Here is a 57,671-nt window from a genome sequence, read left to right on the forward strand (position 1 = left end):
GTGATCGGTGATGACCCCAGTTTCTACTATCTCGACTCGGCCGACCCCACCACCGCTACCAACGCCAGCGGAATCCGCGGTGGCGACTGGGGACTGGTCAGCTACCTCGGCCGCCTGAACTACACCTACGATAGCCGCTACCTCCTCACGGTGTCCGGCCGGGTGGACGGATCGAGCCGCTTCGGGCAAAACTACCAGTACGGCTTTTTCCCCTCCGTCGGCCTCGGCTGGAACGTCAACCGCGAAGCCTTCTGGAACGACGGCGGACCCATCAGCCGCCTGAAGCTCCGGGCCAGTTGGGGGCAGACCGGTAACGACCGCATCGGTGACTACCGCTACGTTCCCCGGGTAGCCAGCGCGCTCGGCGCGGTGTTCGGTAACGAACCCGTACTGCTGCCCGGCGCTACCCTGACCAGCCTCGCTAACCCCGATCTGCGTTGGGAGGAAACTACCCAGACCGACGTCGGAGTGGAACTCGGCCTGTTCAACAACCAGTTTCTCTTCGAGGCCGATTTCTACCGCAAACTGACGAGCGATATCCTGTTCGAGGCGCCCATCCCCGATTACATCGGCGCTAATCCTGCCGTGCGCAACGTAGCCGAAGTGCTGAACCGCGGCGTCGACCTGAGTGCCAGCTGGCGCGCCGGTAACGATGCGTTCCGCTATAATCTCGGCGCCATCGCCAGCTTCGTGCACAACGAGGTGATCAGCCTCGACGGAGACACCGAAAACTTCTTCGGTGGTGCACTAGGGGTAGGCGGCCAACTCGGTACGAACTCCCGGGTAGGTTCCGCAGCCGGCTCTTTCTACGGCTACGAGGCCATCGGCGTGTTCCAGAACGAGGAGCAGCTGGGTCAATTCGCGCAGCTTGGTAACCAGGGCGTCGGCGACATCATCTTCCGCGACGTTAATGACGACGGCGTGATCGACGCCGCCGGCGACCGGGTCGTACTCGGTTCGGCCATCCCGGACATGATCCTCGGCATCAACGGCTCCTTCGCCTATTCCGGACTGGAGCTGAGCTTCGACATCACCGGCCAGTTCGGCAGCGAGGTCATCAACGCCAAGCAGATGGCCCGCTTCGGTGCCTATAACTACGAGGATCGCTGGCTCGACCGCTTCACCGGCGAGGGGACCAGCAACACGATCCCGCAGGCGACCATTGGCGGACAAAACTTCGAGCGCTTATCCTCGCTTTACGTAGAGGATGGCTCGTACATCCGCCTGCGGAACGTGACGCTCGGTTACCGCTTCGCTTCCGACCTAACCGACCGCCTCCGGATGCAATCGCTGCGGGTATACGTCAACGGTACCAACCTGGTCACCAGCCAGGAGTACAGCGGCTACAACCCCGAGATCTACAACGACAACGTTTTCGACAACGGCATCGACGGCGGCACCATTTACCCGATCGCCCGCACCATCACGGCCGGTATCGACATCACCTTTTAAGCACCCTAATCATGCACAACATGAAATCGCTATATCAAATTCTCGGGCTGGTCGTCGTACTGGGCGCCACGGCCTGTACCGACGTACTCGACCGCACCCCCCAGGGCGAATACACCCTGGAAAACTTCTTCCAGAGTGAGGAACAGGCCGTGCAGTCCGTCAACGCCGTCTACAATCAGTTGCGGCAGTGGGAAACCCACGTATTCAGCTTCATCGGCATGACCGACATCGTCAGCGACGACTCCGACAAGGGCAGTACCACCTCCGATGGTTTCTTCCTCCAGGAGGTCGACCAGTTCACCCACACGCCGAGTAACGTGGCCCCGGCCGCGGTGTGGTCCGGCTACTACACCGGCATTTTCCGGGCCAACCTCGCCATCACGCGCATTCCGGACGTACCGGAAATGGACGAGGGGCTAAGGCAGCGCCTCATCGCGGAAGCCTCCTTCCTGCGGGCCTATTACTACTTCAACCTGGTACGCTGGTTCGGAGGGGTCCCCCTGATCCTGCAGCCCTTCCCGGATGACTTCGAAATCCCCCGTACCCCGGTGGATGAGGTGTACGCCCGGATCGAGGCCGATCTCACCTTCGCCATGGACAACCTGCCGGCGAGCTACAGTGGCACGGACATCGGCCGCGTAACCAGCGGGGCCGCCACGGGTCTGCTGGCGAAGGTAGCGCTGACCCGGATGGACTACGACCAGGCCGCCAATCTGGCCCTGGAAGTGATCAACGGCGGTGAATACGCGTTGCTTCCCAACTATTCCAACATTTTCACCCTCGACGGGGAAAACAGCCGTGAAAGCCTTTTTGAAGTCCAAGCCGCGGCCTTCGAAATCGGTGGCGGCGGAAGCCAGTACAACGAGGTGCAGGGCGTACGCGGGGTGCCCAACCTGGGCTGGGGCTTCAACCGTCCCAGCGACGACCTCATTGCCGAATTCGAGCGCGGTGATCCCCGCCGGGAGGCGACCATCCTCTACGTAGGGGAAATCCTTCCCGACGGTTCCGGTATCGTCGAGGGTGACGAAAACATCGACGGCGAACGCTTCAATCAAAAAGCGTTCGTCGCCGAGCACCCCGGCGGCAACGGCAACGGACCCGGAAATATCCGCATCCTGCGCTACGCCGACGTGCTGCTCATCGCCGCCGAGGCGCTCAACGAGCTTGGCCGGCAGGAGGAAGCCCGGATGTACCTCAACATGGTACGGGAACGCGCCCGGGGTGGCGCCAATGTCCTGCCCGACGTGACCACCACCGACCAGGGCGAATTGCGCGAAGCCATCTGGCACGAGCGCCGCGTGGAGCTGGCCCTGGAGCAGCACCGCTGGTTCGACCTGGTGCGCACCAACCGTTCCTTCGAGGTGATGAACCCCCTGCGGCCCAACTTCACCGCCAATAAGAACGAGCTCTTCCCCATTCCCCAGGTCGAGATCGACCTCAGCGAGGGCGTCCTGGAGCAGAACCCCGGTTACAATTAAAATCGGCGTAAACCTGGAAAAGGAGCGGGAGCGACGGTTTAAGGACCGCGCTCCCGTTTTTTATTCACCCGGAACCGCTTACCTTGCTCCCATGCAACGTCGATCCACAACCCCCTTTCTGCTGGCCCTCTGTGCCTGCCTGCTTCCTGCCCTGCTGTCCGCCCAGCAGTTCCGCGCGCTACTCGTTACCGAGACCGCCGGTTGGCACCACGGGTCCATCACTTCCGGTATCCCCGCCCTGGAAAAGTTGGCCGAACGCCACCAGTTCGCGATCGATCGCCAGCAACATGCGCTGCCCATCTCGGACGCCTCCCTGGAGAAATACGACGTCATCATCATGCTGAATACCACCGGCGACCTTTTCAACGACGAGGAGCAGGCTGCGTTCGAGCGGTTCATTCAGTCGGGCAAGGGATGGGTTGGTATTCATTCCGCCTCCGATACCGAGTATGACTGGGCCTGGTACACCCAGCTGGTGGGGCACATGTTCAACGTGCATCCCCACAACCAGACCGCCATGCTGCAAGTGCGTGACGGTAATTTCCCGGGCCTCGAGCGCTGGCCGGAGCGGATGCTCTGGACGGACGAATGGTACGATTTCCAGGACGCCACCGTCGACGACCTGAATTACATCCTGACCGTCGACGAGACTACCTACGACGCTACCGCCGACTGGGGAGCCAAGAAAACGGACGGCATGGGCGAACTGCACCCCATCGCCTGGTACCACGACTTCGACGGCGGACGTGCCTTCTACACGGCCCTCGGCCACATCGACCAAACCTTCGAGGACGCCTTCTTCCTCGAGCACCTCTACGGCGGCATCTACTGGGCGGCAACGGGCAAGGGCCTGCCAACCAAGAAGTAGGATTTTGACGGCGAGCGGCGCGCGGGAAACGGGCTAACCCCAAAGCCGGTACGCCTGAATGCCGGCGAGCAGCACGAACAGGGAACCCACCAGCAGGTGAAAATGGTGGGTAATGTAGTGGGCGTGGCGGTCGATCCAGATCGCACCGAACGCATACCCACTTAGAATAACCATGCTGCCCGCCCCCGTGCCGACTACGAACAGCACCTTCGCCATCACTGCGGTAGATAAGGCGTCGTCGGACATCAGCCAGCTACCAATAGCGAAGTAGTAGGGAATGGCGATGAAATTCAGTAAGGCTACGCTGACACCGGAAGAAAAGGGGTTTTCCACCTTATGTTCCGCCCGTTGCTCCTCCACGCTTTTATCGGACCGGCTTTCGCGGTACCACTTGAAGAAGAAAAACATCGCCAGGAAAACGAGTACCGGAACGGCCCACCAGCTGAGCAGCTCCACGATGTCGGGATTTTGCCGGAGGTAGTTGGCCCCCACGATTGCGATACCGGCCTGCACGGTCATGATCACACTGATGCCCGCGGCGTAGCGGACCGCCGCCCACTTGTCCGCGTCCAGGCTACAGTTCACTACCGACATATTCAGCATACCCGGCAGGAGAACTGCACCCAGCGATGCAGCCAGGCCGAGCAAAAAGGCAATCGGGTAGTCCAAGGAAGCGGTTTTAGACAGAAATTAAAGGTGCCCCCTGATAACTACGCCGATTCCGACTATGTTGGATTACCGGCCCTGGCGGTCGAGTTGATCCACGATTGGTCCGATGGCCGCCTCCCAGATATCGTAACCGGCGGCGTTCATATGCAGGTTATCGCCTACGAAGATGTCCTTGCGTACGGTGCCGTCGGGCAGCAGCGCCGGAGTCCATACGTCGACGAAGTAGGTGTGATCTTTCGATTCGGCAAACGACGCCAAACGGTCGTTGGCGGCTTCGTAGGCTTCCTTCAGATCCCAGCGGGCCACGCTCGGCTTGGGGGAGATGAAGACGACGGGCACCTCCCCGCCCAGGTTTTTGGCGATCATCTTCCGTAGCTTCCTGGCGGCCTGGAGTACGTTCTTGGGCGAGCTGCCGGCGGCGATGTCGTTATCCCCCTCGTACACGAACACGGCCTTGGGCTGGTAGGGGTAGATAACGCGGTCGGCGTAATGGAGGAGGTCGTTGAAGTTGGAGCCCCCGAACCCGCGGTTAAGTACCCGGTGGCCTTCCAGGTCTTCGGCGAGCGTTTTCCACATTACTACCGAGGAACTGCCTACGAAGAGGATAACCCCCGGAGCTACGGGATCTTCCGCGTCGGCGGCTTCGAAATTTTCGATGGCTTCTTCGAAACGGGTGGGATCGGGAAGCTCCTGGGCGGTTAGGCCCGCGGTCAGTAGGCAAAGGAAAAGTATCGAGCGGATCATGCGCCTAAATTACTACGAACCGGGTTAGCGGGTGCTTGGCAAGACAGTGTTTTGGATTCCGTGCGGTTCCTGCGCTCCGGCGCCAAAATAGCGTGCCGCTCAGGGCGCGGGCAGGATGACGTAGGAGGTGTAGTCCGGCGCGTCTTTGCGCAGGGTAGCCAACGGGCCTGCCGCGGGTACGGGAAGCCCGCCGATTTGGCGTTTCGCCCGATGGCTGCGGAAATTGTCGCCGGTTTCCACCGCGTCCGCCCGCCCGGGCACCGGAGCCAGCCGGGCGTGTCCGGTCGGCCGATCCTCGATGACCAGGACTTCGCCCGACGCGAGGTTGCCCGCGAAGAATTGGCGGAAAACCGGTTCCCGGTGGCGATCGGAACTCCGGTGCTGCTGCCACAACTCCGGATCCCGCGCGACCGCGAAGCCTGCCGGACGATCTTCCGCTTGTAGGGGGCGGAGGCGAACTAAATCGTCTTGCAAAATCGCCGGGATAGGAAGCATGGGAACGAGCGCGCCGGCCAAAAACGCAGCTAAAAACGGCAAGCGCGCACCGAAAGGATCGGTGCGCGCTTGCCGGTAGCGGAGAAGTCGGGGAGTTGGATTATTCGTTTTCCAACGCCATCACCCGTACTTCCAGCGCCGCGTTCTGCTCGGCCAGGGTTTCGAGGGCCGTTTGCATGTCGGCGGCCTTGGTGGTTTGCTCGTCGATCAGGTTTTGGAAGTCCATCGCCTGCTGGGTCAGCGTTTGGATGGTAGCCTCCAACATATCGGCCCGTTCGATCTGGTCGTTGATGATGCTTTCGTAAGTGGCGGCCGTTTCCGTCAGTCCCTTGACGAGGGCCATCTGCTCTTCCATCAGGGTGATGTAGGGACGTATGAAGCCTTCCACGTCGAACTCGCCACCGTCCTGGCTCATTTTGAGGATGCCGTTTTCAAAGGTGAACTGCTGCAGCTCGTTCGTGGGGTCGCCGTCGCCGTCCGTACCACCGCTGCCGGAGGGAAGGGTGATGCTGCCACCGCCGTTGGTCAGAACGATCTTGTTGCCGTCGAGGTAAATCTCCTGAAGTTCGTTGGTGGGGTCGGTATCGGGGTCTTCCTCGCCGGGGATGTACACGGTGTTTCCGCCCTCGATACTGAGCTGCCGATTCATAGGGTCGAAGCTGAGCTCCTGGTTGTCGGTATTTTCTACGGAGCCGCTGCTGGGCAGGGTAACGGAGCCGCCGCCGTTGGTCAGTTCGAGTTTGTTGCCATTGATTTTCAGTACCTGAATTTCGTTGGTCGGATCCGGGTCGGCGTCGCTGCCACCGGTGGGGAGCACGATCGTACTGCCGCCGGTGATACTGAGTTTGTTGGTGGCGATGTCGAAACTGATATCCTGCAATTCGTTCGTCGGGTCGGCGTCGGCGTCTTCCCCGGCGGGGATGTAAATGGTGTTGCCCCCGTCGATCGAGAGCTCGCGGCTCAGGGCGTCAAAGCTAAGCTCCTGGTTGTCGGTATTGGATACGGAACCTTCGCTGCTGGGCAGGGTGACGGAGCCGCCGCCGTTGGAAAGTTCGAGTTTATTCCCGCTTAAACGCAATACTTGAATTTCGTTTTCCGAGTCGCCGTCGCCGTCGGTACCTACGGGGATGTTCACTTCGTTGCCTTCGCTGATGGAGAGGTTACGCGTCACGGGGTCGAAGGAAAGGGTCTGATCGTCGGTATCTACGCCACCGGGAAGTTCGACGCTGCCGCCGTCGCCGCTCAGGATCAGGGTCGTTCCCTCGATGCGGATTTTTTGCAATTCGTTGCTGGGGTCGGCATCGTCGTCCTTACCCGCCGGGATGTAAACGGTGTTGCCCCCGGCGATGCTGAGTTCGCGGCTTACGGCGTCGAAGTCGAGTTCCTGGTTGTCCGTGTTGACCACGGAGCCCTCTCCGCTGGGCAGGGTAACCGTTCCGCCGCCGTGGGAAAGTTCGAGTTTGTTGCCGGTCAGCTTGATTTGCTGGATTTCGTTTTCCGAGTCGCCGTCGCCGTCGCTGCCGACCGGAATGAAGACGTTGTTTCCTTCACTGATGGACAGCGCCCGGGTGGCGGGGTCGAACGTCAGTTGCTGCACCACGCCGCTGCCGTTAGCCTGTGGCAGTTCGACGCTGCCGCCGTTGCCGCTCAGGCTAAGGGTATTGCCGGAGAGGCTGATTTGCTGGGGCGCTTCGGAAGGTAGGGTAACGGTCGAGCCGCCGGTGATGGTAAGCTCGCGGCCGGTGAGGCTGATATCCTGGAGTTCGTTGGTTGGATCGGCGTCGGCATCTTCGCCGCCCGTGGTCGATAGCAGGGGTTGCAGATCTACCGTGTTGCCGTTGGAGATTTCCAGCGTGGTTCCGGAAAGGCTTAGGGTCTGTTCGTCGGTTCCGGTTTTGAGCACTACGGAATTTCCGTCCGTCAGCGTGAGCGTATTCGTCACCGGGTCGTAGATCAGTGCCTGTAGTTCGTCGGTCGGATCCTCGGTGGTGCCTACGCCGTCACCCTGGTCCTGCCCGCCGTTGCCGGCCGTGTTGGCATACAGAGCATAGGGTACCGAAAGCAGTTGAGTGGCCCCCATGTTTACGTAGTTGCTGCCGCCGTTCGGATCGAGGTCGATCTTGAGGTAGTAGCTGGCCGATTCCCAGTCTACGCCCGCGAAGGAGCCGCTGACGGTTTCGCCGGTTCCGACCGCGAGGTCGAATACGCCATGATTGCTGGTGCGTACCTCGTGCCGCTCGCTGTAATCGGCGGGGCCGGAGTCGCTGCCCCGGAGCAGGCTGACCCGTACGGCAATGGTTTGATCGGAGAGAATATTATCGCTGGTGCCGCGGGCCACGGCCTGGAAGTTGAATCCTAAAGGTGCCTGAGCCGCTACACCGAGTGACACGCCGAGTAAAAGCAGGAGCGTGAGGCACGCCCGCGCCGGGCTGTTGAATGAGTACATAACAGTTATTTAGGTAGAGGTGGGGATTATGGGACGGGCGTCGCTACTGACGCACTACCCGAAGACTGCGCAGGGGGCGGCCCGCACGACTGATGGTTAATAAGTAGGTGCCGGAGGGATATTCCCGTAGGGAGAGGTGAGCGGTCAGTGGCGTGAGCGCCACGTCCAGTACGCGACGGCCCAGGATGTTGGTGATGGTTACCCGATCCCCCGTGTCCCAGGCGCCGGTCAACGTAAGTTCGCCGGGGGTGGGGTTGGGATATACGGAAAGCGCCAGGTCGATGTCGGGTACCGACCAGGAGGAGGTACTGATCACTTCGGCCTTGGCCCGGTGAAAGCCACGGGCCAGGGAGAGGGTATTGTCCGTTCGTTCGACGGCCACTTCGCCCACGGTGAACTGTAAGCTACCGACCCGACCGGTTAGTAGGGTGCCGGCATTACCGATCACGCTCCGCTCGATGGACTGGGCGGGCAATTGCAGGGCGATAAGGCAGCAGCATAAAAATGTAAAAAGGCGCATAGGCGGTGGGGTTAAAGGGGTTAGCGAATCAGCGTGATGACCCCGCTGATCTGTTCGGTCCGGCCCTGTTTCAGGTGTAGCGTAGCCACGTAGATGTAGGTGCCGGTATCGACCTTCTTACCGAAACTGGTACCGTCCCAGCTGAGCTGCTCGTCGTAGTAGGGCAGCTTGCCTTCCCGGAGCATGTGCAGTTGGCCCCAGCGGTCGTATACCCGCAGGTTCTCAACGGATTCCACCCGCTTGCCGGCCACGAGCTGCCACACGTCGTTCTTGCCGTCGCCATTCGGACTGAAGGCCGAAGGGGCATACGATCGCTCGGTTTCGAATACGATCACTTTGAAGCTTTCCCGCACCGTACATCCCTCGGGGGAGGTGGCCTCCATTTCGTATTCCTCCGTGAAGGGCGGGTCGAGATATACCTTCGGACAGCTAGTGCACCCCAGGCCGGCCGCCTCGGAAAAGTAAAGGCTGTCGTAGGCGAAATTCGGGTTCAGCGGCAGCAGTACGCTATCGCCCCGTTCTAGCTGGGCCGTCCGCTTGCCGGGCTCGAGGAGGTGCAGGGCTTCGGCATCCTCGATGGTCGTGCTCGCGGTGGCCACGCAGCCGTTGACGTTTTCCACGTAGACGTCGTACTCTCCCGCGGTGAGGGCGTCGAAAAGGCCGTCTTGCTGCAGACTGTCCGTTCCGGAGATGCCGTACCGCAGCGGGCCGTCACCGGAAGCGATGACCCCGATGCTGCCCGTAGCCGTACCGTGGCATACGGTGGCGGCGGGATCGACGGTCACGATATCGACTTCGGTGAGGATGACGTCGTGCGAGAGGGTTTTGCTACAACCCTGGAAGTTGGTGACCGTAACCTCGTAGGTGCCGGCCTTGCTTACGGAGATCCCCGCGGCATCGCTTCCGTCCGACCAGGCATAAGCCGCCATGGATTGGTTGACGGTCAGGTCGACCGACCCGCCCCGACAGAGGTAGTCGTCACCGGCAATGGCTAGGTCGTCTCCGGTGAAGGCTACGTTGATCTCAAAGTTCAGGATGCTATCGCAGCCGTTGGCCGTTTGGTACCGCTCGGTGAGCAGGGTGTCCCGGGTGAACGTCGCGCCGCGAAATGGCTCGCCGGGGCATAGATCTACGAAATAATATTCATCGGGGGAAGGCAGCACCGTCAGGGAGGTAAGCACGATGCTGTCGCAACCCGTGGCGGTCTGCAGCACGCTCCGGTAGTCGCCGGTACGCGTCAGCGCTTCGGCCCCTACGAAAAGGGTATCGCGCCCGCAGATAGTTACCGATTGATTTATCGTGGGGATAGCGACCTGAAGGAGCGTGCCGTCGGTGGTCCTCCGGCAGTCGGGAAGGGTGTCGCACGGCTCTAATCTGCCGAAGCGAAAGCGGTAGCTGATGCCCGACTGCGGCCGGTCGATGGTGATGCTGGAGGTGTACACCCCGGCGGACTGCCAGCTTTGCTGGCCGTCGTAACTGATCTCCCACTCGTAGGTGGAGGGGTCGTCGTCGGATACGGGCGACTGCAGTACGAACGGTCCGTCGGTACACACTACCGTTACGGGGTCGAAGGCCTGAGCGGATAGCAGACAGCTCAGTAGCAGACTACTTGGGAGTAGAAGGGCTCGAAACATAAGGATCTGAGCGAGAAGGTTTACTGTATGAGAGGCGGCGCTCATAAAAAGCGCCTGATACAAGTTCCCCAACGGCGAAAACGGAAACAATCTTGTACCGGGAGGGGAAGATGTATGTTTTCAGGTCTAATTTTCCTTCGATCCGCCTCGGGTTCTTCGCTCCCGCGCCCCGGCGCCATCGGAAACTTCTCCCGGAAGCGGGGCGTTGTTCCTGCTCAAACGCTACTCCCCCTTGCTGGCAAAGAGAATTATTCCCTGTCTGGATATAAAAGATGGTCGTACCGTAAAGGGCGTCAATTTCGTCAATCTCCGCGACGCGGGCGACCCCGTCGAACTCGGAGCCAAATACAGCCTGGCCGGCGCGGACGAACTCGTGTTCCTCGACATCACCGCCACCCACGAACGCCGGAAGACCCTGGCCGACCTGGCGCGCGACATCGCCCGCCACCTGAATATTCCCTTCACGATCGGCGGGGGCATCCGGGAATTAAAGGACGTGGACGTGCTCCTCGACGCCGGCGCCGATAAGGTCAGCATCAATTCCGCCGCCGTGCGCCGGCCGCAACTCATCGACGAACTCGCCTACGCCTTTGGCAAGCAGTTCGTGGTGGTGGCCGTAGATGCCCGGTTCATCGGGTCAGCGGACGACCCGGGTAAGCCAGGGGAGTGGTACGTCCACCTCAACGGGGGACGCATCAAAACCGAGCACAAATTATTCGACTGGGTGACCGAAGCGCAGGAACGGGGAGCGGGAGAGATTCTCTTCACTAGCATGGACCACGACGGCACCAAGGCCGGCTTCGCAAACGAAGCGCTAGCGGAAATGAGCGACCGGCTCAGTATCCCGATCATCGCCAGCGGCGGAGCCGGAAACAAGGAACACTTCGCCGAGGTATTCACCACGGGGAAGGCCGACGCCGGACTGGCCGCCAGCATCTTCCACTTCGGGGAAGTGGAAATCGCCGACCTAAAGGCGTATCTGGCCGGGGAAGGCGTAGCGGTAAGGCCGGTAGGCTAGCCCAACAGAGCCGCCGCTCCGGAGAACAAAAATAGGACGATCGAAAGCGCCATGAATGCCAGCTGAATAATCGTCAGGATACCCAGAATCTTAAACAGGCGCCCTAACGAGCCGAAGGAGGCCGTCATCGCCGTCTGGTCTCCCTGGTCGACCGCCAACATCGCTTTGGCCCCGAAGCTGTACAGCAAATACGCGAGATACAGCATGATCGCGAAGAAGAGGCCATAGAACAGCAGCATCGGCAACATAAAGGAAGCGAAGGGGTTGCCCGTCTCACTGCCCATGCCGGCCAGGGTCATCGCCGTACCGCCGAAAAGGATGATGAAACCGATGCCGATCCCGATACTGACCATATATACGATACCGAGAAAACGCCCCCACTTGCCGGCTTTGCGTAGGTTTGTGCTTCCTTCTGGCGGTAAAGCGGCTCCGTTGCCGTACTGGTCGTCGAGGGTCTCCGGATTTTCGTACATCATATGGGTATATCGGGTGGAAGTAAAGATGAATAATGAAGATAGAAAGGAACAACCTAAGCGACCTCGCCTTCGCCAAAAATAACGGCCTCATCCCCGCCATAGTGCAGGATAACACGACCCGCGTGGTGCTCATGCAGGGCTACATGAACGCCGAAGCGCTTCGCCACACCCTCGAAACCGGAACGGTCACCTTTTACAGCCGGAGCAAGCAGCGGCTGTGGACGAAGGGGGAAACGTCCGGCAATGTCCTCACCCTCGTGCGTGTCGATGCGGACTGCGACCGCGATTCCCTCCTCATTCAGGCTACGCCCGCCGGCCCCGTTTGCCACACCGGCGCCGATACCTGCTGGGACCAGGAGAACCGCGGGGAATTCCTCGACCATCTGGAGCGCACCATTCAGGACCGCCGCGACAATCCCGACGAAAACAGCTACACCACGTCGCTGCTGCAGCGGGGGATCAACAAAGTAGCCCAGAAGGTAGGCGAAGAAGCCGTGGAACTGGTCATCGAAGCCAAGGACAACGACAAAAACCTCTTCCTCAACGAGGCGGCCGACCTGATGTATCACTACCTCGTGCTGCTCGCTGCGAAGGGCTACACCTTGGAGGAAGTGCGGGAAGTGCTCCGCGAACGACATAAATAGGGCGCCGGAGCGCAGGAGGAAAAACGGCGCAACCAAACGGAGGTGTCGCGGCGTTACCCTCTAACCCGCGGCCGCGGGCCCGTTTATTGACCCGGAAGCGAAGCAAACGGATTCTCTACCTGTGGCAGCGCCGCATCTAACCAGGGCCGCAGGCCCGTCTAACTTTTTACCCATGTCTTTACAAGACCGCATTACCCCTGACCTGAAAGACGCCATGCGCGCCAAAGACCAGGCCGCCCTCCGCGGAATCCGGGCCATCAAGAATGCCATCCTGCTGCAGAAAACCGACGGCAGCGGCACGGAACTGGACGAAGCCGGCGAGATCGCCCTGCTGCAGAAGCTTGTCAAAAGCCGGCAGGAAAGCATTACCATTTACGAAGAGCAGGGACGGGAAGACCTGGCCGCTCCCGAGCGCGAGGAAGTCGAGGTGATCAGCCGCTACCTTCCCGAGCAGTTGTCAGACGAAAAGCTCGAATCCATCGTTCAGGAAGTGATCGCCGAAACCGGTGCCACATCCATGCGCGATATGGGTCGGGTCATGGGCCAGGCCAACGCCCGCGTGGCCGGTCGCGCCGACGGTAAGCAGGTAGCCGACACGGTTAAACGCCTCCTAACCCAGGCCTAACGACTACCCGCTACCGAGGTCCGCAGGCCCGTCTACCGAGATCCGTGAGCGCAGCGACCGGATCGTCTACCAGGGCCGCAGGCCCGTCTACCGGTCGGCGAGCGAAGCAAGCAGCCCTCTAAAGTCCGGGAGCGAAGCGACCGGATTCTCTAAAATGGCCACCAGGCCACGCATGAAAAAACTGGATTGGTACATCGTCGGTAAGTTCCTCCGCACCTTCTTCTTCGTGGTGCTGATCTTTTCGATGGTGAGCATGATCGTCGATTTCAGCGAGAAGGTCGAACGCTTCATCGAGTCGGACATTACGAAGCAGGTCATCATCCTGGAGTATTTCCCCACCTTCCTACTCTTTATCCTGGGGTTTTTGTGGCCGATGCTTACCCTGATCGCCGTCATTTTCTTTACGGGGCGGATGGCGGACAATTCCGAGATCATCAGCATCCTCAACGCCGGCGTAAGCTTTTGGCGGCTGATGCGGCCCTACCTCATCTCCTCCGGCTTCCTTTTTCTGCTTTACTTGGGCGGGGTTCACTTCGCCGTTCCCCTGGCTAACGCCCACCGGGCGGAGCTCGAACGGGTGTACTTCAACCGCGGCCGCGACGAAGGGAAGACTACCAACGTGCACTTCTTCGTAGCCCCGGATACGAAGGTGTACATGACGCACTACAACAAGCGCGACAGCGCCGCCCGCAACTTCCGGATCGAACACATCGTGGATAACGAGTTGGTCAGCCTCACCAAAGCCCGCACGGCGCGCTTCGTAACCGGGGATCCCGACGTCTGGCGATTGGACAATTACGAAACCCGCACCTTCGACGGGCTGGAAGAAACCCTCGAAGTGGGCCAACGCACGACGCTCGACACCGTGCTGAACCTGCGGCCCGAAGATTTCGTCGAATACCGGGAGCAGCAATCCTCGCTCACCACCCCCGAGCTCATTAGTCAGCTGCGCAGTCAGCAGGAACGCGGGGCCGGCAACATCCGCAAGTACCAGGTCGAGCTCGCCCGTCGGTCGGCCGAACCCTTCACCATTTTCATTCTTACGCTTATTGGCCTCTCCGTGGCGGGGCGCAAGTCGCGTGGCGGTATGGGCGTCCAGCTGGCCATCGGCATTTTCATGGGAGCCCTGTTTGTTTTCCTGAGCCGTTTCGCTTCCACCATCACTTCGAGCGCCAGCCTGCCGGTGTGGCTCGGCATGTGGATGCCGAATATCCTGTTCTTCGCCGCCGCCATGTATTTCGTATCGAAAGCCCAACGTTGATCGAGTCGGGGAGCGGATACATCTAAATGTGCCGGGGCGGTGTTGGATTACTGACCACTTTGGTTATGAAATGGTCAGATAGTCAATCAATTAGAAAATGGATCAGAAAAAATTAATGACCTGGGGGATTCTCGGCTTCTTTGCCTTGATCCTCCTGATCGTCCTCAGTAGCGCGACCTTCATTACCATCGATTCCGGTGAGCGGGGCGTGCTATTCCGCCCGTTCGACGGCCTGGAGAAGGAGCGGGTCTTCGCTCCGGGATTTCACGTCGTCGCTCCCTGGAATACCATGTACGTTTACGAGGTCCGGGAGCAGCAGCTCGAAGAGCAGATGGAAGTGCTTTCCAGCAACGGACTGAACATCAGCCTGGATGTTACCGTCCGGATTCGCCCCAACTTCGGTCAGGTGCCGCTGCTGCACGAAAACTTTTCCAAAGACTACATCGAACGGCTGGTGCGCCCGGAAATCCGGTCGAGCGTTCGCCAGATTATCGGCAAATTCACCCCCGAGGAGCTCTATTCCACCAAGCGCGACGAGGTGCAGACCCTGATCACCGAAGAGTTAGCCAATACGCTGGCCGCTAACTACGTCGACCTTCGCGCCATCCTCATCCGCGACATCGAGCTACCGGATAAAGTCCGTACCGCCATCGAGGAAAAGCTCGAAGCCGAACAGGCATCTCTCAAGTACGAGTACATTCTCACCCGGGAAAAGCAGGAAGCCGAACGCCGCCTGATCGAAGCGCAGGCCAAAGCCGATGCCAACCGCATCCTTGCGGCCAGCCTTTCGGACAACATCCTCCGCGATAAGGGGATCGAAGCCACGCTGGAACTCGCCAAATCACCGAACAGCAAGGTGGTAGTCGTCGGCGATTCCGGCAATGGTGGCCTGCCGCTCATCCTGGGCGGCGGTAATTAATCGCTTTCGGAAGGAACCCTTCCCGGCGTTTTGTCAGCTCCCTCGTCAGCAGTACCTCCGCGGGCAAGGGAGCTGATTAATTCATCCAGTGCAGCGCAGCCAACCGTTGCACCGCTCCCCGATTCAATCCTCCGCCCTTCTGTTCGGGTTAAGTTCGTTTTCATCGCCCGTCCGGAGCATGTTGAGGTAGAAGTCATAGACATACTTCCGCGTGTCCTCGTAGAGGGCTTCGTACCGTTCGAGCGCCCGTGCCCGAGCCGCCTCGTCGGATCGCCCGCTGATGCGGTAGGCGGTAAGGTGCACCTCCGCTTCCTGTTCCTTGGTAAGGTGTTCGCTGGCGAGTAACTCGTTCAATACGGCGCGCGCCTCCGCGTAATTTTCGCTGTCGTATGCCATCAGGCAGCGGGCGTGCAGGAGTTTGGCGCCAAACAGTACGTCGGGGTTACCGAGGTCCTCGGCGACTTCGAGGGCCTCCTGTTCTACTTCCCGCAGGACTTCGAGCTGGTTGTCGGCCAGCAAGACCTGCCCTTTCTCGTACAGGCTGGCACCGAGTACCAGTCGATTGGTCGTCGAACGGGCGATATCGATGGCCTGATTGTAGTACTTAAGGGAAAGGTCGTACTTACCCTGGAGGTAGTAGATGTCGCCGAGGGTGTTGACGGCCTTGGCTACCCCCTTGCGGTAGCCGAGGTCGCTACTGATGGAGAGGCAGCGGTCGAGGTGGCTGATCGCCTTGCTGAAGTTACCCAGCACACTGTGAATGTCACCGATCAGCCCCTCGGTAACGGCGATGCCCTGGCGGTCGCCCAGCTCGTAACACATCTTTAAATCCTCCTCGAACAGTTTCAGGGCCGCCTCGTAGTTTCCCTTGCGTTCGTTGATGCTGCCGAGGCTGCCGAGCCCGATGGCCTGTAGCCGGCGGTTACCGAGCTCCCGCGCCAATTTGATGCCCTTGTGGTGGTGCTCGAAGGAAAGGTCGTAATCGCCGCTTTCAAAGTAGACGATGCCGAGATTGGTGTGTAGGGTGGCCAGGCCCATGCTATCGTGGCTGATCTCGTGGCGGGGAATCTGCTCTGCAATGACGGTAATGGCTTCGGCGTACTCCCCGAGGTTCATGTACGTTAGCCCGAGGTGGCTGATGGTGCTGGCCGAGGTGGTCGTACCGGCCTGGCTCAACCCGCTTTCCAATGATCTTTTGTAGTAGGTGAGCGCCCGGTCGTAGTGGTTGGTGCGGAAGAACAGGTTGCCCATATTGCTATAGGCCTTGGCAATGCCGAACATATCGTCGACGGATTCGAAAAGTCCGGCGGCGGTCTTTAGGTATTCCATGGCCAGGTCGTAATATCCCTTGAGGGTATGCAACTGGCCCAGGGCGTTGTTGGTACGGCCCAGCAGGATGACGTCGCGGCTGGACTTGGCGATCCGCTGTGCAGCTTCGTAAGCCAACTGCGCGGCTTCCCAGCGGCCGATGATTTCGCACACCCCGCCCTGGTTAAGGTAGATGTTGACCGTCACGTCTTCGTGGGGTTGCTGACTCAGCTTCTTGATGAGGCGCTCGTACAGGTCCAGTGCCTGCTGATTCTGGTAGTTAGCGCGGGCGTAGCTGGCGGCTTTATTCAGGTATTCGATGGTTTTTTCCCCCTCGCCGCTCTGTTCGTAGTGGAAGGCGAGATCCACGTACCGTTCCTCGATGCTGTCGGCGTAGATCTTCTCGATGGCCGCCGCGATCTGCCGGTGTAACTGCTGGAGCCGCGTGGTAAGTTGCATCCCGTAGACGGCCTCCCGGAGCAGGCTGTGTTTGAAGATGTACCGCAGCTCGTTCATCGCGCTCCAGATCTGTCCTCGCTCGGCCACTCGTATCTGCTCCTGCAATTCCTTCATGGCGTCTTCGGTGCCGGAAAAGCCGGCGTCCGATCGCATGACCTCGCTGAGCACGGGAATATCGAATTCCCGCCCGATGACCGCGGCGGCCTTGACCGTTTCCCGCACCATATCCGACAGTCGGTCGATTCGCGCCGTCAGGATGGAGGTGATGCTGTTGGACAGCTGAATGCTTTCGTCGCTGAGGTGAAGCAGGCCGTCTTCCTTCTTCACCAGCAACTCGCCTTCCCGGAAGTATTCCAGGATCTGTTCGAGGTAAAACGGATTACTGTTCGTGGCGCGGAGCAGGGTTTCCAGCGTGTCTTCGGACACGGTGCCGCCGAGAGTCGATTCCGCGAACTCCCGTACCGCCTCGGAAGTGAGGCCGGCAATTTCCACCGAGAATTCGCTTATGCCGTGGCGTTCGCGGAATTGATCGTCCACGAGGCGGGGGTAGTGGCCGTCGTCGTCGGGCCGCGCGGTGGCCACTACCAGGAGCGGTAGGTCGCCGACCCGCCGAAGGAGCTCCTGCACGATGGCCCGGCTATCGTCGTCGATCCAGTGCACGTCCTCCAACTCCAGCACCGTAGGCTGCAGTACGCATTCGGCAACGATCAACGTAACGATGGCGTCGATGGTGTTCTGGTATCGCCCCTGGGCATCCAGCCGGGTATACAGCGAGCCGGGAATGACGATGCCAAGTTGCGCAGCCAGGATGGTTTCGGTCCGTTCGAGCTCATCCGCCAGGTCCCTGGCTTGGGGCAGTTTCCGGCGCAGCAGGGCCTGTCGCAGCCGGTTGATGCGAAATTCGAAGCGGCGCAGATTCTGCTCCGTCGATAGGTCGATGCTTTGCCGGAATATGCGTTGCAGCAGGTAGATAAAGGGATTGAAGGGTTTGTGCAGGATTTGGTCGCAACTTCCGAGGAGCCAGTTCGTCGCGAATTCGTTGTTTACCCGGCGGCGTACTTCGTGGGTCAGGCGACTCTTTCCGATGCCCGCTTCGCCGAAAACGTAAGCGATACCCGCTGGCTTCCCCTCCCCCAGGGGCCGGAGGAACTGCAGTAACTTTTCGATTTCCGCTTCTCGGCCGATGGGCTTGCCGCCGTAGTCGGGCTTGCCGAGGCTCTGCTGCCGACCCTCCAACGCAAAGGTGGGCACGGCGTCCAGGATGCCTTTATACCGAATATCCCCCTTCGGAAGAAAACGGAATTGCGCATTCCCGGCGATCTCTTCGTCCACCAGCACGTCCTGCCAGTCGGCGGCCGACATAATGCGCGCGGCCAGGTTTACCCGGTTCCCCACGCAGGCGTACTGCGCCCTTTCCCCTCCGCCTACGATACCGGTAAAGGCGGTTCCGACCGTCATGCCCATCCGGAACCGGAATTGCTCCCGTTCGCCCTTACTGAGTACCTCCAGTTCGTGTTGTACGACCAAGGCGAATTCCAGGGCCCGTGCTACGTTATTCTCGTAGGAAACCGGGGCCCCGAAGAAGATGACCATGAGGGCTCCCTTGTCGCCGTAATCCACCTCCTTGAAGTAACCGCCGAAATCCTTGACCTGATTCAGCACTACGGTAGCGAAACGGTTGAGCTGGTCGTGGGTCCGCACGGCGTCGAACGATAGAAAGCAGGAAACCACGGTGCGGAACTCCCCCGCCTGGTCGTAGCGAACTACCTCCGGCGGCAGGAAGGCGGTGGCGATCTCGGCATCGATGGGCGGCAGATTGAGCGGAGCTACCTCAACCTCTACGTCGGTGGAAACGTCGCTCAGGATACGGTAGGCCTGGGCGTCGATTTCTTCGGTGTAGACCAGCCGGCCCTCGATGAGGCTCTGTACGTAATTATCGATGACGATTTCCTGCTCTCCGGCGAGCGACTGGCATTTCGCGGCCGAGTCGATGGCGGGGCCCCGAAAGTAGAAGGCCCGCAAATCCTCCCCTACGATTCCGTAGTTGACGGTTCCGGTAGCGATCCCCGCCTTGATGCCGATGCGGAAATTGGCAAACTCGTTTCCCCGCTCCCGGAATAGCTGGCGCGCGCGCTCCGCGGTGCGCAACAGGTGCATGGCGTGGCTGCGATTGGCGGCCAGGGGGAAAACGGCGGTGAAGGCATCGCCGGCGAAGTAGGGGATGAAGCCCCCGGAAGCGTAAGCAAGGGCTACCAGTGGTTCGAAAACTTCGTTCAGAATGACCGACAACTGCTCCGCTCCGCTTAAGCCCTGCTTCATCAGGGTCTCGGTCAGGGGGGTGAAACCCGATAGGTCGATGTTGAGGGTAAATGCCTCCAACTCGCCGTGCAACTCACCGGCGAGGTACTTCTGCTGTATGAATGGAGGGATTAGGGGTTGCACGGACGGTATTGAGATACGGTGTGCCAAAGGTAACCCCGGCGTACAAAACAAAACGGTTGCCCGCAGCGCTGGCAACCGTTTAAGTTCTTAGGTGGTTTTGAACTGAATTGATGGAATAGAATCCTAAAATAGCATAAGCGCGTCTACGGAAGCTAAAAGTGACGTGATCCGTCGAGCAGTGCTGAAGTAAGGCTTAGGCCACCGCCGAGGGCACAGGCGGCCATGAGTACGTACAGTATCGTCATGAAGGCAACATTTGAGAGATGATGAAGGAAATGAACAGAATGAAGAGGCCTGAAAAATCGAGTCGCGGGGAATAAATGATCGTCCCTCGACCGACGAGCGCAATAAACATAATTGCGCTCCTAAATCCAAACTGTCAGCCAGAGAATTTATTTTATGGTAACTCAATAACCGCAAGCGCCTGATCTTCAACCACCGGAGGCGCCTCCCGACCTGCTTCCCACTCATAAATTCTCAGTACCGGATCGGCATCGTGAAACGGAATCACGTAGAGCCCGTTCAGTTGCCGCCCGGTAACGATTTCCGGCTCAGAAAGCCCGCTCAGGCTGCCGCTGTAAAGGTAATATGCCTGCCCCGGCCCCGGTGGTTTTATGTCGGATAAGTCTACCAACGCGATCCCCGCGCCCTCCATGACGTGGATGTGGAGCGTCCCGGTGTCCACCGGCCGGTTGTAGGATGTTAAGTTTTCCCAGTCGCTATTGGCGTTGATGAGGGCCGCCCGCCCCCTTTCCATGTCGCGTAGATGGCTGGCCTCGTCCTGGGCGTGTAGCGCCCGTTCGGTCACCAAGTCGCTCCGCAATTCCTCTTTCAGGCGAAACAGGTAACCCGCCACCCCAATGAGGATGAGGCAGGCGGCCATGAGTACGTAGCGCCAGATATTCAGGGTGTGATTGTGCTCCATCATGGCGGTGATCACCTCGTGGTCGAGGTCGCGGAATTCCTCCGCCGTCCGGGGCGTCCGCTCGCCGGGCGGTGGGCCGATGTCTTTAAGGTCCGCGTACGCGTTCAGATCCTTGCGTATCCGGGCCACTTCCCGGGCGAGTTCCGGATCTTCCTCGATCATCCTTTCCACTTCCTCGGTACGCTCGTGGTCCAACAGGCCGAGCACGTACTGGTCCAGCAGGCCACTGCGTTTTAATTCTTCCCTGTTTGTCATAGGCCCCGGGGGTTCGTAGGATAATCTAGAAACACTACGCGGACTGCGTTGTGCGTCTCTTTTATCTAATTGAATAACCACCGGCTTGTTTAAAATTGCGTCGGAGCGCGGGAGCGGCGTCTACTGTCCGACCGTGCTGCCGTCGTAAGCCCAGCGCAGGTACAGGGCCCCCCACGTAAATCCACCGCCGAAGGCCGTAAGAATCAGGTTGTCCCCCTTTTTCAACTGGCTTTCGTAATCCCACAGGCAAAGCGGCAGGGTGCCGGCCGTGGTGTTGCCGTATTTGTGGATGGTGACCATCACTTTCTCCCGCGGGAAGTTGACCATTTTACTGACCGTATCGATGATGCGGATATTCGCCTGGTGGGGTACCAACCAGTCGACGGTTTCCGCCGTAAGGTTGTTGCGTTGCATCACTTCCGTTACCACTTCCGACATCCCCTTCACCGCCGCCTTGAAGACCGGACGGCCGTTTTGCCGCACGAAGTGTTCCCGCGCCATTAGGGTGTCTACCGTAGAGGGCTTGCGGGAACCTCCCGCCACGAGGTACAGAAATTCCTCGCCGCTGCCGTCACCGTAGTGGCGGTAGTCGATGAACCCGTCACCGTCCGTAGTAGGTTCGAGCATGACGGCACCGCCCCCGTCGCCGAAGATGACGCAGGTGGTACGGTCGGTGTAGTCGATGATGGACGACATCTTATCCGCGCCCACAACGATAACCTTTTTGTGCTGCCCCGCCTCGATGAACTTAGCGCCTACGGTAAGGGCGTACAGAAAGCCACTGCAGGCCGCGCTGACGTCGAAGCCGAAGGCGTTCTTGATGCCGGCCCGGTAGGCGGAGACATTCGCCGTATCGGGGAAAATGCTGTCGCCGGTTACGGTGGCACAGATTACGAGTTCGACGTCGTCCGGGTTGGTGTTGGTCTTCTTCAGCAGGCCCTTGAGGGCCTCCACGACCATGACGGAGGTTCCCTTCCCCTCGCCTTTGAGGATATGTCGCTCTTTAATGCCGGTGCGGCTGGTTATCCACTCGTCGTTGGTGTCGACGATCGTAGCCAGTTCATCGTTGGTGAGTACGTAATCGGGTACGTAGCCCTGTACTCCCGTAATGGCGGCTCGGATTTGACTCATGGTTTGGAGGGGTGCTGGTTAAAGGGCACAAGGTAAGCAGGTCACCGTCAGTCCGCAACTGCTAAGGTTCCGGTACCGCCGCTTGACCGGACAATCAGCTATTCAGGGTGGGATCCAGCATGTCTTCTTCGGGCTCGTCCGGCGACTCGCTCAGTGCTACCAGCCCGATGAACGTAAGCAGGCCGTTGAAGGCCAGGATAAGGAAGCCGAACTCGAAGCCGCCGAGCAGGACCGCGGAATACCGGTCGACCAGGATCGAAATGATCGGGGCCAGCAGGCAGATTAGCATCAGCGCGGGAACGTGGGTGTTCCCGACGACGATCGTCTCCCGGACCCGGAAGTTGGTCAGCAGCCCGAAGGCGAATAAGCCGAGCAGGGGGCCGTAGGTGTAGCCCGCGGCCTTGAAGAGGTCGTTGATGACGGCCTGGTTGTTGATCAGTTCGAAGCCCATGATGACCAGGAAAAGCAGGAGGCTGAAACCGGAATGAACCAGTAGCCGCTGTCGCTTGATCGACATTCTTTGTTCCTGCGCTCCGGCGCCCTCCGCTTGGTTTTCCCGCATCCCCAGGAAGTCGACGCAGAAAGAAGTGGTCAGCGCGGTGAGGGCACTGTCGGCACTGGAATAAGCCGCGGCGATTACGCCGAGAATAAACAGCACGCCGGCTACTGGCGGCAGGTTGACCAGCGCGATGGTGGGATACAGCAGGTCGGAGGTGGGCGGAATGGTGAGCCCGACGGTCGAGGCGTAGATGTAGAGCAGCGCGCCGAGCCCCAGAAACAGCACGTTGGCGAAGAAAAGCACGATGCTGAAGGCGAACATATTCTTCTGGGCATCCCGGAAGTTGGGCATGCTGAGGTTTTTCTGCATCATGTCCTGGTCGAGGCCGGTCATCACGATGGTGATGAGGGCACCGCTCAGGAATTGCTTGAAAAAGTTGTTCGGGTCGGTCCACCCCCCCTCGAAGAAGAACCACTGGCTGTAATTGCTCTGCCCGATCATCCGCACCATGCCCCCCAGGTCGGTTTCCAGGGCATTGCCGATGTACGCGACGGTGATGGCGGCGGCGGCAAGCATGCACACCGTCTGGAGGGTGTCCGTGACGATGATCGTCTTGATCCCGCCGCGAAAGGTATAGAGCCAGATGAGGAGGATGGTCGCCGCTACGGTAACCGAGAAGGGGATGCCGATGGGGGCCGCAACGAACCGCTGCAGGACGATAGCCACCAAAAACATGCGGAAAGCCGCCCCGATGGTGCGCGACAGCAAGAAATAGAAGGACCCGATCTTGTAGCCGTGCCAGCCGATGCGCGTGTGGAGATATTCGTATATACTGGTTAGCCCCATGCGGTAATAGAGGGGTAGCAGTACGACGGCGATCACGAGGTACCCCAGCAGGTACCCCATCACTACCTGCATGTAACTGAAGGCCTGATTGACGCCGCCGGCGCCCACCGCCCCCGGGATACTAATGAAGGTAACCCCCGATAAACTGGAGCCCACCATGCCGATGGCAACGAGCGGCCAGGCGGATTTGCGGCCCGCCAGGAAGAAGTCGCTGTTGTCGCTGTCTTTGCTGCTGGTCAGGAAAGAAACCAGCACCAGGATGGCGAAGTAGATCGCAACGATGCCGAGGATGGCAAGAGGACTGAGGGATGCATTCATGGGCGGGAGCGCAATTTATGCAATTCCCCCGCCAATCGATCAGCTCAGCTTGGCGAGTTCGTCCTTCAGCGTTTGTGGACTCTGCACTCCGGCGGCGCGAAATTTTAATTCCCCCCGGTGGAAGATCATGGTAGTGGGCATGGCCTGGACGCCCAGTTTTTCCGTGATTTCGGGGTTGCGGTCTACGTCGATCTTGACCAGTCGCATGCCGTCACCGAGCTCCTCTTTCAGCTGCTTCAGGATTGGGGAGTAGGCGTGGCAGGGCCCGCACCAAGTGGCGAAAAAATCGATCAGTACGGGCTTCTCGCCGTTGATGAGGTCTTGGAAGGAGGTCTGGGCCATGGTTTTATTATTGGTAACCTGGGGGCCGGGGGAATGGTTTTCTTTGGGGTTTGGGGGTGTTGTAGTTGCCCCTTGCTCCGGCTGGGTTCGTCGCGAGCGGGAGGTCACCCACCGACCAGGGCGAGAAATTCTTCCTCCGTCAGGATCCGGACGGTACCGAGCGCCTGGGCCTTTTTGAGTTTCGAGCCTGGTTTTTCACCGACCACCAGTATATCTAGTTTCCCGCTTACGGCGGAAACGATGCGCGCGCCGGCGGCCAGCGCCCGTTCCTGCGCTTCCTTGCGGCTTAGCTGCTGCAGGCTACCGGTAAACAGCATGCTTTTTTCCACAAATGGACCTTCCGTAACGGTGGCGGCGGGGCGGTCCTCCTCGGTGGGACGGACGTTGACGCCAAGCGCTTCTAGCTCCCGGAGCTGTTCGAGGTGGATGGGGTTGGCGAAGTAGGCCGCTACGTTGGTGGCGACCGTGGGGCCGATGTCCTTAATGTGCAAAAACTGATCTTCCGACCAGTCGGCCAGGTCGAGTACGTGGTCGACGTTCTGAGCGATCAACTGACTGGCTTTTTTACCCAGGTGGTGGATACTAAGTCCGTGTAGCAGCCTCCACAGCGGATTTTGCTTGGCGGTGTCGACGCTGCGGCGGAGGTTGTCGGCCGACCGGTCTCCGAAGCCCTCCAGCGCAGCGATCTCGGGGTAGGGCAAGCGGTAGACGTCGACGATGGTTTTCAGCCAGCCCAGCTCGTAGAACTGCTCCACGTAGCGGCGTCCCATACCGTCGATATCCATGGCGGCTTTGGAAACGTGAAAGACAATCCGCTGTAAATTTTGCGCCCCGCACACGCAGACGGGGCAGCGCCAGGCGGCTTCTCCCTCGGCCCGGACGAGGGGGGCCGCTTCGTCGGTCTGGTTGATGGGGCAGGTGACCGGCCATTCGATCGGTTGCTCGCTTCCGTCGCGCAGTTCCTCGAGGGGTTTGACGATGTAGGGAATCACGTCGCCGGCCCGTTCGAGCAGGACCTTGTCGCCGAGGCGAAGATCCTTTTCCCGGATGAAATCCTCGTTGTGCAGGGAAATGCTGCTGATCATCACGCCGGCGAGGGCTACCGGCTCGGTCTTCGCTACCGGTGTGATGGTGCCGATCTTGCCAACCTGGTATTCCACGTTCAACAGGGTCGTCGTGGCCTGCCTGGCGGCGAATTTGTACGCAATCGCCCAACGCGGGTGGTGGCTGGTGTAGCCCGCCCGTTCCTGGAGCGCCAGGTTGTCGACCTTGATTACCATGCCGTCGATCTCGTACGGGTACGTTTCGCGCTGGCCTTCCCATAGCTCACAGAAATCCGCGGCCGCCGCGATGTTTTCCGCCTGGCTGCGCTCGTACCCCATGGCGGGTACTTTAAAACCTAGCTTAGCCAGGACATCCAGCGCCTGGGTGTGGGTGCCAAGGGCCTGGACGGAGTCGTTACCTTCCGCATCCGTGCCATATCCGAAGCTATAGATAAAGGCTTCGAGGTTGCGCTCCGCCACCTCCGTGGGTGATTTCATGCGCAGCCCGCCCGTAGCCGTGTTGCGGGGATTGGCGAAAAGCGTCAACCCGGCCTCGGCCCGCGCGGCGTTCATTTGTTGAAAGCGGTCTTTGCGGATGATGACTTCCCCCCGAAGTTCTACCCGGTGTAGGCCGTGCTGGATGAAGCGGGCGGTGAGGGGAATGGACTTAATCACGCGGGCGTTGTGGGTGATTTCCTCCCCTAGAACGCCGTTCCCCCGCGTGGCGGCCCGCACCAGCCGGTCGTTCTCGTAGACCAATGCGATGGTGCCACCGTCGAATTTGGGTTCTACCGCGTAGGCGATCTCCACCGCCTCGTCCATGTTCAGCATCCGTTTTACCTGGCGGTCGAATTCGGCCAGGTCTTCGGCGTTGTAGCTATTTCCGAGGCTCAGCATGGGGGTGAGATGGGGCACGCTGGTGAAGTCCCCGGAAAGGTCGCTGCCCACCCGCTGGGTCGGGCTGTCGGGCGTGATCAGGCCGGGGTGATCGGCTTCCAGGGCCTCGAGCAGTTTAAACAGGCTGTCGTATTCGAAATCGCTGAGCACCGGGTCGTTTGCGACGTAATAGCGCCATTCGTGGTAGCGCAGCAGGGAGCGTAACTCGGGAAGCCGATCGGCCGCGGGCAAATTAACGTCTCCTTCCAGGTACTCCTTTGAGCGGGCGTAGAGCTGCCGCTGTTCTTCATTTCCGTACATAATAGCCGGGGTTATGCCTCGGTAGGATCCGGACCGTCGGGATCGGCGGATTCGGGCAGGGTGATCAGTACTTCCTGGATCCGACGCTTATTGACCGCCATGGCCTGAAAGCGGTAGGTATTGTAGATAATCTCCTCGCCGGTTTCGGGCAGTCTTCCCAGGATCTCCAGCAGCAGCCCGGCCAGGGATTCGGCTTCCCCCTTTACCGAGGTGAAGGTGGAAGTGGGCAGTTCGAGGAGGCGATACACGTCGTTTAGCATGGTTTTGCCGTCGAAGACGTAATTCAGATCGTCGATGCGCTGGTACACGATCTCCTCGTTCTCATCGAATTCGTCGTGAATATCACCGATAACTTCTTCCAGTACGTCTTCCAGGGTGACAATGCCCTCGGTGCCCCCGTATTCGTCGACAACGATGGCCATGTGGGTTTTTTCCGTCTGGAATTCCTTCAGCAGGTCGCTGATCTTTTTGTTTTCGGGCACGAAGAGAATGTCTTCGCGGACCAAGCGGACCCAATCGAAAGACTCCGGTTCGTTGCGGTGTCCCAAAAGATCCTTTACGTACAACAGCCCCTTCACCTTGTCGAAATCTTCTTCGAAAACCGGAATGCGGCTATAGCTGGACTCCCGGATAACGTCCCGGAGTTCGTGGTACCCGATCTTGTTCTCGACCGCAACGACGTCGCCCCGGGCCCGCATGATCTGGCGAACGGTCACGTTGTTGAACTTCACGATCCGCTTCAGGATGTCGACGTCCTGGCGTTGGTTGTCTTCCCCCCCGTCGTCCGAGTTCACCGTCAGATCGATGGCTTCGTCGATATCTTCCTGGCTGGCGGCGGCGGCGTCCATACGATGATTCTCCAGTCGCCGCTCGATGAAGCCCGCCCCCTGAACCAGGCTGGAGGCCAGGGGGTGGAAGGCGCGCATCAGCAGGTTAATCGGGCGAGCCATGGCGATGGCCAGCGTTTTTTTGTTGTAGCTGGCGTAAACTTTCGGCGCTACCTCCCCGAAAAGCACCAGCAGAAAAGTTACCCCGATCACGGTGATCGCGAAACCGATGGCGTTGCTGAGCCCCACGTCCGTGAAGCGGCGGGTAAAGGCCAGGTTGTCCTGAATCGTCTGGGCCCAATATGCGAAGAGGGATTCCGGAAATATCTTTCGCAGGATGATTTCCGATACCAGGACGATGGCGATATTAATGAAGTTGTTGGCGATGAGGATGGTCGCCAACAGCAACCGGGGTTTGTCGCGTAGCTCGTAGAGGGTTTCCCGGGCGGGATCCCCCTCCTGCTCCAGCTCCTCGTAGTCGTTGGCCGTCAGGGAAAAGAAAGCCACCTCCGATCCGGATACGAGTCCGGACATCAGGAGCAAGGCCGAGATAATGATGAGGCCCAGGACCAGTTCCATGCCGTAGCTAAGCAGCAGGGTGCCGGGAAGAAAGGAGAAAAGGAATTCGGTTGCGTCCAACAGTTGGGATTCGGGGAATACAAAGATAGGCCTTGCCATCGGGCCCCGCCGGGATTAGAAGGGCAGGTCTTCCTCGGCCTCCAGCTGGCGGTCTTGGCCGGAACGTTCGGTGTGGGTCCGCTCCGCCGGACTCTCCGGAGCCGCGGCGTAATCGTCGTTCCCATCGTCGTTGCCGTCACGTTTCCCGTCGAGCACCCGGAAAAAGGCCCCGACAACTTCCGTGGTGCGTCGGGGATTGCCGTCCTTATCCTGCCATTTGCGGTGGGTGAGTTTGCCGTCCAGGTAGATCATGGAGCCCTTGCGGAGGTAGGTCTGAGCCCGTTCCGCGAGGTTGCGCCAGACCACCACGTCGTGCCACTGCGTTTCCTCCTGCCATTGGCCCGAACGGTCCTTGTAACTTTCGGAAGTGGCTACACTGAATTTGGCGACCATTACGCCGCTGCCCAGGGTACGGATTTCGGGATCCGCGCCTAATCTTCCCACCAGTGTTACTTTGTTGATCATCTTGAGTTGCTTTGCTGCAAAGCTACGGAACAGGATACGCCGTGCCACTAAAGCTGCTGTATTAATAAAACTTTCTGTTTGTTTTACAGGTCCAGCGTCAGGGTCCCGTCCTCCAGGTACCGGTTGATGACCCGCGGCAGGGCGTACGCCGAGTGTGCCGCGCGATCAATGCGTACGAAGCGGTCGGGTAGCTTGGTGGGCGCCCTCCATTCAATTTGGTGAAAAACGGCCAGAATCGTCTGGTGGGAAAGTTGCTGGCGGTAGACCAGGCTGCGCTTTCCTTCGGTAATCCGGTTGGGTTCCAACCAGGTGGGCCAGGCTTCCGATTCCATCAACTGCCGGAGGCGAAGGTCCGTGGTATCCGCCTCGATCAGGGGGAATTCGTAGAGTGATTGCCAGATGTCTTTGGTCGTTCGCTGCTGTAGCAAGAAGCTTCCCTTCGTATCCTTGATCACCAGGTAGTGGAAATAGCGACTACGTTTCGTTATGGATTTCTTCTTGACGGGCAAGTCGTACACCGTTCCCTTGGCGCGTGCTTTACACTGCTTAGCCAGGGGGCAGCTGGGGCAGGCGGCGTTGCGCGGGGTGCAAACGAGCGCGCCAAAATCCATGATGGCTTGGTTAAAATCGGCAGCGTGGGTATCACCCATTGCCTGGTCGACTGCTTGCTGAAAATGCTTCCGGCCGCTACTTCCATCCGTCGGGGCCTCGTCGCCGGCGAAGCGGGCAATTACGCGGTAGACATTTCCGTCCAGTACGGCTACCTGCCGCCCGAAGGCAAAGGAAGCGATGGCCGCCGCGGTGTAGGGACCGACCCCCGGGAGCGCTTTCAATCCGGTGTAGGTATCCGGGAAGTGGCCGTCCAGGTCGTTCGCCACCGTACGCGCCGCGCGCAGGAGATTCCTGGCGCGGGAGTAATAGCCCAGCCCTTCCCATAACTTCAGAACGGCATCGTCGTCAGCCCCGGCCAGGTCGGTAACGGTTGGGTAGGCGGCGACGAAGCGCTCGAAGTAGGGCAGTCCTTGTGCCACCCGGGTTTGCTGGAGGATAATCTCACTGAGCCAGACCCGGTAGGGATCGGGTTCTCCTTTCCAGGGCATGGGCCGGCGCTCGGGTTCGTACCAGTCGAGCAGGGCGGTGCGGAAAAACAGCCAATCGGTTTGGGGCATAGGGTGAAAAAACACCGGCCCGCCGCAAAGTTGCGAGGGGCCGGTTACGAAATGGTTGGCAAGGTGCTATTTGGCTATACTGACACAATTATTTTTCACGCAGTTTTCCGTACTGACGGGCTATCTGCGATTTGAGATCTTTACGGGCAAAAAATATGCGGCTCTTGACGGTCCCCAGGGGAAGGGTAAGGTGATCGGCGATTTCCTGGTACTTGAATCCCTGATAGTGCATCAGAAAGGGGATGCGAGTGGAATCGTCCAGCTCATCGATCATCTCCGTCAATTCCTTGATGAGAATGTTACTGTCGGCGTCGTTTTCGATGGAATGGGATCCCGAGTTCAGGTAGTACAGGTTATCCGTGTTATCCATAATGGTATTGGCCTTCACTTTCTTCCGGTAGTTATTAATGAAGATGTTCTTCATGATGGTGAAGAGCCACGCTTTTAGGTTCGTACCCTGGCGGAACTTATCCCGGTTGGTGATGGCCCGGAACGCTGTTTCCTGGTATAGGTCCTTGGCATCCTCCGAATTTTTCGTGAGATTATAAGCGAAGGAATGCAGGAGGGTAGACTGCTTGTTGAACTGGGCGAAAAAGTCTAATTGCGTCATATTGGGGTAGCGTTAGGGCCTTGTTTAACCAAATGTAGTAAACACTTAGATTTTTTGGAGTGATTCTGGTCATTATTGGAGTCGATCTTTCACACTGAAAGCGATAAGATTGACATTTTGATCCACAGGTGACATATACCCTTGGAAAAGCCCTCGAATAAGCATATTGTTCGAAAGAAGTTTCTGAAAAAAATGAAAGTTTTGGATTGTGTTGTTTTGCTTGCTTATTACCGATTCCGCCGCGATGCATTGTCGTGGCTGGATTATCGTCCACAGCGGCTCGAACGTGCTACGGAAAGGATCCCACTAGCGTTCCCATACCCGAATTCGTTCTCCCGATCATGGCGGAGCTGGGCGTAGTCAAGTACGCGGCCACGACGGCACGCGGAAGGCGAGCAAGCCGCTGAGCAGAGCGCTAAAAAAAAGGCCCGCCCCCCGGGAGGAGAGCGAGCCGTTTCGTTCGGTTGTATAAAGGGTGGGCTATTCTTCGACGTAGCGTACGTCATCGAACTCCGCAGCAAGTACCTTCAGTACGTTCATGATGGTTTCCTCCTCAAGGTCGGTACGGCGTACCAAGTCCTCGGGGCTGGTTTCGATCACGGAACGGGCGGTATCCAGGCCGATCGCCTTGAGGGCGTCGATGACCCAGCCTTCGATCTCGTCGCTGAATTCGTCGAGGTCTACGTCGTCGATTTCGACTTCGTTATTGCGGTAGACGTCAATCTCGAAGTCGACCAGGCGACTGGCCAATTTGATGTTGGTGCCGCCCTTTCCGATGGCAAGGCTGACCTGATCGGGTTCCAGGTACACTTTTGCACGGCGGTTCTCCATATCGATGTCGATATTGGTTACCCGCGCCGGCGTGAGCGAGCGTTGGATGTACAGGTTCGTATTGCCGGTCCAGGGGATCACGTCGATATTTTCCTGGTTCAGCTCGCGGACGATACCGTGAATGCGGGAACCTTTCATACCGACGCAGGCGCCGACCGGATCGATGCGGTCGTCGTAGCTCTCCACGCTGACCTTGGCGCGCTCGCCGGGGATGCGAACGATCCCCTTGATGGTGATCAGTCCGTCCTCGATCTCGGGCACTTCCTGCTCCATTAGCTTGGCGAGGAAGCGCTCGTCGGTACGGCTCACGATGACGACGGGGTTGTTGTTGCGCATTTCGACCTCCTTGATGACGCCGCGGACCATGTCGCCCTTCCGGAAGTAATCGCCCCGGATGGTTTCGTTGCGGGGCATGACCAGTTCCCGGCCGTTGGCATCGTCGATGACGAGGACTTCCCGTTTGAGGATCTGCTGTACTTCACACAGGACGAGTTCGCCAACGCGTTCGGTGTAGCTGCGGTAGATCTCGTCTTTCTCGAGGTCCATGATGCGGCTGATGAGCGTCTGGCGGGCGGCCATGATGCTCCGGCGGCCGAAGTCTTCGAGGAAAAGCTGCTCGTAGCATTCTTCGCCCACTTCGTAGTCTTCGTCGATGGCCATGGCCTCGGAGAAGCTGATCTGGCTGAGCTCGTCGGTTACTTCCCCGTCGGGTACGATCTCGCGAACGCGCCAGAGTTCGAGGTCGCCTTTGTTGGCATTGACGATAATGTCGAAGTTCTCATCGGTAGTGAACTTCTTCTTGATCAGCGTGCGGAACACGTCTTCGAGTACCCGCACCATCGTGGGGCTGTCGATGCTCTTGCCGGAGCTGAATTCCTTGAAGGTATCAACCAGGTTCATCATGGCTCAGAAGGATATTTTGACTATAGATTTTTTAATGGCGTCGTTGGCGATACGGATATCTTCCACGACGGTCTTCTTTCGTTTGCCCTCTTGGACGCGCATTTTAGCTTCGAGGACGATTTCGGAGGGGGATGCCTCCTTCAGTTGGCCGGTGTATGTTTCTCCGTCGGTGGTCGTCACTTCGAGGGTGCGGCCTACGTTCTTGAGGTACTGGCGGTAGAACTTCAGCGGCCGATCAACCCCCGGGCTGCTGACGTCGAGCACGTATTCCTCTCCCAGCGGTTTTTGCTCGTCGAGGTAGCCTTCAAGATAACGACTTATCCGCTGGCATTTGGCAAAAGTCATTGCCGAGTCGCTGTCGACGAACACTTCGAGCTTCTTGTTCGAGTGATTGATGTCGACTACGAAACAGTCTTGAAATTCCGCTTCCGTTGCGAAATAGGTTTCCAGCAGGTTGGTGATCTTTTCTTCCATGGTAGTTACGCTGCTCCTGCGCTCCCCCCCCGGATAGCTATCGGGGCAAAAAGATGATGCAGGTACACAAAAAAGAGGGAATCTCGCGATTCCCTCTTCTGCTTTTTACGGCCTTGTTTGGCAAAGGTAACGTTTTGCCGCGATATATGGTTGAAGAGTGGGCGGGAGCTGTCCCGCCCACCCGGTGCTTACTCTTCCAGTTCGGGGAGCAGGACGCCGTCCACCAGGTGAACGACACCGTTGGTAGCCTGAATATCGGTCATGATAAAGTTGACCTCGGTGCTATCCGAAGTGATGATGACGGGGGCCTCGTCTTCTTCCATGTTGATGGAGAAGTTCTGTCCGGCGTTAAGGGTATTGACGACCATATCGTCCATCAGTTCTTCGGAACGGATGTTACCGCTGGCTACGTGGTAAAGCAGTACGTTGACCAATTGATCCATGGAAAGGGTCGCGATCGTATCGCTGGCGGCGGTGAAGGCGGCGTTGACGGGGGCGAATACGGTGAAGGGGCCGTTGTCGTCGCCAAGATCGTCATCCAGGTCGGCGGCCATGACGGCGGCTTCCAGGGAGTCGAGGGCGCCGGCCTTGGTGAGGAAGTCGGCGATCGACTGCATTTCCAGTACGTTGTCAATGGCGTGAACGACACCGTTGCTGGCGTATACGTCGGCCGCTACGACCATGGCATCACCGTTGATGGTGACGCTATCGTTGTTGGTGATGAGCAGCGAGAGCATGGACTCGGATACGTCTTCACTGCCCGCGCTCAGGGTCGTCTGGAAAGACTGTCCGGCGGGGATGTTGGCGGCGGGAATGCCCGTACCGAGAACGTGGTAAAGGAGCAGATTCCGTAGATCGCCATCACTTACCGTAGCCAGGTTGATACCCGAGGCGGTGAAGGCGGCATCGGTGGGCGCGAACACGGTGTAGTCACCGGTATCGGCCAGTACCTCGTCGAGGCCAACGCGCTCGAGCGCGGTAATCAGCGTGGTAAAGCTACCGTTCAGTACGGCCCGGTCGACGATGGTCGGGGGCATGAGCACGTTATCGATGGCGTAGTAAACACCGTTCACCGTTTCGTTAGGTCCGTCGGTCACGTTGACCTCCCCGTCAAGGGTAAGGGTGCCACCGCTGTTGTCGATGGTTACGGGCAAGTTGACATTGGTAGGGCCGGTAGCGTTACGGGTGTTGAATTCGGAACGACCTTCGGCGATATCCCCGTCGCGGAGTACCTGTCCTACGAGAATGTGATACGCCAGGATGTCGGAAAGCTCATCATCCGAGAGGCTAGCGAGATCGATACCGGCGGCAGTGAAGGCCTCGTTAGTCGGTGCGAATACCGTGAGCCGGGCGGTGGCCCCGTCTACGAAACCGGCTTGCCCCGTACGCTCCAGCGCGGCTACCAAAGTAGAGAACTGGGGGTCGTCCTGTAGGTTGTCCGCAATAGTACCGATAACCGGCAACGTGGGCACGTCATCGTCTTCTCCACAGGCACTAAAGCCTAATACGGTGCCGAAGAGTAGAAGGACTAAATAAGGGTATAAGCGAATCATAAAGGAATCAGGTTTTAAATGCCGGTACGGACCGGATGGGTATGATAAAGAAGGTGGATTAGCTCTGTGCACAAACCTAATTAGAAAAAAATGTTCTCAAATAACATAATATAGTTAGGGGGTGCTGGGTGACAGACGGCGAATTTTAGCCTTCCGTTGGTACCGAACGGATTATTTTCTCTAATATTTTAAGCGTGCTGGAATGCCGGTAAGTTCCAGTCCCGGGGCTCGTCCCGGTCGTAATGGTAGCGGATAGCATCCTGAATGGATAAAAATTGGCTTTCTACGCCCATCTGCTCCATCAGGCCCGACCGATACAGGACATCCCGCACGGGGCCGATCATACCGGTCAGGTACAGGTGGATGCGACGGCTTCTCAGCGCCAGGTAAACTTGTTCCAGGGCGTGCAGGCCGGTGGTGTCCAGGTCATTGATCGTATGGCCGTCCACGATGACGGCTTCTAAATTTTCGTCCCGTGCTTCGACCATTTCTAGGATGCGGTCGGAAAAGTATTCGGCGTTTCCGAAGTAAAGTTCCGCGTCGAAACGAACCACCAGTAGGGTAGGGTCTACTTCAGCCTCACGGAACCGCTCCACGTTCCGGAAGGCATTCGTACCCCCGATCCGGCCCAGTTCCGCCAGGTGAGGTCGGGCGGCCCTCAGGAAGACGAAGGTGAGTGATAGTACCACACCCCCGGCAATACCATACTGTAATCCCGCGAAAAGGGTAAAGAAGAAGGTAACCAGCAGTACGGCCAGCTCGCGGGGCGCGAGGCGGTACAAGCGGCGCATCTCGGCGAAGTCAAACAGCTTGCCCACCGAAAAAACGATCACCGCGGCCAGCATCGCGATCGGCAGATAGTAAAATAAGGGGGTAAGGAACAGCAGTACCAGTACGAGTAGTACCAGGCTGGTCAGGTTCGCTACGGCACTTCGTCCGCCGGCCTCCTCCAGCACCGCCGACCGGCCGAAGCTCGCCGAGGTGGGAATGGCGGCCAACAGACTCCCGCCGATCTTGGCTAGACCCAGGGCGATCAGTTCCCGGTTCGGCCGCACCCGGTAGTACCCGTGGCGGGTAGCGAAGGCATTCCCGATCGACAGGGTTTCCACGAAACTGATCAACGCCAGTACCGCGGCCACGGGCAGCAGCGAGCGGATACCGGCGAAATCGAAGCCCGGAAGGGTGAAAGCGGGAAGTCCGGCCGGTACCTCCCCTACCACTGCGATCCCCGAGCGGTCCAGGCGCAGCAGGTAGGTCAGCAAGGTGGCGGTGACGATCCACCCGATCAGGTAGGGTAGCTTCGGAACGAACCGCTTGCCAAGCAACAGGATGGCCAGCGTCCCCAGTCCCATCAAGGCCGTAGGCCAGTGAAAACTGTCCAGGTGAAGGGTAAATTGATAAATCGTCTCGTGGAGGTAGCCGGTACGCGGCATATCCAGTCCGAAAAGACCCCTGAGCTGGGAAGCGACGATCAGCACCGCCGCCGCGGATACGAAGCCCGATAGGACGGGGCGGCTCAGCAAGCTCACCAATCCGCCCAGCCGCAGCAGCCCGAAGAGCAGTTGGATTGCCCCGGTGAGGGCGGCCAGTTGCAGGGCGAGCAGGATGAACTCCGAAGAGCCCGCTTCCGCCATATGCGTCAGCCCGTTGAGGGTAAGCAAGCTCGCAAGGGCGGTGGGGCCCACGGCGATGTGGGGGGTGCTGGCCAGGAGGGTGTAGATGAACAGCGGGATCAGGGCCGCGTACAGGCCGTACACCGGGGGAACGCCGGCCAGCAGTCCGTACGCCATGGCCTGGGGCACCAGCACTACGGTGACGGTCAATCCGGCGATCAGGTCACGGCGAAGATCGCTGCCGGCGTAGTCGGGGGGGCGGGGGAACCAGTTTAGTGGCTTAGGCATCGACCGCCTCCGTCGCCAGGATGTCGGCTACCTTGTCCTGGACGTTGGTAATCCTGTCAAACCCCCGTGCTTTGAGCACGCTGGCCGCGATCGTGGACCGGTAACCACTGCCGCAATGGAGGTGGTATTCGGTGCCGGAGTCCAGACCGGCCGTCGCCGATGTCAGCGTGGATAGCGGAATGTTTTCGGCGGCCCGCAAATGACCGTTTTCGTATTCGGCGGCTTTGCGGACGTCCAGAACATGCGTGGCCCGCGTGGGGTCGAAGGCGGTAGCTCGGATCGTGGCGACGGTGTCCGTCTCGCCGCCGTAAGCCTTCCACGCCGTCATGCCCCCCTCCAGGTAGCCCAGGGCGTTATCGTAGCCGACCCGGCTCAGGCGCTCGACGGTCTCGGCTTCCCGGCCGGGATCGGTGACTAGCAGGATCGGTTGCTGCAAATCGGGAATCAATTCCCCGACCCAGGGCGCGAAGCTTCCGTCCAGCCCGATAAAGATGCTGTTCGGAATAAATCCCTTCACGAAATCTTCCTGGCTGCGGACGTCAAGAATGAGCGCCATCTCCCGGTTCGCGATCGCTTCAAAGGCTTCCGGACCGAGGGGTACGGCACCGCGTTTCATGACCTTGTCGAAGGAATCGTAGCCGGACTTATTCATGCGCGCGTTCTCACTGAAGTAGGCGGGGGGTGGCAGCAGGCCGGCCGTCACTTCCGCTACGAATTCGGCGCGGGTCATGTCCTGGCGCAGGGCGTAGTTGGTGGCTTTCTGGTTGCCGAGGGTGTCGGTGGTTTCCCGGCTCATCTTTTTACCGCAGGCCGAGCCCGCACCGTGGGCGGGATACACGATCACGTCGTCGGGGAGCACCATGATCTTCCGCCTCAGGCTTTCGTACAGCAATCCGGCCAGATCTTCCGTCGTCAGGGCGCCCGTCTGCTGCGCGAGGTCGGGCCGGCCTACTTCACCGATAAAGAGCGTATCTCCGCTAAAGATGGCATGCGGTCGGCCCTGCTCGTCGAGTAGGAGATAGGTGGTGCTTTCCAGCGTATGACCCGGAGTGTGGAGGGCCTTGATGGTGACTTCCCCCACCTGGAATGCTTCTCCGTCCCAGGCATTGTGGATAGTGTAGTCGGTCTTCGCCCCCGGTCCGTACACGATGGTGGCACCGGTTTCCTCGGCTAGGTCGATGTGGCCACTGACGAAATCGGCGTGAAAGTGGGTTTCAAAGATGTACTTGATCTTGTCGCCGGCCTGCTTTGCCCGCTCAACGTAGGGAGAGGGACTCCGTAGCGGGTCGATAACGGCTGCCTCGCCGCCACTGGCGATGTAGTATGCTCCTTGCGCCAGACAGCCGGTATAGATTTGCTCGATGGTCATGTGTATCGTATGATGCTTTCTTCATATGAAGAAGGTGCGAAGCCGGGATTGGTTGACTTTTCCGGCTACTCTCCGCAGGGCAACAGCTCGAAGTGGGTGTGCGCCCGGCTCCTGGCGTAGCGGTATTCGTCGATGTAGGCGTCTCGGTCGTAGGTCTGTTTGCCGTAGGTCGGGGTATAGCGGACGGTATCCCAGAACGGGCTGGCTGGTTCCTTGGAGCGGCGATCGCCCGTCTCTCGCATGAACGTGGCCAACTGCTCGCGTAGCCTGGTCTCGGCGGCGGCGTATTCCGGTTGTCCGGTCAGGTTATGCAATTGCTCCGGGTCGGTAAGCAGGTCGTAAAATTCCACCGGTGGCCGCTTGCCGAAGGCGAGGCGCTTGTAATCGGTGGTATCCCCATCGGGTTTCCGGCTGGCAAGGATGAGCATTTTCGTGATCGAATTGTCCACGTCACCGTAAGCCCCTACACTCAGTATGGCCTCCGGGTCACCGGCCGGCCAGCGATCGGGAAAGAAGTTACGGAGGTAGAGGAAGCTGTCGCTACGGATCCCCCGCACGGCGTAGCTGCCGCTGTCCGCCCGCACCTGCGCGTGGCGCTCCCGCTCCAAAAAGACCCGGTTTTCACCCGTTGCGGCGGTATCCGTAAGTTGTTCTAGCACCCCCGGTAACGTCATGGTCGGCGGAACCGCGAGCCCGGCCGCCTGCAGGAAAGTCGCGGCCAGGGAAGCCAAGTTGAAGTAGGAGGTTCGTACCGTACCCGCGGGAATCCGCGCCGGCCAATGGGCCACGAAGGGCATGCGCGTGCCGGCGTCGTACAGGGTTGCCTTGGCGCGGGGGAAGGGCATGCCGTTGTCGCTGGTGATGATGATGAGGGTGTTATCGAGTTCGCCACGGGCCCTTAGCAGTTCCACCACTTCGCCGACGTGACGGTCGAAGCGCTCTACCTCGGCGTAATAATCGAGGAGGTCATTGCGTACGCAAGGCAGGTCGGGTAGGAAACCCGGCACGATTACCGAGTCGGCTTCCATACCCGTCCAGGCACCTAGGTTGGTCTGGTAGGCCCGGTGGGGGTCCTGACTGCCGAACCAGTAGCAGAAGGGCTGGTCGTTCTTCCGCTCCGCCAGTAAATCGGTGATATCCGTATAGGCTTCTCCTGCCGGGTTGTGCGGCCAGCCCGGGGTACGCCAGTCCCCTGGTCCCCAGCCCTTCTGATCGTGACCCACGAGGTAGCCGGCGTCTTCCAGCAGCGAGGTGTATACGGTGGCATCGGCCGCGAATTCCGACCACAGGTTGCCCATGGCACCGTTCTGGTGGGGGTAACGGCCCGTGAGGATGCTGGCCCTCGACGGACTACAGCTCGGGCTCGCACAGTATGCATTAGTGAACAGCATTCCCCCGGCCGCCAGCCGGTCGAAGTTCGGCGTTTGCACGACCGGGTCCCCGTAGACGCCCGCATGCGGGTAGGACCAGTCGTCCGCGATAAACAGCATGATGTTGGGGTGGTCCGGAGCTTGTTGGGTCACGGCCAGGCCGGCGAGGGCCGCGGCAATCACGGCTGTCACCGACAGCAGCCTTTTCCAATTCGTGCGTAAGCGGTAGCGCCTCATGATCCCGGCATTTGCATTAAGATCGGTAAAAGAGGGCACACTGGTCCGCCGAGCCTACTGGGCAGACGAGCAGAGCTCGGCGGACCAGTAGGCTGGTAAAAAGGTAGCGGGTCGATATTATCCGGAGCCACCCGTCGGCGGACGAACTTCGATCGGCAGACGACTATTGCCAGGCGGACCAAAATCTATTAAGGCACCTCCACCACGTTAAGCACCCGGGCGATGATGTCTTCCTGGCGGATATTCTCCGCCTCCGCCTCGTAGGTGAGTCCGATGCGGTGCCGCAACACGTCCTCGCAGACCGAACGCACGTCTTCGGGAGTCACGTAGCCGCGGCGCTCGATAAAGGCCTGGGCCTTGGCGGCCAGGGCCAGGTTGATGCTGGCGCGCGGGCTGCCCCCGTAGCCGATCAGGGGTTTGAGGTCCGCCAGCTTGTAAGCCTCTGGTTCGCGAGTAGCGAAAACGATATCGATGATGTAGCGCTCGATCTTGTCGTCCATATATATACTGCGCACGGACTTCCGGGCGTGGAGGATATCCGCGGGACTCGCTACCGGATTGATCTTCTCGAAGCCTTCGCCGAGGTTGCGCCGAATAATGGTACGCTCGTCCTCCCGCGTTGGGTAACCGATGTTGACCTTCAGCATGAAGCGGTCGGTCTGCGCTTCGGGCAGGGTGTAAGTGCCCTCCTGGTCGATGGGGTTCTGGGTAGCTAGCACGAGAAAGGGCTCTTCCAGGACGAAGGTGTCGGTACCAATGGTCACCTGTCGTTCCTGCATGGCTTCCAGGAGGGCCGACTGCACCTTGGCGGGAGCGCGGTTGATCTCGTCGGCCAGGACGAAGTTGGCGAAGACCGGCCCCTTCCGCACGCTGAAGTCGTTAAGCGTAGGATTGTAAATCATGGTACCCACGATGTCCGCCGGCAGCAAATCGGGGGTGAACTGGATGCGGCTGAAGTCGGCGCTTATCGTCTGGGCCAGGGTTTTGATGGCCAGGGTCTTGGCCAGCCCGGGCAGTCCCTCCAGCAGGATGTGCCCGCGGCTCAGCAGACCGAGCAGCAGCCGGTCGATCATGTTTTCCTGTCCCACGATCACCTTGGCGGTTTCCCGGCGGATGCGCTCGACTACCTCGCTGTCGGCGCGGATTTGCTGATTCAGGGCTTCGATATCTACACTCGGCATATATGGATATGGTTTTTGGGCGGCGGGGCGCGGGTGCAAAGTAAACACATTCGGGGCAGCTGACCCCGGAGCTTGACTTCCTGTTTCTGACCAGATAGTTCCTGTCTTGTAGTCGGGTCAATAGGGCAATAGAAAAGGCTTCACTGTCTGGAATGATCGCGGCCGGAGCTACCGGGGGATGCGGGCAGCGTGTCGGACTTTGAGGAAGGCGGCACAAATACCCCTCGCTACGCTCGGGTAGGCCCGCGGGCGGAGCCCGCGAACCGGGCCCGATTCCCGCGGTACCAGTTGCCTCCGTTACATCAGGCTTTGTTCCCGGAGAGCGACTTACTGACCATCACCTAATGTAAACTACAGGTTAAGAAATTGAAGCTCGCCGGTAGCCCAAGTCGTCCGACGACTAGTCGTCGGACGACTAATCGCGCGACCATTAGTCGTCGGACCATTAGTCGCGCGACCGCCTAAGGCAACCCCACGAGCCGATGCGGGTTCTCATCCGTAACGATTACTACTATGCAGCATACCGACGTAAACACCCTCGGCGAGTTCGGCCTCATCGATCACCTCACCCAGGGTTTTCAAACCAAACAGGCCACCACCATTCTGGGGGTTGGCGACGATGCCGCCATCATTGACGGGGGCGACGAACAGATCGTGGTAAGCACCGATATGCTGGTGGAAAGTATTCACTTCGATTTTACCTATACCCCGCTAAAGCATTTGGGCTACAAGTCGGTTATCGTCAACCTGTCGGATATCTGCGCGATGAATGCGCGCCCCCAGCAAATCACCGTGAGTATCGCCCTCAGCAATCGCTTTTCGGTGGAGGCCCTCGACGAATTTTATGCCGGCGTCAAGGCCGCCTGCGACCAGTACGGGGTAGACCTCGTGGGGGGAGATACCACCAGCTCCAACCGCGGCCTCATCATCAGCGTGACCGCCATCGGGCGGGCACCCGCTTCACGGATCACCCGCCGCAGCGGGGCGAAGGTGGGCGATCTGGTGTGCATCACCGGCAGCCTGGGGGGAGCTTACCTCGGACTGCAACTACTAGAACGCGAAAAGCAAGTGTTCCTCGATAACCCCGACATGCAGCCCGATATGGGCGAGTACGCCCCGAGCCTCCTGCAACGGCAACTCCGCCCGGAAGCGCGAACCGATATGGTCGATACCTTTGCCAAGGAGGGGATCGTGCCCACCTCCATGATCGACATCAGCGACGGACTGGCCAGCGAAATCTTTCACATCTGCAAGGCATCCGGCGTGGGGGCCATCATCGAGGAAAGCGGCGTACCCATCTCGAATGACGCTCAGATGCAGGCCTTGGAGTTTAACCTCGATCCGATCACTACGGCCCTGTCCGGAGGCGAGGATTACGAGCTGCTCTTCACCATCGACCCCAAGGATACCGAGAAGATCCGCTTCCTACCGGATATCTACATCGCCGGCGAGATCGTAGCAAAGGAAGACGGCGTCAAGTTGCATACGAAAGGCGGTAACATCCACGACATCAAGGCGCAGGGCTGGAATCACTTCCAGTAGCGAAGGCTTTTGCGGTCCAGCTGCGGAGGTACGCTTCAGTCCGTGACCGGCACCACGATTTCCACTTCGAATGCATCGCCGACCGTAAAGGCCAACCAGGGCCCCTCGATACCGAAGGCCCCGCGGTCGACCGTCATGCGGCCCTCGAACTGTCCGCCGTCCGCTGTCCTGGTAAACGTGAAAGGAAGCGGTGTTCGCTGGCTCACCCCGTGGAGCGTCAACGTACCATTGGCAACGTAGCCGGATGCCGTGGGCGCGAACGCGGTAGCGCGATAGGAAATGTCAGGATACTCCGCCACGTCGAACCAGTTTTCGCCCCGGGCGTGCTTGTCCTTCAAATTATTGCCGGTAGCGATGGTGGCCGCCTCCACGCGGACATTCATGCTTGCGTTAACCAGATCTTCCGGATCGAAACGGATACTACCCGTGAGACCGCGAAAGGTGCCTTCCGCGCCGCTGCCACTGAAGCGGATGGCGTAGTTCTGCCCGATGGTGTAGTTGCTCTGCTGGTAGCGCGCCATGGCTACGGAGAGCAGGAGCAAACCAGCCAGGAAGAGCATGCGAATAACCATGGGACAAGCGATTTACCCTTTGGCCCGTTTACCTAACGTAGCCGGATAGGGCCCCGAGCGGTTGTGAACGGTCCGGAAAATACCTTATTCCGGCGACCAGGCCCCCACCCGCGCTCCGCCGCAATGAAAAAGCGCCGTTCAATCAGCTTTTGATCGGTTACTCGCCGATCCTTCGACAATCCGGTGTAGCGGTTGTCAGCGGTACTTCGTGTCGCCGGAGCGAACCCCCGCCTAGCGCATCACCAGCTCCTCCCGGTCGGGGCCGGTACTGACCATGGTGACGGGGACGCCCAGTTTTTCTTCCAGGTACTTGAGGTAGTTCAGGCAGGCCTGGGGTAAAGCGCTTTCGTCCTTTACGCCGGAGAGGTCACTGTTCCAGCCTTCGATGTCGGTGTAGATCGCCGCGTAGTTTTCGTGGACGAGGTCGAAGGGGAGTTCCCGGCTGTCCGTTCCGTCTACCCGGTAAGCGTCGGCCGCCTTGATCGTTTCGAACTTATTCAGTACGTCCACCTTGGTGAGCACCAACTGGGTTACGCCACTCAGCATGATAGTGTACCGCAACTGTACGAGGTCGATCCAGCCGCAGCGGCGGGGCCGGCCGGTAGTGGCACCGAATTCGGCGCCTTCCTTGCGGAGGAATTCACCGGTAGCGTCGTGCAGTTCGGTGGGGAAAGGACCTCCGCCCACGCGGGTACAGTAGGCCTTGGTAATGCCGATCACCTCGCCAATGCGCTGGGGAGCGATACCGAGTCCGGTACAGACGCCGGCCGTGATGGTATTCGAGGAGGTCACGTAGGGGTAGGTGCCGAAGTCGATATCGAGCATGCTGCCCTGGGCTCCTTCGGCGAGGATCTTTTTCCCTTCGCTAATGGCATTATTGATGTAGAATTCCCCGTCGACGAAGGGCAGTTGCCGCAGCCGGTCCACCGCCCGGAACCAGGCCTCCTCTTCCTTCGCCAGGTCAAATTCAATGTAGGGGTACAAGCCAACCAGCTGGAGGTGCTTTTCCTTCAGCCGCTCATACCGATCGCGAAAGTCGGGGGCTTCCAGGTTGCCGACCCGCAGTCCGTTGCGGCCGGTCTTGTCCATATAGGTAGGACCGATGCCCTTCAGGGTAGATCCGATCTTCCGTTCGCCCTTGGCGTTTTCGCGGGCGGCGTCCAGGAGTCGGTGCGTAGGCAGGATGAGGTGGGCCTTGCGCGCTACGAACAGGCGGTCGGCGTAGTCGATGCCCGCCGCGTCGAGTTCGTCGAGTTCCTTGGACAGCGTGATGGGGTCGATGACCACGCCGTTGCCGATCAGGTTGTGCAGGTTGGCGCGGAATATGCCGGAAGGTACCGTGTGCAACACGAATTTCTTCCCGTCGAAGATGAGGGTATGCCCCGCGTTCGGTCCGCCCTGAAAGCGGGCGATGATATCGTATCGGGGAGCCAGAACATCTACGATCTTGCCCTTCCCTTCGTCTCCCCACTGGAGACCCAGAAGTACGTCTACGGCCATTATTGCTTGGCTTTTGGAGCGGAAAACGCATTGTCGCGCACCGCCCGTTGCAAAACGTGGGCAAAGGTAATGGAAAATCCGGAGCTCCTTACTTGTCCGCAAGCTGACTTTAGGTGCGAACATCCGTTGGTGAAATTACCATTACAGTAAGAAACACACGCATGGCACTAAGTCACTCTACTCAAAATAAGCTTTTTACCACCGGTTACATTGCCAAGGGAGTAGTCTATTGCCTCATTGGCATTTTCGCGGTTATCGCGGTCGTCGGCGGCGCGGGAGAAGGAAGTACCAGCGGTCCGAAGGCGGTCATTTCCTGGATCGGCACCAATCCCTTCGGTAAAGTGCTTCTTTTTCTCATTGGCGCGGGGCTGCTAGCTTACTGCAGCTGGCGGTGGTATACCGCGGTCAAGGACAAAGAAAACGAGGGGTCGGACAAGGAGGGGCTCGCTAAACGGGCCGGTTACGCCGTAAGCGGAACCGCCTACGGTGTACTCAGTGCCCACGCTTTCAAACTCGCCTTCGGTGGTGGCGGTAGCAGCGGCGATAGCAAGCAAGACATCATCGCGCGCCTCCTCGCCGAGAGCTGGGGACCCTGGGTGGTCGGCATCATCGCCGCGATCATGGCCGGTGTCGCAATCTTCCAGCTCTACCGCGCCCTTACCGATAAGCACATGGAACACATCGAAGGACTCGGTCTCGGGCACCACGAGCGGGAGACGTTCAAGAAAACGGGCGAGGTCGGCCTGACCGCGCGCTTCGTCGTCTATGGTATTATCTCCTTCTTCCTTTTTCGGGCCGCGCTGATGGACGATCCCAGTCAGTTCAAGGGCATCGGCGAGAGCCTGAATTTTATTCAGGATCAGACTTACGGGGCGGTGCTGCTGGCATTGGTCGGGTTAGGACTCCTCGCCTATGGCATCTTTATGTTCGTACGGGCGAAGTACGAGCGGGTATAGTCCTATGGGTGCAAAAACCGACTGACGTTATTTCCGGCCTTGATGTAGTAAATACCCGGATGCAGCCCCGAAACGTTCAGCTTATGGATTCCCGAGCCGGCGGTGACGTCAATCCCGTTCAACGGAACCGATTGTCCCTGGCCGTCAAACAGGTGAATGTCACCCTCCGCCTCAACCGTTAGGTAGTCGCTGGCTGGGTTGGGGAAGAGTACGATTCCCTGGCTGGGCATCGTGACGAGGGTGACCTCGGAGAGGGTGACGGTACCGTCGAAATCGGTCTGCGCTAAGCGGTAGTAGTTGGTGCCGGGGTGGGGATACGCATCGGTGAATTGGTAAGTATTCAGGTCGAAATTCATCCCCTTACCAGGTAGGGATGCGATCGGCTCCCAGGTTTTGCCGTCTTGCGAGCGCTCTACCCCAAAGTAGGAATTGTCTTCTTCCGAAGCCGTAGCCCAGGCCAGGGCAACCGCGTTCCCGCTTTTTTCCGCCGTAAAGGTTACCAGCTCTACCGGTAGCACGACGCTGGCCGGTGTCAGTTTCATCCGGCTCGACGAGGATGGGATTCCCGGGCCATTGAAGATGATATCGAAGTCGTAGCACTCGAAGGAGGCCGGGTCGATCGCATTACACGCCATGCTGGAATTGCTGTACTTGCCGGGCGAATACAGCGTGCCGCTCGAACCAGTGAGCCCGGCGGAGCCTCCCGAAAAGCAGCCTCCGCCCGCCGCCAGGTACCACATACGGTTACCGCCGCCGTCGCTGTAATTAACGGTGTATTTGTACCGCAATTCGTAGTTGAAGCCGTAAGCGCAGTTGTTACTACCGCTGGTCCGCTTTATGCCATCGTACTCGATCGTGACGGCAATACTCCATCCCTGGGAGGAGGTGGCGGAAGCGGTGTACTGGGGATACTGAGAAAAGGCGAATAGGGGGCACAGCAATAGCAGTGCTAGGGTGAAATAGCGTAAGTCCATTTGTATAAGTGTCTAAAAACCGGACCGGTCCGATAAACGGGCGATCAGTATAAAAAGCCTCGCCCGGATAGTGTATAAAAGTGTCTAACTATCCGTGCACCTATATAACGCAGGTCGGAACACCTAATTGTCAGTTTAACAGTTTCACCATTCGCCAGTCCTCCATCAGGTATCCATTGCCGATGTCGGTATCGTAGCGTTCGATCTTTTCGAACCCCAACACTTCGTAGAAGCCGATCGCCGGGTTCCGGTAGTTGACGTCCAGCTTCAGCGCCAATTGGCCCGCCCGGGTGGCGATGCCCGCTATCTCGTTGATGAGCAGCTTGCCGAGGCCCCGTCCTTGCATCCCCGGCAACACGTATAGTTTGTGGATCTTGGTGGCCCGGGGCGAGTGGTCGATCTGGTGGCTCACGAAGCCCACCGCCCGGAAGCGCTGGCTAGGGCCGGCGTACTCATTGCGGGAAGCGTCATCGGCGTACAGCAGCAGGTGAAAGGCGTGGCCCCCGCTCATCTGATCGCGCAGAGAATCCGGCCGGTACATTCGGTCCAGCATGTACTCGATTTGTTCCGGCGGTATGATCTTACCGTAGGCTACGGGCCAGGTCTGCCGCGCGATCCGTTGAATGGTGTCGACGTCGGAGGGACCGGCGGCGAGGATACGAACGTTGGTAGGATTCACGGAAGCAAGTTAACAGGGTAAGTCAATCTCCTAGGAGCGGTCAGGCGGCCGGCTCGTGCAGTTGCGGACCGTTATTCCGGACGTTACCGACTTCCTGGGAGACCGCGTAGGTCGTTAGGGTACCGTCGACCGGGGTTGCCAGCAAGCCCAGGATATCGCTGAGTTCGGCATCCCGGTCGAGCCAGCCACTCTGCTGTTCGCCGGTCGTCAGCAGCATGGGCATGCGATCGTGAATCGGTGCCATTTCCGCGTTGGGCTCCCCGGTGATGATGGAATAGGTGTACACCGTTTCACCGCCGTCCTTGGGTTTCCAGCTTTCCCAGATGCCCGCCATGACGAGTAATTCGCCTGTTTCGGGGAGGATGCGGAAGGGGGTTTTATTCCCTCCCTCCCGTTTCCATTCGTAGAAACTGTCACCGATCACCAGGCACCGTTGCTCGCGGATCGGTTTGCGAAAGCTCGATTTTTCCTCGATCCCTTCGCGGCGGGCGTTGATCATGCGGGCGCCGATCTTTAGGTCCTTGGCCCAAAAGGGAACCAGGCCCCAACGAAAAGCGGACAACTGACCGGGGTCCCGGTCCGTAATGACGAGGCCGTTTTGTGTAGGAGCCATGTTGTAATTCGTGGGCAATCCGCCGGGGGGCGTAACCAGGTCTTTACTGAACTGCTTGCGTAGTTTAGCTTCGTCAATGACCACAGAGTAGCGTCCGCACATAATTTCGGGATTGGCGTGGCTCTTACTACGGTGGCGACCCGGTAAAGGTTTTCTCCCCCGGTACCGGCCCATCAAAAAAGGGTCGGAGCAAGTGCTCCGACCCTTTGTTTGTTTCAGCAAACTATCCGCTTAGTTACTCTGCATTTTTTGCTTGATCTCTACGATCTCGTAACCTTCGATGATGTCGCCTTCCTTGATGTCATTGAAGTTCTTGACGTTCAGACCACATTCCATGCCGCTGCGTACTTCCTTGACGTCGTCCTTGAAGCGCTTGAGGCTGGCCAGCTCGCCGGTCTGTCCCTCCTTGAGGGGGAAGACGACGATACCGTCGCGGATAACGCGAATGAGGGTATTGCGGGTGATCTTGCCTTCCTCGACGTAACAACCGGCGATGGTACCGACTTTGGAAATCTTGAAGGTCTCCCGTACGGCCACCTGGCAGGTTGTTTTCTCTTCGCGGGTCGGTTCCAGCATGCCTTCGATGGCGCTGCTGATCTCGTCGATGGCTTCGTAAATGATCGAGTAGGTCTTGATCTCCACACCTTCGCGCTCGGCGAGTTTGCGGGCCGACGAACTCGGGCGTACCTGGAAGCCGACGATGATCGCGTCGGAAGCCGTTGCCAGCAGGATGTCGGAGTCGATGATCTGTCCGACGGCCTTGTGGATCACGTTGACCTGAACGGTCTCCTGGGAGAGCTTGATCAGCGAATCGGAGAGGGCCTCTACGGAACCGTCCACGTCACCTTTAACGATGAGGTTCAGTTCCTTAAAGGTACCGAGGGCAAGGCGGCGTCCGATCTCGTCGAGCGAGACGCGCTTGGCGGCCCGGTTGGCCTGTTCGCGACTGATCTGCGCCCGGCGACTGGCAAGCTGACGTGCTTCCTGTTCGCTGGCCATCACCTTGAGGATCTCACCGGCTTGGGGAGCACCGTCCAGTCCGAGGAGCAAGACCGGAGATCCCGGTCCAACTTCCGTGACGCGCTTATTCCGTTCGTTGAACATGGCGCGGACGCGACCGCTGGCCTCTCCAGCCACCAGGATGTCCTGCACGCGGAGGGTGCCGTGTTGTACCAGAATTTTGGTAACGTAGCCACGGCCTTTCTCCAGGGACGCTTCCAGAACAGTAGCAACTGCCGGCCGGTCGGGGTTCGCGGAGAGCTCGAGCATCTCCGCTTCCAGCAGCACCTTTTCCAGCAGCTCGTCGACACCGTCGCCTTTGAGGGCACTGATTTCCTGCGACTGGTACTTACCACCCCATTCCTCGACCTGATAGCCCATGGAGGCGAGCTCGGTCTTGATCCGGTCGGGATTGGCACCGGGGCGGTCGATCTTATTGATCGCGAAGATCATGGGTACGCCGGCGGCTTCGGCGTGACTGATTGCCTCCTTGGTCTGGGGCATCACGTTGTCGTCCGCGGCAATGATGATAATCGCAATGTCAGTCACCTTGGCACCCCGGGCACGCATGGCCGTAAAGGCTTCGTGACCAGGTGTATCCAGGAAGGTTATCTCGCGACCGTCGGGGAGCTTGACCTCGTAGGCACCGATGTGCTGGGTGATTCCCCCGGCCTCTCCGGCAATGACGTTGGCGTCGCGAATGCGGTCGAGCAGCGAGGTCTTACCGTGGTCGACGTGACCCATTACGGTCACGATCGGCGGACGGGACATCAGATCCTCGGGAGCGTCGACGTATTCCTCTTCTTCCTCTTCGGACTCGTCCACGTTGATAAACTCAACCTCGTGGTTGAATTCCTCGGCGACCAGTTCGATGATTTCGGCGTCGAGGCGCTGGTTGATCGATACGATCACGCCGGCGTTCATACAGGCGGTAATGACCTCTCCTATACCGACGTCCATCATGTTGGCGAGCTCCTGCGCGGTGACGAATTCGGTGACCTGCAGCTTGTTGTCGGTCTCCTGATCCATCAGGGCTTCCTGCTTCTCGCGAATGCGATCGCGGTTGTCCCGCCGCTGGCGCTGGCGTTTCTTCTTGCCGCCACCGCCCTGCAGGCGGGCCATGGTAGCTTTGATCTTGTCCTCGATGTCCTTGGCCGATACCTCGCGCGGCTCGTCGCTGCGGCCGGTGGTTCTGCCGCGATCGTTGCGGCCCGTAGCGCCCGTACGGCCGGGGGGCGGTCCGGTGGTGATCTTCTTACGCTTGCGCTTCTTCCGGCTGTCCTCGGCGGATGGGCGTTTCTCGGTTTTCTTGATCTCGATCTTACCGAGCACCTTCAGGCCCCGCAGTTTGGGTTCCGCGGTCTTGTGCATGTCGGGTTGGTCGGCAGGCTTGTCGGCGGGCTTCTGGTCCGGCTTATCGGCGGGTTTGGGTGCTTCCTTAGCCGCGGGTGCTAAGGGCTTAGCGGGCTTTGGCGACGTATCCTCGGTGGGTGCCCGTCTGGCCTCTGGCCTTGCGGGTGCTTTGGGCGCGGGCCTTTTTTCGGGTTCTTTCTTCTGGGGGCGCCTTTTAGTGGCTTCCAGGTCGATTTTACCCATAACCTTCAGGCCGGGCACTTCCCGTTTTCCGGGCTCGCGGGGTGCTTCGGGTTTGGGCGTCGCAGGCGCAGGAGCGGCAGGTTCCGGGTTAGGAGCCTTGGCCGTTGGTTGGGGCTTCTGCACGGGCGGGGGAGCCGGAGTATTGACCGGGCGCGGCGGCGGGGGTGGCGGAGTGGCGGCTCTGGCGGGCGGCGGTGGGGGGGGCGGGGGCGGCGGAGCGGAAGGCCGGGTGCCAAACTCCATTTTGGCGGCCTTTTCCTTGTCGGAAATAGCCTTGGCAAATTCCTGACGCACAGCCGATTCCATCTCGACACTGACCTTCGCGATCGGTTTGTTCTCGATCTCGAAACCCTTGCCGGTGAGGAACTCGACGATTGTCGAGGTCGCCACGTTCAATTCCTTCGCTACTTTAATTAGTCGTTTACTCATTCGATCTGTTAAGCACGTCATCACTTTACCGCGGAGTGCTGCCGCGGGGCCATTTAGAACTACCCTAAAAAGCCGGATTTCCCCCCCTCTGCCTGGCGCCATCCAGGAGGACCATTCGGAACACTATCCAAATGTAGCGCAAAGATAAGCTAATCAAGGTACAAACCCGGCAGGCGCCCGGGCTTTACAGCGTGTCTGAGTAAACGCGGCAACTTTAACATAGTTTGGTGCCACCTCCGGGGAGTAGAAATTACCTGACCACCACGATGCGACGACGCCCCACCATCTCCCCCGATTCCTCCCGCAGCAGCAGCAGGTAGGTACCGGCCGCTAAATCACGGAGCGGAATCGTGAAGCGATCCGCCTTACGGTCGGAGGCGTACACCGTCTGCCCGTTTCCCGAAAGCAAGGAGGCCCGTACCGCCCGGTCGGCAGGCAGTTCCACTCGTAGCCAGTCGGAGGCCGGGTTCGGGTAGGCGCGGACGTCGATTTCAACCATGTCGGTCGAGGACGTGGGCGGCGCGCCACAGGCCACCGACACCCCGTCGGGGTTGTCCCCTTCCGGATAATTGCCATCCGGGGCGTACTTCCAAAGCTCGGCGCCCACCTCACCGTCGTCGGCCGCAAAGTAAACGAACCCGTCGAAAGCGAAAAAATTCTCGGGGTTGGACGAGGCCGGACCCTCCTGTATATCCGCCACCAGCACCGTGCCCGCGGCCGTACCGTCGGTCATCCAGAGTTCCCGGCCCAGCTCCGGCGTTTCCGCCGACAGCAGCAGCATCGTATCGTTCACCGCGAAAAGGTTGCGGGGGTAAGAGGGGTCCGGTCCCGGCAAAAAATCCTTCAAGAGTATGGCCTCCGCCTCGGGGCCGGCGGCTGCCCATAGTTCCTCGCCGGTATCGCCCCGGCTGGCGGTAAAGACCAGCCGCTCACCCAACACCCGGAAATTGGACATGGAAGAGAATCCGGTAGACTCGGTAATCGCCGAAGGCAATACATCAAAGGCCTCACCGGACGTAGTGTACAACTTACTGGAACCGAAGCCGCCGGCGGCGAAATATACCTGACCGTCGTAGGCAAAAGCCTGACTGGGACGCTGTAAGTCGCCGAAACCGGTCAGTTCGAACGTGCCCTCTTCGGTGCCGTCGGATCGGAATGGACGGCGCCCCTGCCCATAGTCGGTGGTAAAATAGGCCAGACCATCGATGACGGTAAGGTCACTGATGCCACCGTAAAATCCATCTTCATCACCCTGACGGATGTCCTTGACCAGGTAAGTTCCCTCCTCGGTGCCGTCCGTGCGCCAGAGTTCCGTCCCGTAGGCCCTTGTACTTTCCTCGAATAGCAGGATGCTATCATTCAACGCGACGAATGCCTGCCCGCTGGAGTTAGCCCCGAAGGTAGGTTCGAACACTTTTATCAGATCGTAGGTGCCGCTCGGTGGATCAATCGAATAAAGAGCCTGGCCGACCCCGCCGACGAAGGTCCGAAGCAGCAAGCGATCCCCGAGGCGGACCGGGCCGGATATGATACTGGCGCCGATTGGTCCTTCGGGGTCCAGTTGGAAGGTTCCCTCAGGCGTTCCGTCGGAACCGTAGAGGCGTGCATCCTGAAAGTTGCTAACGTTCACGAAGGCGGTATCGCCCAGGATGGTCGAAATCGTAGGATGACTGCTTTCCCGGCCCGCTTCCAGGTCCGCCACTAAGCCGGTAGTAGCCGCCGAACCCTGCGTCGCGAACAATTCGAAGCCGGTGCACGGAGTGGTCGCCCTGAACAGTAGCCGCCCGTTAACAACGGCCTGCGGCCAGGGTGAGGACCCGGTTTCCTCGGTGTTGACGTCAATCAATAGTTCGATCGATTCACTTCCGTTCTCCACCATAAATACCTCCTCTCCGTACTCCGGATGGATAGCGGTCAATATGATCCCATTGGCGATCGGCACCGGTTCGCTGTACTCCGGACTGCTCGGACCCGGGTAAAAATCCGCCAGTAATAGGGTGCCCGAAGGGCTGCCATCGGTGCGCCATAGTTCCGTCCCTACGTCCGGGCGATCCGCCAGGAAATAGTAGTACCCGTCAGCGGCCACTATCTGCCCCAGCGCATAACCGTCGAAGCCGCGGTTGGTGATGCTGTCCAGCAGTAGGGTTGGCTCCATCGTTCCGTTCGTAACGTACAACGCGACCGAACGACCGGCGTCAGCCGCATTCGTGAAGGTGTAAAATATCCGGTCGGAAAAGAACTGCACCGACCTTAAATAATTGGAATCCCGATCCGGATTCAGGTCTAGCACCGGCTCTACGGCGGAGGTGGCCGTATCCAACCGGTAGATCGTCAGGTCCAGCTCGGGGGTCTGGAGAGTAAAGTAGAGTCCGTCGTCGCGAAGGCTGAGGTGGCGAATGCTGCCCTCCGGAATAGCGGGATATACTTCCCGGAGCGGAAGGGGATTGTAAAAGTTCTCGTCGTAAACGTAGGGTTCGGCTGACCGACCCACGATAGCCTGTACCAGGGTCTTGAAACCCACGGCCGCCAGGGGTGCGATATATTCGGCACCCTCCAGCGGATACCGGACCAGGGTACCCTGCACCGTGCCGTCGGTGACTACGAAGGGGACCAAGTCTCCGGGGAAGTAACCGTAATCGAAAAAAACACGGTTGCCGATGAGGGAGGTACCCTGGATGAAGTCCTCCGGCAGCTGTTGCAGCAAGGTGACGGTACCGTCAGCCGGATCGTACCGATAAAGTTGCCAGTCGTAGTTGTCATCGCGGTGGACGAATACAATTACCCCATTTACCGCCGTAAACCAGGGCTCGTGGTTGGCAAAGAAACTGGACGGCAAGCTTTCAATCTCGTCGACCTCACCGTTAGCGAGCCGTACGCGACGGTAACCGATAGCTCCTTCCGCGTCAACGATGAAGTACACGAAACCCGCGATTAGCGTGGGGTTGTTGGTCCAGCCCATTGTCAGGTCGGGCACCAGTTCGCTAAGGGGGGAAGGCTGCGTGGCCCCGGGTGTCAGGTAGTAAAGTTCCTCCGTCGTGCCGTTATCGGCTACGAAGACGGTGTACGTTCCGTCAAATTGTAGGTGGGAGGGGTTGCTGTCGGCATTGCCCTGGCTGATATTGGCCACGAGTACTTGCGCGGAAACGGAAAGGGAAGGGCCTGTCAATAGCAGACAGACCAATAGCTTGTAGAGTAGGTGCATAGGTGAGTGGGTATAATAGATGTTACGGCCGCTCAATTCGCCATCCGTGTTAGCCACCAAAATTATAAACCCGATAGTAAGCCGTCGCAGGTGGAGGAGACTAATTTTAATATATCCTGACGGCGGCAAAATCGCCTGGCGCCGCCCTCCCTCCCTTACATCTTGTACCGACCCAAAGCACCCCCGGGCGGCAGCTGCCAATTCCGCATAATTCGAAACTCTTTCCCGTAAAATGGGTGCTCGGCTACGATGCGGTAATAAATCTCCGTACTTTTCCCCTTCAACCAAATGATAACCATGACACAGCGATTACGGCCAGCGCTCGTACTGGCCTCCCTTTTATTTAGTATCGCGCTGTCGGCCCAGACTACCTTCCCCTACAACGGGGTCTACGATCAGGCCGACCGCTATTACGCCCTTACCGGTGCTACCGTACACGTAAATCCCGAACGCACCGTTGACAACGCCACCCTCGTCATCCGCGACGGGCGAGTGGAAAGCGTCACCGCGGGCGGGCAGGTGCCCCGTGGCGCCGTGGAAGTCAACGCGGAAGGCAAGCACATTTACCCCAGCTTCGTCGAAGTGTACGGTAACTACGGTATGCCGGAAACCGAACGCAACCGCCGCAGCCGCAGCGACGGCCCCCAAATGGAATCCGAAACCGACGGGGCCTATTCCTGGAACCAGGCCCTGCGCCCCGAAACCGACGCCGCCGCCCTCTTTACCATCGACGCCAAGGCCGCCAAGGCCCTGCGCGAAGCGGGTTTCGGTACCGTATCCACCCACCACCACGACGGGATCAGCCGCGGATCGGCCGCAGTGGTGACGCTGGCGGAGAGCAGCGACAACGAAGTGCTGCTCGCACGCGACGTGGCGCACCACCTCTCCTTCGATAAAGGTTCCTCCGGCCAGGATTATCCCAACAGCCGCATGGGCGCCATGGCGCTGCTGCGGCAGACCTACCTCGACGCGGACTGGTACGGCGCGGGTGACCGGGCGGAAACGAACCTGAGCATCGAAGCCTGGCGGAAGCTGCAGGATATGCCCCAGATCTTCGAAGTCGAGGACTGGCAGAATGCTTTGCGCGCCGATAAGGTCGGTGACGAATTCGGCGTCCAGTACGTCATTCGTGGCGGCGGCGACGAGTACCAGCGCCCCGAAGCACTCAAGGCTTCCGGCGCCACCTTCATTCTGCCCCTCACCTTTCCAGACGCCTACGACGTAACCGATCCCTTCGCGGCCGATATGGTATCCCTGGCGCAACTGCGCCACTGGGAGCGGGCCCCCGGCAACATGGCCGCCGTGGCGGAAGCCGGCATTCCCTTCGTCATCACCGCCGACGGTCTTGAGAAGCCCACTGATCTCCACGAAGCCATGCGCAAGGCCATCAAAGCCGGAGCCGACGAGCGGACCGTCATGGCCGCCCTCACTACCGGCCCCGCCGAACTCCTCGGTATCGCGGATCGCGTCGGAGCGCTGGAGCAGGGCATGCTCGCCAACTTTATTGTCACGGACAAGAACCCCTTCACCGAGAAAGCCACCATCTACCAGAACTGGGTGCAGGGCTATCCCTTCGAGCTAAAGCCCCTCGAAGCTACCGACCTGGCCGATGCTTACGATATCACCGTGGGCGACGAGCGCTTCGTCGGCGAAGTCAGCGGCGACCCCGGAAGCCGGAAGATGAAGCTCACCACCGAAGGCGACAGCAGCAAAACGGACGTCACCTTCTCCGAAAGCGGCGACGTGCTGACCCTCCGCTTCAAACCCGAGGGCGAGTCCGGTTACTACCGCATCACCGCCACCCCCGACGGGGAAGGTTACTCGGGCACGGGCCGGGACGCCGGGGGGCGCATCGTTAATTTCCGCGCCACCCCCCGGGCAGCCGCGGCCGGATCCTCCGCGGCAAGCGAGGAGGAAGACGAAGAAACGGAAGAAGACAAGGATTACGTGAGCCGGCTGACCTACCCCAACATCGCCTACGGGCTACCCTCGATGCCGGAGGCCGAAACCGTACTCTTCCGGAACGCCACGGTATGGACTAACGAGGAGGAAGGCATCCTGGAGGAAGCCGACGTGCTGATCCAGGGCGGGAAGATCGCCGGCGTAGGCCAGGGGCTATCCGACCGCGGGGCAACCGTGATCGACGCTACCGGCATGCACCTCACCAGCGGCGTCATCGACGAGCACAGCCACATCGCCCTCAGCTCGGTTAACGAGGGCACCCAATCCAGCACGGCGGAAGTACGCATGGCGGACGTAGTCGATGCCGTTGACGAAAACATCTACCGCCAGCTCGCCGGCGGTGTGACCGTCAGCCAACTGCTCCACGGCTCCGCCAACCCGATCGGCGGTCAGTCTGCCCTGGTGAAACTGCGCTGGGGTGCGACCCCCGACGAAATGCTATTCGAAGGGGCCGACCCCTTCATCAAGTTCGCCCTCGGCGAGAACGTCAAGCAATCGAACTGGGGCGACGCCAACCGGGTCCGCTACCCGCAAACCCGCATGGGCGTAGAGCAGATCTTCGAAAACTACTTCAGCCGCGCCCGGGAGTACGGCCGCGCGATAGATGCCGGCGAAGACGTTCGTCGCGACCTCGAGCTGGAAGCGCTACTGCAAATCCTGAACGACGAACGCTTCATCACCTGCCACAGCTACCAGCAGGGCGAGATCAATATGCTTATGGAGTTGGCCGAGCGCCACGACTTCCGGGTCAATACCTTCACCCACATCCTGGAGGGCTACAAAGTGGCCGATAAGATGGCCGAGCACGGTGCCGCCGGATCGACCTTCTCCGACTGGTGGGCCTATAAGTACGAGGTGAACGAAGCCATCCCCTACAACGGCGCCCTGATGTACGAGCAGGACGTGGTGACCGCCTTCAACTCCGACGATGCCGAGATGGCCCGCCGCCTCAACCAGGAAGCGGGTAAGGCCGTACTCTTCGGCGGCGTGCCGGAGGAAGAAGCCTGGAAATTCGTCACCCTGAATCCGGCGAAAATGCTCCACATCGACGATCGCGTAGGCAGTATCAAGGTGGGGAAGGACGCCGACCTGGTACTCTGGAACGACCACCCGATGAGCATCTACGCCCGGGCGGAACGCACCTTCGTCGACGGCCGCGAATTCTTTAACCGGGAGGAGAACGAAACCCGCCGGGAAGCCCTGATGGCGGAACGCAACGACCTCATTCAGGCCAGTCTGGATGCCAAGAACGCGGGGGGGAAGACCCAACCGCCCCGGGGCAACAGCCGCCGCCTCCTTCACTGCGATAGCCTCAACCACTAAAGACAAGAACCATGAACGTTAAGAAAAGATACCAGCTTAGCCTGCTGTTTGCGGCTGTTTTTTGCACCTGCGCCCTGGCGCAAAATCCCGTTCCGGCGGTTGCCCAGCAAGGCCCCATGGCGGTCACCGGCGCCACCCTGCACGTAGGTGACGGCTCGGTGGTCGAAAACGCGACCATCCTGGTCCGCAACGGTAAAATCGAAAGTGTCGCTACGGCCGGGGAAGTGCCGACCGGCTACCAAACCGTGGACGCCACCGGTAAGGAGGTCTACCCCGGACTGATCGCGCTGAACAGCCAGCTCGGATTGGTGGAGTTCAACTCCGTACGGGCCACCCGCGACGACCGCGAAGTAGGGTTGATGAACCCCAATGCCCGCGCCCTGATCGCGTTCAATACCGATTCCCAGGTGATCCCCACCGTACGTAGCCGCGGCGTTATGCTGGCCCAGGCCACCCCCGAAGGAAGCCGGGTGAGCGGCACCAGCAGCATCATGCAACTGGACGGCTGGAACTACGAGGACGCCGCCGTGCAGGCCAACGACGGCATCCACATCCACTGGCCCGACCGCAATGACTACAACTGGCAGACGGGGCGGCTCATCCCCAACGAGCGCTACGACGAGCAGGAGCGGGAGCTGGAAGCCTTCCTGCAGCAGGCCGTGGGCTACTGTGGCCGGGAAGATGGCGATGGCGAACGCCTGCTCAAGTTTGAAGCCTTCTGCGACGTGGTCGGCGGAGCGGCGAAAGCTTACCTGCATGCGAACGAAGCCCGGGACATCCAGGCCGGGGTACTGCTGCTAAAGCGCATAGGTGCAAACCCCGTCGTGGTCGGGGGCTACCAGGCCCACCTGATTCCGGAATTTCTGAAGCGGGAGGGCGTACCGGTCATCCTGGGAAGTACCCAGGCCCTGCCCGCCTCCCAGGACGAGCCGATCGACCAGCCCTACCGCAATCCGGCCCTGCTGGCCGAAGCCGGCGTCGAATTCGCCATTAGCCACGAGGGCTACTGGCAGCAGCGAAACCTGCCCTTCATTGCCGGTCAGGCCGTCGGGTTCGGACTGGACTACGAGAAGGCCGTGGAGGCCATTACCCTGACGCCCGCGCGCATTGCCGGTATCGACGATGCGTACGGCAGTGTGGAGGAGGGCAAATCGGCCACCTTTATCGTCGTCGCCGGCGACTTGCTCGATATGCGCACCAGCCAGGTCGAGCACGCCTTCATCGACGGCCGGGAGGTGGACCTGGACAATAAACAGGCCGAACTGTACCGCAAATTCAAGGAGAAGTACAACCGGCAGACCAGCCGGTAAGTCTCTTAGGTTGCATACCGCAACGACCCGCCAGTCCGGAAGGAGTGGCGGGTCGTTGCTTTTTGCGCGCAGTTGGTCGATAGCCCGGCTAAGCCGGTAGAGTTGCCGGGGCGGCGGCGCGCAGGTAAGGAGATCAGACTGTACATTCGTTGTTATCTACGCAACCCGGCCCCGATGAAACTACGCTTTCCCCTGTTTTACCTGTGCCTGCTCAGTGGGCTATCGCTGGTGAATGGCCAAACGCTCAGCGGCCGGATTACCGACGAGAATACGGGTGAGCCCCTCCCCTACGCCTCCATCTATTTACAGCAACTCGGCACCGGCGCCACCACCAACGTGGAGGGGCGCTACGAGCTGCGGCTGAAACCGGGGCGAAACACCCTGGTTTTTCAGTACCTGGGCTACCAGACGCAGGTGATCGAAGTACAGAGT

The 57,671-nt window shown here is 59.5% G+C and carries 44 protein-coding genes (2 of these 44 running past the window's edge); 13 read left to right on the forward strand and 31 right to left on the reverse strand.

Annotated elements, in window-relative coordinates:
• The 3 genes from CLV84_RS18470 to CLV84_RS18480 form a co-directional block, all read left to right on the forward strand.
• Positions 1–1,452: the end of a SusC/RagA family TonB-linked outer membrane protein gene (locus CLV84_RS18470; protein ID WP_104421314.1), read on the forward strand. Its footprint begins 1,530 nt before the window's first position; only the last 1,452 of its 2,982 coding nucleotides appear in the window; its start codon lies off the left edge, out of view; the stop codon is at positions 1,450–1,452.
• A 20-nt stretch (positions 1,453–1,472) separates the two neighbouring features.
• Complete coding sequence (locus CLV84_RS18475; protein ID WP_104421315.1) at positions 1,473–2,930, forward strand: RagB/SusD family nutrient uptake outer membrane protein; 1,458 nt, start codon at positions 1,473–1,475, stop codon at positions 2,928–2,930.
• A gap of 91 nt (positions 2,931–3,021) precedes the next feature.
• Complete coding sequence (locus tag CLV84_RS18480; protein ID WP_104421316.1) at positions 3,022–3,798, forward strand: ThuA domain-containing protein; 777 nt, start codon at positions 3,022–3,024, stop codon at positions 3,796–3,798.
• Between the two features lie 33 nt (positions 3,799–3,831).
• On the opposite strand, the gene CLV84_RS18485 is transcribed toward CLV84_RS18480, so the two are convergent.
• From CLV84_RS18485 to CLV84_RS18510, 6 genes are all read right to left on the reverse strand, one after another.
• Complete coding sequence (locus CLV84_RS18485) at positions 3,832–4,467, reverse strand: LysE family translocator (RefSeq protein ID WP_104421317.1); 636 nt, start codon at positions 4,465–4,467, stop codon at positions 3,832–3,834.
• Positions 4,468–4,533: 66 nt separating this feature from the next.
• On the reverse strand, positions 4,534–5,211 hold the full coding sequence (locus CLV84_RS18490) for a GDSL-type esterase/lipase family protein (RefSeq protein WP_104421318.1): 678 nt from the start codon (positions 5,209–5,211) through the stop codon (positions 4,534–4,536).
• A 99-nt stretch (positions 5,212–5,310) separates the two neighbouring features.
• Positions 5,311–5,685 (reverse strand): GNAT family N-acetyltransferase, encoded by a 375-nt coding sequence (locus tag CLV84_RS18495; protein ID WP_146088873.1) that lies wholly within the window; start codon positions 5,683–5,685, stop codon positions 5,311–5,313.
• Between the two features lie 121 nt (positions 5,686–5,806).
• A complete protein-coding gene (locus CLV84_RS18500; RefSeq protein WP_104421320.1) occupies positions 5,807–8,152 on the reverse strand; it encodes a hypothetical protein in 2,346 nt (781 codons plus the stop codon).
• A gap of 43 nt (positions 8,153–8,195) precedes the next feature.
• A complete protein-coding gene (locus CLV84_RS18505) occupies positions 8,196–8,672 on the reverse strand; it encodes a T9SS type A sorting domain-containing protein (protein ID WP_104421321.1) in 477 nt (158 codons plus the stop codon).
• Positions 8,673–8,692: 20 nt separating this feature from the next.
• On the reverse strand, positions 8,693–10,306 hold the full coding sequence (locus CLV84_RS18510; protein WP_170067774.1) for a gliding motility-associated C-terminal domain-containing protein: 1,614 nt from the start codon (positions 10,304–10,306) through the stop codon (positions 8,693–8,695).
• A 232-nt stretch (positions 10,307–10,538) separates the two neighbouring features.
• Between CLV84_RS18510 and hisF the strand changes: the two genes are divergently transcribed.
• Positions 10,539–11,324: an imidazole glycerol phosphate synthase subunit HisF gene (gene hisF / locus CLV84_RS18515; protein WP_104421541.1), complete on the forward strand. Its 786-nt coding sequence runs from the start codon at positions 10,539–10,541 to the stop codon at positions 11,322–11,324.
• Here the strand turns inward: hisF and CLV84_RS18520 are convergent.
• Positions 11,321–11,800 (reverse strand): hypothetical protein, encoded by a 480-nt coding sequence (locus CLV84_RS18520; protein ID WP_146088874.1) that lies wholly within the window; start codon positions 11,798–11,800, stop codon positions 11,321–11,323. The two genes, hisF and CLV84_RS18520, sit on opposite strands and share 4 nt — an antisense overlap.
• A gap of 32 nt (positions 11,801–11,832) precedes the next feature.
• Here CLV84_RS18520 and hisIE point away from each other — a divergent pair, with 32 nt between their 5' ends.
• From hisIE to CLV84_RS18540, 4 genes are all read left to right on the forward strand, one after another.
• Positions 11,833–12,444 (forward strand): bifunctional phosphoribosyl-AMP cyclohydrolase/phosphoribosyl-ATP diphosphatase HisIE, encoded by a 612-nt coding sequence (gene hisIE, locus CLV84_RS18525; RefSeq protein ID WP_104421324.1) that lies wholly within the window; start codon positions 11,833–11,835, stop codon positions 12,442–12,444.
• 172 nt (positions 12,445–12,616) lie between these two features.
• The gene (locus CLV84_RS18530) at positions 12,617–13,069 is read left to right on the forward strand and encodes a GatB/YqeY domain-containing protein (protein WP_104421325.1); all 453 of its coding nucleotides are present in this window, start codon (positions 12,617–12,619) and stop codon (positions 13,067–13,069) included.
• A 172-nt stretch (positions 13,070–13,241) separates the two neighbouring features.
• Positions 13,242–14,330: an LptF/LptG family permease gene (locus CLV84_RS18535; protein WP_104421326.1), complete on the forward strand. Its 1,089-nt coding sequence runs from the start codon at positions 13,242–13,244 to the stop codon at positions 14,328–14,330.
• Between the two features lie 97 nt (positions 14,331–14,427).
• Entirely contained in the window at positions 14,428–15,249 is an 822-nt protein-coding gene (locus tag CLV84_RS18540; RefSeq protein ID WP_104421327.1) for a prohibitin family protein, read from the forward strand.
• A gap of 123 nt (positions 15,250–15,372) precedes the next feature.
• Here the strand turns inward: CLV84_RS18540 and CLV84_RS18545 are convergent, their stop codons facing one another.
• The 17 genes from CLV84_RS18545 to CLV84_RS18625 all read right to left on the reverse strand — a co-directional run bounded on the left by CLV84_RS18545 (position 15,373) and on the right by CLV84_RS18625 (position 39,582).
• Positions 15,373–19,458 carry a tetratricopeptide repeat protein gene (locus CLV84_RS18545; protein WP_104421328.1) on the reverse strand — a complete coding sequence of 1,362 codons (4,086 nt, stop codon included), beginning with the start codon at positions 19,456–19,458 and terminating at the stop codon, positions 15,373–15,375.
• Positions 19,459–19,855: 397 nt separating this feature from the next.
• A complete protein-coding gene (locus CLV84_RS18550) occupies positions 19,856–20,638 on the reverse strand; it encodes a hypothetical protein (protein ID WP_104421329.1) in 783 nt (260 codons plus the stop codon).
• A 120-nt stretch (positions 20,639–20,758) separates the two neighbouring features.
• Positions 20,759–21,769, reverse strand: a complete 1,011-nt coding sequence (locus tag CLV84_RS18555; RefSeq protein ID WP_104421330.1) for a beta-ketoacyl-ACP synthase III — start codon at positions 21,767–21,769, stop codon at positions 20,759–20,761.
• 94 nt (positions 21,770–21,863) lie between these two features.
• On the reverse strand, positions 21,864–23,432 hold the full coding sequence (locus CLV84_RS18560) for a sodium:solute symporter (protein ID WP_104421331.1): 1,569 nt from the start codon (positions 23,430–23,432) through the stop codon (positions 21,864–21,866).
• A 39-nt stretch (positions 23,433–23,471) separates the two neighbouring features.
• A complete protein-coding gene (trxA, locus tag CLV84_RS18565; RefSeq protein WP_104421332.1) occupies positions 23,472–23,774 on the reverse strand; it encodes a thioredoxin in 303 nt (100 codons plus the stop codon).
• A gap of 104 nt (positions 23,775–23,878) precedes the next feature.
• A complete protein-coding gene (gene ligA, locus CLV84_RS18570) occupies positions 23,879–26,014 on the reverse strand; it encodes an NAD-dependent DNA ligase LigA (protein WP_211295303.1) in 2,136 nt (711 codons plus the stop codon).
• Positions 26,015–26,025: 11 nt separating this feature from the next.
• A complete protein-coding gene (gene gldE, locus CLV84_RS18575; protein ID WP_245911561.1) occupies positions 26,026–27,519 on the reverse strand; it encodes a gliding motility-associated protein GldE in 1,494 nt (497 codons plus the stop codon).
• A gap of 15 nt (positions 27,520–27,534) precedes the next feature.
• Positions 27,535–27,984 (reverse strand): single-stranded DNA-binding protein, encoded by a 450-nt coding sequence (locus CLV84_RS18580; protein WP_104421335.1) that lies wholly within the window; start codon positions 27,982–27,984, stop codon positions 27,535–27,537.
• An 83-nt stretch (positions 27,985–28,067) separates the two neighbouring features.
• Positions 28,068–29,153, reverse strand: coding sequence for an A/G-specific adenine glycosylase (gene mutY, locus CLV84_RS18585; RefSeq protein WP_104421336.1), 1,086 nt, complete (start codon positions 29,151–29,153; stop codon positions 28,068–28,070).
• An 88-nt stretch (positions 29,154–29,241) separates the two neighbouring features.
• Positions 29,242–29,763: an RNA polymerase sigma factor gene (locus CLV84_RS18590; protein WP_104421337.1), complete on the reverse strand. Its 522-nt coding sequence runs from the start codon at positions 29,761–29,763 to the stop codon at positions 29,242–29,244.
• A gap of 480 nt (positions 29,764–30,243) precedes the next feature.
• Positions 30,244–31,494, reverse strand: a complete 1,251-nt coding sequence (nusA, locus tag CLV84_RS18595; RefSeq protein ID WP_104421542.1) for a transcription termination factor NusA — start codon at positions 31,492–31,494, stop codon at positions 30,244–30,246.
• Positions 31,495–31,500: 6 nt separating this feature from the next.
• Complete coding sequence (locus CLV84_RS18600) at positions 31,501–31,971, reverse strand: LSm family protein (protein WP_104421338.1); 471 nt, start codon at positions 31,969–31,971, stop codon at positions 31,501–31,503.
• 188 nt (positions 31,972–32,159) lie between these two features.
• Entirely contained in the window at positions 32,160–33,524 is a 1,365-nt protein-coding gene (locus tag CLV84_RS18605) for a fasciclin domain-containing protein (protein ID WP_104421339.1), read from the reverse strand.
• Between the two features lie 188 nt (positions 33,525–33,712).
• The gene (locus tag CLV84_RS18610; protein ID WP_104421340.1) at positions 33,713–35,425 is read right to left on the reverse strand and encodes a SulP family inorganic anion transporter; all 1,713 of its coding nucleotides are present in this window, start codon (positions 35,423–35,425) and stop codon (positions 33,713–33,715) included.
• Positions 35,418–36,794, reverse strand: a complete 1,377-nt coding sequence (locus CLV84_RS18615) for an MBL fold metallo-hydrolase (RefSeq protein ID WP_104421341.1) — start codon at positions 36,792–36,794, stop codon at positions 35,418–35,420. The genes CLV84_RS18610 and CLV84_RS18615 overlap by 8 nt, the downstream gene beginning before the upstream one ends.
• A gap of 65 nt (positions 36,795–36,859) precedes the next feature.
• Positions 36,860–38,401 carry a sulfatase family protein gene (locus CLV84_RS18620; protein ID WP_104421342.1) on the reverse strand — a complete coding sequence of 514 codons (1,542 nt, stop codon included), beginning with the start codon at positions 38,399–38,401 and terminating at the stop codon, positions 36,860–36,862.
• Between the two features lie 188 nt (positions 38,402–38,589).
• Complete coding sequence (locus tag CLV84_RS18625) at positions 38,590–39,582, reverse strand: AAA family ATPase (RefSeq protein ID WP_104421343.1); 993 nt, start codon at positions 39,580–39,582, stop codon at positions 38,590–38,592.
• Positions 39,583–40,095: 513 nt separating this feature from the next.
• Between CLV84_RS18625 and thiL the strand changes: the two genes are divergently transcribed.
• Positions 40,096–41,124, forward strand: a complete 1,029-nt coding sequence (thiL, locus tag CLV84_RS18630) for a thiamine-phosphate kinase (RefSeq protein WP_104421344.1) — start codon at positions 40,096–40,098, stop codon at positions 41,122–41,124.
• A 35-nt stretch (positions 41,125–41,159) separates the two neighbouring features.
• On the opposite strand, the gene CLV84_RS18635 is transcribed toward thiL, so the two are convergent.
• Both CLV84_RS18635 and CLV84_RS18640 read right to left on the reverse strand, forming a co-directional pair.
• Positions 41,160–41,696: a YceI family protein gene (locus CLV84_RS18635; RefSeq protein WP_104421345.1), complete on the reverse strand. Its 537-nt coding sequence runs from the start codon at positions 41,694–41,696 to the stop codon at positions 41,160–41,162.
• Between the two features lie 231 nt (positions 41,697–41,927).
• Positions 41,928–43,196, reverse strand: coding sequence for an adenylosuccinate synthase (locus tag CLV84_RS18640; protein WP_104421346.1), 1,269 nt, complete (start codon positions 43,194–43,196; stop codon positions 41,928–41,930).
• 161 nt (positions 43,197–43,357) lie between these two features.
• Between CLV84_RS18640 and CLV84_RS18645 the strand changes: the two genes are divergently transcribed.
• A complete protein-coding gene (locus CLV84_RS18645) occupies positions 43,358–44,152 on the forward strand; it encodes a DUF1206 domain-containing protein (protein ID WP_104421347.1) in 795 nt (264 codons plus the stop codon).
• Positions 44,153–44,154: 2 nt separating this feature from the next.
• On the opposite strand, the gene CLV84_RS18650 is transcribed toward CLV84_RS18645, so the two are convergent.
• The 5 genes from CLV84_RS18650 to CLV84_RS18670 form a co-directional block, all read right to left on the reverse strand.
• Complete coding sequence (locus CLV84_RS18650; protein ID WP_104421348.1) at positions 44,155–45,126, reverse strand: T9SS type A sorting domain-containing protein; 972 nt, start codon at positions 45,124–45,126, stop codon at positions 44,155–44,157.
• Positions 45,127–45,256: 130 nt separating this feature from the next.
• Complete coding sequence (locus CLV84_RS18655; RefSeq protein WP_104421349.1) at positions 45,257–45,805, reverse strand: GNAT family N-acetyltransferase; 549 nt, start codon at positions 45,803–45,805, stop codon at positions 45,257–45,259.
• A gap of 40 nt (positions 45,806–45,845) precedes the next feature.
• Entirely contained in the window at positions 45,846–46,520 is a 675-nt protein-coding gene (locus CLV84_RS18660; RefSeq protein ID WP_104421543.1) for an SOS response-associated peptidase, read from the reverse strand.
• A gap of 129 nt (positions 46,521–46,649) precedes the next feature.
• On the reverse strand, positions 46,650–49,442 hold the full coding sequence (gene infB / locus CLV84_RS18665) for a translation initiation factor IF-2 (RefSeq protein ID WP_104421350.1): 2,793 nt from the start codon (positions 49,440–49,442) through the stop codon (positions 46,650–46,652).
• A 250-nt stretch (positions 49,443–49,692) separates the two neighbouring features.
• Positions 49,693–52,644: a hypothetical protein gene (locus tag CLV84_RS18670; protein ID WP_104421351.1), complete on the reverse strand. Its 2,952-nt coding sequence runs from the start codon at positions 52,642–52,644 to the stop codon at positions 49,693–49,695.
• Positions 52,645–52,941: 297 nt separating this feature from the next.
• Between CLV84_RS18670 and CLV84_RS18675 the strand changes: the two genes are divergently transcribed.
• From CLV84_RS18675 to CLV84_RS18685, 3 genes are all read left to right on the forward strand, one after another.
• On the forward strand, positions 52,942–55,929 hold the full coding sequence (locus tag CLV84_RS18675; RefSeq protein ID WP_104421352.1) for an amidohydrolase family protein: 2,988 nt from the start codon (positions 52,942–52,944) through the stop codon (positions 55,927–55,929).
• A gap of 11 nt (positions 55,930–55,940) precedes the next feature.
• The gene (locus CLV84_RS18680; protein ID WP_104421353.1) at positions 55,941–57,239 is read left to right on the forward strand and encodes an amidohydrolase family protein; all 1,299 of its coding nucleotides are present in this window, start codon (positions 55,941–55,943) and stop codon (positions 57,237–57,239) included.
• Positions 57,240–57,413: 174 nt separating this feature from the next.
• Positions 57,414–57,671, forward strand: partial view of a DUF5686 and carboxypeptidase regulatory-like domain-containing protein gene (locus tag CLV84_RS18685; RefSeq protein WP_104421354.1) — the beginning only. 2,373 nt of this gene lie beyond the right edge of the window; 258 of the gene's 2,631 nt are visible here — the first part of the coding sequence; its start codon is at positions 57,414–57,416; the stop codon falls past the right edge of the window.

The organism is Neolewinella xylanilytica, from assembly GCF_002934605.1.
Classification (GTDB): domain Bacteria; phylum Bacteroidota; class Bacteroidia; order Chitinophagales; family Saprospiraceae; genus Neolewinella; species Neolewinella xylanilytica.

Excerpts from the sequence above, each read along its gene's own strand:
- CLV84_RS18530 (WP_104421325.1), top strand. The coding sequence starts at position 12,617 with ATGTCTTTACAAGACCGCATTACCCCTGACCTGAAAGACGCCATGCGC.
- trxA (WP_104421332.1), bottom strand. The coding sequence starts at position 23,774 with ATGGCCCAGACCTCCTTCCAAGACCTCATCAACGGCGAGAAGCCCGTA.
- CLV84_RS18660 (WP_104421543.1), bottom strand. The coding sequence starts at position 46,520 with ATGTGCGGACGCTACTCTGTGGTCATTGACGAAGCTAAACTACGCAAG.
- CLV84_RS18625 (WP_104421343.1), bottom strand. The coding sequence starts at position 39,582 with ATGCCGAGTGTAGATATCGAAGCCCTGAATCAGCAAATCCGCGCCGAC.
- CLV84_RS18520 (WP_146088874.1), bottom strand. The coding sequence starts at position 11,800 with ATGATGTACGAAAATCCGGAGACCCTCGACGACCAGTACGGCAACGGA.
- infB (WP_104421350.1), bottom strand. The coding sequence starts at position 49,442 with ATGAGTAAACGACTAATTAAAGTAGCGAAGGAATTGAACGTGGCGACC.
- CLV84_RS18490 (WP_104421318.1), bottom strand. The coding sequence starts at position 5,211 with ATGATCCGCTCGATACTTTTCCTTTGCCTACTGACCGCGGGCCTAACC.
- CLV84_RS18620 (WP_104421342.1), bottom strand. The coding sequence starts at position 38,401 with ATGAGGCGCTACCGCTTACGCACGAATTGGAAAAGGCTGCTGTCGGTG.
- CLV84_RS18550 (WP_104421329.1), bottom strand. The coding sequence starts at position 20,638 with ATGACAAACAGGGAAGAATTAAAACGCAGTGGCCTGCTGGACCAGTAC.
- CLV84_RS18605 (WP_104421339.1), bottom strand. The coding sequence starts at position 33,524 with ATGATTCGCTTATACCCTTATTTAGTCCTTCTACTCTTCGGCACCGTA.
- CLV84_RS18535 (WP_104421326.1), top strand. The coding sequence starts at position 13,242 with ATGAAAAAACTGGATTGGTACATCGTCGGTAAGTTCCTCCGCACCTTC.
- thiL (WP_104421344.1), top strand. The coding sequence starts at position 40,096 with ATGCAGCATACCGACGTAAACACCCTCGGCGAGTTCGGCCTCATCGAT.
- CLV84_RS18475 (WP_104421315.1), top strand. The coding sequence starts at position 1,473 with ATGAAATCGCTATATCAAATTCTCGGGCTGGTCGTCGTACTGGGCGCC.
- gldE (WP_245911561.1), bottom strand. The coding sequence starts at position 27,519 with ATGGCAAGGCCTATCTTTGTATTCCCCGAATCCCAACTGTTGGACGCA.
- hisIE (WP_104421324.1), top strand. The coding sequence starts at position 11,833 with ATGAAGATAGAAAGGAACAACCTAAGCGACCTCGCCTTCGCCAAAAAT.
- CLV84_RS18555 (WP_104421330.1), bottom strand. The coding sequence starts at position 21,769 with ATGAGTCAAATCCGAGCCGCCATTACGGGAGTACAGGGCTACGTACCC.
- mutY (WP_104421336.1), bottom strand. The coding sequence starts at position 29,153 with ATGCCCCAAACCGATTGGCTGTTTTTCCGCACCGCCCTGCTCGACTGG.
- CLV84_RS18600 (WP_104421338.1), bottom strand. The coding sequence starts at position 31,971 with ATGGAAGAAAAGATCACCAACCTGCTGGAAACCTATTTCGCAACGGAA.
- ligA (WP_211295303.1), bottom strand. The coding sequence starts at position 26,014 with ATGTACGGAAATGAAGAACAGCGGCAGCTCTACGCCCGCTCAAAGGAG.
- CLV84_RS18615 (WP_104421341.1), bottom strand. The coding sequence starts at position 36,794 with ATGACCATCGAGCAAATCTATACCGGCTGTCTGGCGCAAGGAGCATAC.
- CLV84_RS18645 (WP_104421347.1), top strand. The coding sequence starts at position 43,358 with ATGGCACTAAGTCACTCTACTCAAAATAAGCTTTTTACCACCGGTTAC.
- CLV84_RS18590 (WP_104421337.1), bottom strand. The coding sequence starts at position 29,763 with ATGACGCAATTAGACTTTTTCGCCCAGTTCAACAAGCAGTCTACCCTC.
- CLV84_RS18510 (WP_170067774.1), bottom strand. The coding sequence starts at position 10,306 with ATGTTTCGAGCCCTTCTACTCCCAAGTAGTCTGCTACTGAGCTGTCTG.
- CLV84_RS18635 (WP_104421345.1), bottom strand. The coding sequence starts at position 41,696 with ATGGTTATTCGCATGCTCTTCCTGGCTGGTTTGCTCCTGCTCTCCGTA.
- CLV84_RS18610 (WP_104421340.1), bottom strand. The coding sequence starts at position 35,425 with ATGCCTAAGCCACTAAACTGGTTCCCCCGCCCCCCCGACTACGCCGGC.
- CLV84_RS18560 (WP_104421331.1), bottom strand. The coding sequence starts at position 23,432 with ATGAATGCATCCCTCAGTCCTCTTGCCATCCTCGGCATCGTTGCGATC.
- CLV84_RS18670 (WP_104421351.1), bottom strand. The coding sequence starts at position 52,644 with ATGCACCTACTCTACAAGCTATTGGTCTGTCTGCTATTGACAGGCCCT.
- CLV84_RS18640 (WP_104421346.1), bottom strand. The coding sequence starts at position 43,196 with ATGGCCGTAGACGTACTTCTGGGTCTCCAGTGGGGAGACGAAGGGAAG.
- CLV84_RS18540 (WP_104421327.1), top strand. The coding sequence starts at position 14,428 with ATGGATCAGAAAAAATTAATGACCTGGGGGATTCTCGGCTTCTTTGCC.
- CLV84_RS18480 (WP_104421316.1), top strand. The coding sequence starts at position 3,022 with ATGCAACGTCGATCCACAACCCCCTTTCTGCTGGCCCTCTGTGCCTGC.
- CLV84_RS18675 (WP_104421352.1), top strand. The coding sequence starts at position 52,942 with ATGACACAGCGATTACGGCCAGCGCTCGTACTGGCCTCCCTTTTATTT.
- CLV84_RS18500 (WP_104421320.1), bottom strand. The coding sequence starts at position 8,152 with ATGTACTCATTCAACAGCCCGGCGCGGGCGTGCCTCACGCTCCTGCTT.
- CLV84_RS18580 (WP_104421335.1), bottom strand. The coding sequence starts at position 27,984 with ATGATCAACAAAGTAACACTGGTGGGAAGATTAGGCGCGGATCCCGAA.
- CLV84_RS18505 (WP_104421321.1), bottom strand. The coding sequence starts at position 8,672 with ATGCGCCTTTTTACATTTTTATGCTGCTGCCTTATCGCCCTGCAATTG.
- CLV84_RS18680 (WP_104421353.1), top strand. The coding sequence starts at position 55,941 with ATGAACGTTAAGAAAAGATACCAGCTTAGCCTGCTGTTTGCGGCTGTT.
- nusA (WP_104421542.1), bottom strand. The coding sequence starts at position 31,494 with ATGAACCTGGTTGATACCTTCAAGGAATTCAGCTCCGGCAAGAGCATC.
- CLV84_RS18650 (WP_104421348.1), bottom strand. The coding sequence starts at position 45,126 with ATGGACTTACGCTATTTCACCCTAGCACTGCTATTGCTGTGCCCCCTA.